This is a genomic window from Mucilaginibacter gossypii, from assembly GCF_017569325.2.
GTDB lineage: Bacteria > Bacteroidota > Bacteroidia > Sphingobacteriales > Sphingobacteriaceae > Mucilaginibacter > Mucilaginibacter gossypii.
On record NZ_CP071878.2, the window covers coordinates 2,188,174 to 2,245,844 of the forward strand.

A 57,671-nucleotide genomic window follows, 5' to 3' on the forward strand; every position below is an offset into this window, starting at 1 on the left:
ATTATCATCTTATACCGAAGCTAACTATGTCCGTAATGGCAAAATTGCAAGCTGGGTAGCCGGTGCGGATGTTTGGACAGATCATTTGCCGCAACGAGACAGAAGTGTAGATCTGAGCTATAGCCACAACACTTACGGAATTTTTGCTCAAAACACCTTCAAGCCCACAAAATGGTTAGCTGTAGAAAGTGGCATTCGGCTTGACGAAAACTCGCCGTCATCTGCAAGCTCAAACGGGTTATTCCTTTTACCACGCGTTAACACGCTGTTCACGCTCGGTAAACATTGGAGTAGCCGTGTCGGCGGCGGTCTGGGCTATAAGATGCCAGATATTTTTAATGACGATGCCGAAGAACAGGGCTACCGGTATTTGCAGCCATTAAATATTGGCGCAACCAAAGCCGAACGTTCGGCCGGTGCTAACGCAGATGTAAATTATAAGGGCGCAGTAGGCGATGCTTTTTTGCAGGTTAATCACCTATTCTTCCTCACCAAAGTGAATGACCCTTTGATATTACAAAACAATGCCTTTATAAACGCTCCGGGTTACCTGATCAGCAAAGGGGCCGAAACCAATGTTAAGCTGTTGATGGATGAGTTAGGGATTTACCTCGGTTATACCTATACAAATGTACAACGCCATTTTAACGGGTTAAGCAGTGCTCAGGCATTAACACCCAAACACCAGTTAAACGCAGACCTGACCTACGAAGTGGAAAACAGTTTCCGGGCAGGCGTTGAGGGATTTTATACAGGTTCACAATTATTGGATGGTGGCACAACAGGGCGTGATTATTGGACTTTCGGACTGCTTGTGCAAAAGATGTGGAAGCATTTTGTAATTTTCATTAATGCCGAGAATCTTACTGATCAACGACAAAATAAATGGGGAACGATTTATGCTGGCTCGATTTCTAATCCCGTGTTCAAAAATATTTATGCGCCGTTGGACGGTAGAGTTATTAATGCCGGAGTTATAATAAAGCTGCTTAACAATAAATAAAAGAAACGCCCCCTCGGTAAGTTGTCAATTTTATTGGCAACTTTTTTATGATTAAACACCACTACCTTACCTGGCTAATAACTTTACAATACCTGTTACGACAGCCCTAATACCATGCATACACCAGCCCTTTGGCAAATAATACTTGAATCCTCACTCTGTACTCAAACTCTTCACCGGTTTACTTATGGCCGCTTTAATCGCCTGAAAACACACGGTAAGCAATGCCACAACAATGATTGCCATGCAACCTATGCCAAAAAACCACCATTCAATAGTTATCCTGTATGCATAGGCCTGCAACCATTTGTTCATTAAGCACCACGTAATTGGAGTTGAAATGAATAAAGCTAATACAACAAGCCTTAAAAAATCTTTTGAAATAAGGCCGATGATAACTGAAACGGATGCCCCCAGCACTTTGCGGATGCCGATCTCTTTGGTGCGATTGGCAACTGCAAGCGCTGAAAGCCCCAGCAGGCCCAGGCATCCCAGGAAGATAGCGATTCCACCAATCCAGCTAATAATATTTCCCAACCTGGTTTCTGCTTTAAAGAACCGGTTTATATCTTCGTCAAGAAAATTATATTCTAAAGGGTAATCGGGTACAATCTTTTTCCAAGCCGATTGTACTGCTGCCAAAGCCTTCGACGGATTACCCGGCTGCAGGCGAACATAAAACAAATTAAGACCTCCAGAGTTTCTGGCGAACTGATGAAACAAGACCGGTGCTACACGATCTGTAAGAGGCTCATAATTAAAATCACGAACCACGCCTATCACCGTAGGGTTTTTAAAGCCAAGCTTCCCATAGCCTTCCAATTGGCGACCAGTACTGTTTTCAGGCTTCCATCCTAATTCCCTCATCATAGATTCATTAATGATCACTGCGTTCACAGTATCCGAAGTAATTGCCGGGTTAAAATTTCTTCCTGCAACCAGTTGCATTCCCAATGTAGGTATGTAGTTGGCGTCGACGTGAAATTGCTTTGTATTAATAGACTTACCCTGGTAACTAAAATCTGTAAAACCGGTCCCCTCATGTTCACCTAGGCCGTTGTCGGCGCTGGCTAAAACCGAAACACCGGGATGGCCGGAAACTTCCTGTTTAAAAAGCTGGAATAGATGTTTAGTATCCGGAACGCCGAATGTTTGCACAACAAGTACATTCTCTTTACTAAAACCAGGATTTCTTGATTCCATGTAGTGTAACTGCTGCATGATGATTATAGCAGAAACAATCAGCACTGCGGAAAGTACAAACTGAAAAGTGACTAATGCTTTTGTGAAAAAATTCGCGCCGCCTAACTTAATTTTAGCCTTCAACGCGTCCACCGTATTAAAGCCTGACAATATTAACGCCGGGTAGCATCCTGAGAGCAGGGGAACAATCAGTATTAAGCCGGCAATAAGGCCGGTCAACTGTGGAAATTGCTTAAAAGAGAAACTCAGCTCCCTGCCTGACAATTGGTTGAAGTATGGCAAAAGCAGGTATACAAGTGCGAGGCCTATCAGCGTCGAAAAGACAGCAAGCAAAAATGATTCTGTTAAAAACTGAACTACTAAAGCCTTTTTGGTGCCGCCAATAACTTTGCGGACGCCTACCTCTTTTGCGCGGTTTGCTGAACGGCCTATGGAAAGCGTTGTAAAATTAATACAGGCGATTAATAATACACCGGCAGCGATACTTAGTAATATCCAAATCGATTTTGGATCGACAGGCGGGACCTTAATACCCATCAACGCCGGGCTTGTATGCACATCCCTGATTGGCACCAGGTTATACCCGCCTGATCCTGCATCTGGAAAATGCCTGTGCCAGAAATTTGCCAGCAACTTGTTGTTATTCGCCAGTTTGCTTCCGGGCTTTAGCTGAACCACGGTGACAAATATATTCATCCACCAGTCATGTGCGCCCATTTTCCCTGATTTTGTGTTACCAAAACAATCAAAGTTGGCAAGCATGCTGTATTGGAAGGAAGAATTAGATGGCGGATTTGCTGCTATAGCCGTAACTGTAAAAGTTTCAAACACATCGCCAATCTTTACCTGGAATGATTGACCAATGGCATTTGTTTTACCAAATAACCTATTAGCGGTTTCTTCGGTTAAAACCATGCTGTGCAAACCACTGATAGCCGATTTGGCATTCCCGTATTTAAATTTAAACGAAAACACATTGAAGAACGAGGAATCGGCATAAGCAATATTCTCCCGTCTCGCGTCATTTTTTATTTTTATAAATGTTTCATAAGGCTGAATATAACGGACATAATTCTCTACTCCCGGCAGTTCCTGTTTCATGGCAGGCCCCAGGGGCATAGGAGTATAAATGACTCCTGCAAGTGCCTTTACGTTTTCTTTCCCATTTTTGTCTAAAACAAGGTAAGTGTTAGCAGCATTTTTGTGAAACCCATCAAAACTAAATTCATTGATAGCATAAAGCATGAATAGGTTGAAACAGGCTATTCCAACAGACAAGCCAAATATGTTAATGAACGATAATGTCTTTTGCTTGGCCAGCGTGCGAAGCGCTATTTTTAAATAGTTTTTAAACATATAATTGCGGTTTAATATTACAGAAGCCCAATTGGGTGGGCTTCCTGAACGCAATATTACCGGCTGTAAGTGTGAGAGAATGGCCAACTTATCATTTGGCAACTCTTTTTTTAGGCTATTTTTATATTCCGCCGGGGTTTTGCCGGTCATCTCTTTGAAAACGCGGTTGAAGGTTCTCTGGGAGTTAAACCCCGACTCGTAGGCTATTCCCAGTAACGTGAGATGGGCGTGTGCGGGGTCCCTCATCTTCCGGGCAGTTTCACGAACCCTGAACTCATTAATAAAGTCGTTGAAGTTCTTGCCCATTCCCACATTAATGATCCGTGATAAATCGTGCGGATGGATATTCAACTTTATGGCCAGGGTGGTTAACGTTAATTCGGCATCCTCGTAAAAACGGTTTGAGGCTACAGCTTCCTTTAGTCTGCGGCTTTTTTCCCTTGCGATATATCTATCGGTTAGCGGCATGGCCATTTCTGTGCCATCATCTAATTTTAGCATCACTTCGGCCGCCACACCAATGAGTACAAAAGCAACGATAAAACTCAAAGCGTCGTTAAACAGCCATAACACGCAAAGCAACCCGAGCAAGTAAATGGTTTTTTCCAATGGGCGGAAGGTAAGCCGCGATCTATCCATTAGTGTTGGCTGCAAGCGTTTATAAAATTGCTGGATCAACCGGTGCGACATGTATAAATAAATAACAACAGATATTAGCACCAGCCATCCCGGTATCCAATATGTAACCAACATGGGGCAAAAATGAAGGAGATCATTTCGGTTAAATTTCAGGTTGGGAGATGTTAGTTGCCGTACATAAAGATACAACAACGGTCCCAGCGCCGGTAAAAAAAACGGCGAAAGCCCGCCAGTCTTCAGTACAATTACAGTTAAAGCGACACTTAAAAACAGATTAGCTCTTTGGCCTTGTCTTTTTGCGAAAGCTAAAAGCAATGCAAGCGTAAAACCCGAAAACAGGGTTGCCATGGCAGCCACATGGGATAAGTTAACATGGAATATATCCGGATTCAAATTATTTGATAAGTGTAAGGAGTGTCCCAAATTTACAATATTGCCCCATACAAATCATGGGATCATAAAAATGTTTTCCTGTAAGATAAACGAAAAAAACAAGTTACTTTTGTGGTAGTAGCGTGATTTTGTTTCGTCGTTTATGGTATTATCACGGATGAATGACCTAATAAAAAAAATCGCCTTACTTTCTAATGCGGCTTTATACCCCGTAATAGGGCTGCCCCCTTTGGTAAGGATACCCTAACAAACTTAACTAACCGCATAAGAATTTACAGTGATAATAGAAATACCTTTGTAGTTTTCCATTAGACGGGCTACCCGTTAAAGTTCGGATATATTCCGGGTAATTAAAACGGCACGTAACCGCAATTGCTTAACCGAAACGATGTGGAATTCAGATCCCCTTCCACTCATAGCTTTTACTTTCCAGCCCTATTAAATCAATAACCCGGTTTACTACTGTCATAGCCAGCTCTTCTATAGTTTGGGGCTTGCTGTAATATGATGGAATCGCCGGACATATGATCCCACCTGCTTCCGTAACAGTTGCCATGTTACGGATATGGATCAGATTGAGCGGCGTGTCACGGGCTACCAATACCAGCTTACGGCGCTCTTTAAGGATCACGTCGGCCGCACGGGTGATCAAATCGTCAGAGATCCCTCCTGCTATCCTTCCAAGCGTCCCCATTGAGCATGGAACAATTATCATGGTATCAAACTTTGCCGAACCCGAAGCAAAGGGTGCCATGAAGTCATTTTTGGCGTAAAATTTAAAAGGGAACCGGCTGTATTCTTCGTTGCCGAGTTCAAACTTCCAAACATCTTTGGCATTATCTGACATAACAACGCCCACTTCGGCAATTTGATCCTGCAATTGAGTTAGTTTTTTTAGCAGCAGACTGGCATATATTGAGCCACTGGCGCCCGTAATAGCAACAACTATCTTTTTCTTCATAATTACTCCTTCAACAACCCAAACACACAAAAAGTTAGGGGCACAAAAAAGGGTCGAATAACTTGTACCCGACCCTACATCTACCTATGAAAAACATGCCCTTGAGAGGGCACTACAAATATAATAACACTTTTTAAATTATTAAACAATTTGTTAAAATAATTTTAACCTGTTTATTGAATATTTTTTTCTATTAAAGTTTGGATAATTCCGTCAACCATACCTACCCTGGGCACATATATGTTTTTAATGTTGGCATTTTTCATTACCGTAAGGTAAATTTCACAGGCAGGAATAATTACATCGGCCCTATCCTGGTTTAGGCCAAGTACGTTGATCCTGTCTTTTAATGAAAAAGAGCTCAGGTAGGTATATAGTGATCTTAGTTTAGCAAAAGTTAGCGGCATATCTTCTTTTTCTTCGGATAGCCTGAACAGTTTATTAATGTTGCCGCCGGTACCTATGCCTGATAATTGCTTAAAGTTACGGGTATTGTCGCGCACAAAATCCTTCATTTCGTTCCAGGTTTCGTCGGTGTCCTGGTTATCAAGAATGCGGATGGTGCCAATATTAAACGAACGCGAAACGATCAGCTCCCCTGCCGAAAACAGCGAAAGCTCTGTACTGCCGCCGCCTACGTCAATATAAAGGTAGTTTTTGCTTTTATCGATGTTTTGCTCGGCATGACTGGCATAAATGATACTGGCTTCTTTAGATCCATGTACAATTTCAATATCGATGTTAGCTTCATCCTTAATCAGCTTTACAACATCTTCTCCGTTTTTGGCTTCGCGCATGGCCGATGTTGCACAGGCTAAATAATCGGTAACCTTATATACATCCATCAGGTTACTAAAAGCAACCATTGATTTTACCAGCTCTGTCGTTTTTTTCTCAGATATATGCTGCTGGATAAAAGCATCGTCTCCCAAACGCAACGGAACACGGATCAAGGTGTTTTTTTTGAACGACACCGATCCGGTGTTTTGAATTATGTCGGCAATTAACAGCCTCACGGCGTTTGAACCTATATCAATAGCGGCGTATCTCAATGTTATTTCGTTTTATTTTTTAAATAATTATATATTTCAATTTGCGCCCGGTGGCTTTCGGGCGAGTTTGTTTTGTGGTATTTGTTGGTGTTCTGGCTGTTGATCTCACGGGCTTTGGTGTTATCCTCAAGCTGAATATCAATAATATCCCTTATCTCCTGCTGCAGCTTTTCGTCATATATCGGGAAGCCAACTTCAACACGGTTGTCAATATTTCGGGTCATGAAATCGGCCGATGTAAGGTAGATGAGCTCCTTGCCGCCATTGCAATAAATATGCACCCGGGCGTGTTCAAGATATTTATCTACAATACTAATCACCTCTATATTTTCGCTATAACCCTTCACACCGGCAATTAAGCAGCACATCCCCCTGATGATCATTTTGATCTTTACGCCTGCATTACTGGCCTGGTATAACTTGCTAATGAGATCTTCATCAGCAAGGCTGTTCATCTTCAGGATCATATATGCCTGTTTACCGGCTTTGGCGTTTTTGATCTCGTTATCTATTAGCCTGTAAATGGCAGGCCGCGAGTCAATTGGCGACACGATGAGGCTTTTGAGCCCCTTAGGCAATAATCCCTTATTAATTGCTTTAAAAACATTTACCAGGTCATCGGTGATTTTTTTATTAGCTGTAAACAAGGTGTGATCGGCATAGATCTGCGCTGTTTTTTCATTAAAATTACCGGTTGAAAGGCAGGCATAATAAGCCAGCTTACCTTTTTCGGTACGGCTAACCAAACATATTTTCGAGTGCACCTTATAACCGGGTACACCGTACAATACTGTTACACCCTCCTCTTCAAGCCTGTTACTCCAGTGAATATTGTTTTGCTCATCAAAGCGGGCCCTTAACTCTACAAGGCAGTTTACCTTTTTGCCGTTTTTAGCGGCATTTATTAAAGCATGGACCACTCTTGAGTTTTCGGCCAAACGATATACTGCAATGCTAATCTCTTTTACCTTAGGGTCTATTGCGGCCTCGCGCAAAAAATGGATCACGTAATCATAAGATTGATAAGGTGTACTTACCAGGTAATCCTTTTTGGCGATGAGCCCTATAAGGCTTTTACCGAATGAAAGGTCGGCCACAGGGAGTGCTATATATTTGCTATACTCAAGCTCCGGCCCACCAACGTTGGGGAACGAAATAAAATTTTTGAAATTATGGTACCTATTACCCGGGATAAGACTTTCGCCATGCAGGCCCATTTTGCCTACCAGGTATTTCAGCATATCCATAGGCATCTCTGAGTCATACAACAAACGCATCGGTTTACCTTTTTTGCGCTTTTGAAGGCTCTTGGCCAGTGAATCTACAAATTTTTCGCTCACCTCTTTATCCAGGTCAAGCTCCGCGTCGCGGGTAAGCTGGATGGAGTAAGCCTCTATGCTATCATGTTCAAAAATGAAAAAGATATCCTCCAAACTGTACCTGATAATATCATCAAGCAAAATAATGAACTTCAGGTTATTGGTATCGGGCAGTTTAACAAAACGCGAAAGGTTATCCGGAAACTCAATAAGGGCAAACCTTGTTTTTTTATTGGTGGTAAGCTTTACAAAAAAGTAAACAGCCCTGTCCCTAAGCTCAGGCAGCGGTAAGGTGTCATTAAGCATAATAGGCACCAATGTAGCCAACAGCTTCTCCCTGAAATAATTTTTAACGAAAGTACCGCGGGTTACGTTAAGCTGTTTATCATTCAGGATGAAGATCTTTTCTTCGGCCAGCTGTTTAACAATGATGTTTTCGTACAGATTGTTGAATTTACGTTCCTGCCTTACTACAATATTCTTGATCTGGTTAAGTATCTTTTTAGGGTTATAACCAAGTATCTCTTTCGATTTTTCATTAAGTGCAGCTAAACGGCTTAGTGTGGCAACCCTCACCCTGTAAAATTCGTCGAGGTTAGATGAAAATATAGCTAAGAACCTAATCCGGTCTATCAGGGGAACGGTCGGGTCGGCCGCTTCCTGCAAAACCCTATCGTTAAAATATAGCCAGCTTATTTCTCTGTTAATTAAGGGAACCTGTTTATCCATAAAAATTTCTCGCTTTACAGCCAGATGTTACAAATCTGCTTATTTATTTGTTAACTTAATATTAACTCATGAGGAATTAACCTGTTTTCATTCATCATTATTTATTGCAGAAATTAAACAATTTGTTGCAATATTGCACTGTATGTTTACAATACATTAGTTTTGCAAAACATTTATAACCAACACACTACTTATGCCTACATTTGATATAGTTAGTAAAATAGACGGGCAAACGCTTGATAACGCGATAAATACCGCCAAAAAAGAGATCCTGAACCGTTACGACTTTAACGATTCAAAAAGCACTATTGACCTTGATAAAAAAACAAACCAGGTTACCATAGTTACTGAAAACGATATGCGCCTTAAAGCCATACAAGACAGCATCATAAGCCGGATGGTTAAACAACATCTTGATCCCAAAGCGCTGGATTTTGGCAAAGAGCAATATGCATCGGGCAACATGATCCGCAAGGAAATCAAGATCAGGGAAGGCATAGATAAGGAAGCTGCTAAAAAAATAGTAAAGAAAATTAAAGATAGCGGCCTTAAAGTACAAGCCTCTATCATGGACGATCAGGTGCGGGTGCAAGGTAAAAAGATTGATGACCTGCAATCCGTTATCAGCCTTTGCCGTGCGGAGGATTTTGGCCAGCCATTGCAATACATTAATATGAGAGACTAATAGAAATCTCTGATAAGAATTTAAGAGATCCTATTAAAACAAAAGGAGCCATGCATTTTGCTACGGCTCCTTTTGTTTTATCTGAAAGCGCTATTAGCCCGCAACTTCAACTTCTTCTTTATTAACTTCATTAGGCCGGCCATTTTTGAAAGCTTTACGCGGCGATAAACCAAGCAATTCAAACATAGCCATATCGGTATCAAATGATGGGTTTGGCGTGGTAAGCAGCTTTTCGCCGGCAAAAATTGAATTAGCTCCTGCCATAAAACAGAAAGCCTGTTCAACCGTACTCATCTCCGTACGACCGGCAGATAAACGCACTACGGTTTTAGGCATAATGATCCTTGTTGTGGCCACCATCCTAACCATATCCCAAACAGAAACACGGGGCTGATCGGCTAACGGAGTTCCTGCTACCGGAACTAAAGCATTAATAGGCACTGATTCGGGGTGTTTGGGCAGGTTCGACAATGTTTTGAGCATGGATACCCTGTCCTCTACCGTTTCACCCAAGCCAATGATGCCGCCGCTGCATACGGTGATCTTCGCTTTGCGCACATGTTCAAGCGTTTTAAGACGCTCATCATAGGTACGGGTGGTGATGATCCGTTTGTAATCTTCTTCGGATGTATCAAGGTTATGATTGTAGGCATATAAACCGGCATCGGCCAAACGTTGCGCCTGGCTTTCGGTAAGCATGCCAAGGGTACAGCACACTTCCATATCAAGGCTGTTCACCGCTTTAACCATATCAATTACCTTATCAAAATCGCGGTTATCACGAACCTCGCGCCAGGCCGCCCCCATACACAAACGTGATGCACCTCCGGCTTTTGCCTTTTCGGCAGCAGCAATTACTTCATCTTTCGGCATTATGGCATGTACATTTACACCCGTATTATAACGGGCAGCCTGCGGGCAGTAAGCACAATCTTCAGAACATCCGCCTGTTTTTATCGAGATCAAAGAACTGATTTGCACTTCTGCATAATCTTTATTCTCGCGGTGGATTGTAGCGGCCTTGTATACAAGATCAAGCAATGGTGTATGGTATATTTCGGCTATTTCTTCTTTAGTCCAGTTATGTCTAACTTCTGTCATCAGTTTCAGATTAAATTCGTCCCAACAATGTTATTAAGTTATTGTAAACACGCAAATATTCAAAGATTATTTATAAATATAACATTTTGACAGCCCTCAAAAAGAAACTGGCTATATAACAAGGTTTTAAATATTTGGCAGCTTAGTGCTTCCGGGGTTCGTGACTACGCTATCTCCTTATGAGTTGCTGTGGGGACAGGCATAACCGGCGGGATATATTACTTCAACAAAAGCTTGGTAGCCAACCAAAGCGGTAATAAAAACCCAATACAATCGGTAAAAGTAGTGATGATGATGGATGATGCTACTGCGGGGTCAATCCCTACCCTTTTCAATATCAACGGGATGGAAGCACCTGTTAAGCCTGCTATGATCAGGTTGCCTGTCATGGCTAAGAACAATACCAGGCCAAGCAGCGGATTGGCATCGTAAAAGAACGCTACTATAAACACGATGAGCCCATTGGCGGCGCCGTTGATCAGGCCTACTAAAAACTCTTTTAATACGGTGTTATAGGCTTGTTTGTCGGAAAGATCGCTTAACGAAATACGCCTTACAGTTACCGCCAATGCCTGTGTGGCGGCATTGCCACCCATACCTGCTATAATGGTCATATAAGCCGAGATAATGGAAAGCTTGGCAACTGTCGAATCAAATGTTCGGATAATGGATGCAGCAAGGAATGCTGTGCCCAGGTTGATCACCAGCCATGGCAAACGGCTTTTTACTGCCTCCAGCCAGTTACCGCTCAATTCTTCATCTTCAGATACACCGGAGATCTTCAGGATGTCCTCGGTGTTTTCCTCTTCCATTACGTCTATAATATCATCCACCGTAACGCGTCCGAGCAGTTTCATGTGATCATCAACAACCGGGATACTGGTAAGGTTATATTGCTTGATGAGGCGGGCTACCTCTTCCTGGTCAAGCTCGGCTTTTACATAAACAAAATCGGTAGTTACCAAATCGCTGATGCGGGCATCGGCGCGGGCCTTGATAACTGTTTTAATGGAGAGAATCCCTTTCAGTATATCGTCATTATCAACTACGCAGATGGTATAAAACTCTTCCATCTCTTCCGATTGTCGGATGATCTCATCAAGCGCATCCTTTTTATCCAAGTTGATGTTTACCTTGATAATCTCGGAGTTCATCAAACCACCGGCAGTATCTTCGGCATAGGTCATCAATGCCCGGATGCTGCTGGCATCTTCATGATCGAGGTCTTCTAAGATCTCTTCCTGGTGTTCTTCATCCAACTGGGAAATGATGTCGGTAGCATCATCATAATCAAGCTCTTCAACTATCTCGGTACGTTTTTCAGGATCGAGGTTTACAAGCAATTCGGCAGGGCCATGCTCTTCGTCCATTTCGGATAAAACTTCCGAAGCGACGTCGGCCGGGAGGATATTGATGATCCTTTCTTTTTCTTCCTGCTGAAGTTTTTCAAATAGTATAGCAATCTCCGAGGCGTGATATTCCTTCAGAACATTCTCTAACTCAGCATCATCGGCTTCGAGCGCTGTTTTAATGCGGAGCAGGTCGGTTTTATCTAATTCAAAAGATTGCATACCCGACTAAATTAAAACAATTAGACCACAATTAAGGAATTAAATGGACACAAAAAGAGTGCCTAAAGTGGCTGTTGTAATGGAATAGTTAGATACTGTAGTTGTATTTAACCTGCGAACCGTTCACCTTGCTTAATTTAAAAAGCGCCTGCTCAACCTGCGTTTTTCGGATAGAAAGCTGGATACTGCAATCATTGTCAAATTGCTGATTAAGTACACCAAGGCCCTCTTCCTTGATGATCCGCATCACATCATTCATTTGCAAATAATCAAATGAGATAGTGTATACGTCATTTACCGTTTTTGAAATGATAACCGAGTGGTTTAATGCATCCTCTGTGGCTGCTTTATAAGCATTAATCAAACCCGGAACCCCTAATAAGGTGCCGCCGAAATATCGGACTACCACAACCAGGAGATTGGTAAGGTCTTTTGACAGCAGTGTATTCAGGATTGGTCGACCCGCAGTTCCTGAAGGCTCACCGTCATCGTTAACCCTGAACACCGAACGGTCGATGGTTAAGCGCATAGCCCAGCAATGGTGATTGGCTTTGGGATGTTCTGATTTTAGTCGGGCAACTATTGCCTTGATATCATTTTCAGAACTGATGGGATAAGCATAGGCCAGGAACTTGCTGCCGCGGTCGCGAAAAACACCTTCGGCAGGGTTTTCTATGGTTTTATAAGTATCGTCAAAAAGCATTCAAAAATATTACAGGTGCAGGAAGCCCAATGTTTGCGGGAAATAAATAATGATAATAGCCAGCACCGCTATAGCTATGCCGATTTTATTAAGCAGGCTCAGCTTCTCTTTAAATACAAAGATGCCAACCAGCGTACCAACCACAATAACGCCAATATTTACCGACGAAAACACTGCCGAAGGGCTGTTCGCCAGCGCCTGGTGCGCCTTTAAGTAAAACAGGATATTGCCAAAGTTGGCTATCCCTAATACCCAGCCTATGAGGATATGCGGCAATGAAAATTTCATTTTTTTTGCGGATACCTGGTAAATCAAACCAGCAAGGGTTAATATAAACGCAATAATAAAGATGACAAAAATGGCTGTGGTAAAAGGCACATTATTTACCTTGGTAAGCTGTTTTAGCAATACATCAATTACGCCAAAACCGAGAAAAACAATTAACAGGTAAATCCATGAACCCTTTTCAACTTTATTACCGGCAGATTTTTGCCAGGGTATAGAGCAAATGATAGCAATAAAGGCCAGTATAATGCCAATTGCTTTAATTGTGCCAGTGGCTTCGCCAAATAAAACAAATGCTGCCAGTATGGGGATAAACAGGGATAAGCGTTGCGCTACGTCTGTACGAACAATACCGGCCTTGCGCACCGACGTTGCCATTATTACAAATATAGCGGGAAACAGGATGCCCAGGGCCACGTAATTATAAACAGGCCCGTTTTGGATAATGCTCAGCTGTGGTTTAAAAAAGAACCAGGTGAGCAAAATAGCCATAGAGTAGTTCCAGGTAATGGCCTGGTAAACGTCCACATGATAGCGTTTTGCCAGTTTCAGCAAAATGGAAACGATAACACTACAGCAAATACTTAAAAAAACGAACAGCATTTATATAACCGGCTTATTGTATAACAATTGGAGGCGATCGGCGCCTACAGGATATTCATCGGCAAGTATACCTGTTATTTGCGGTGCTTTTATGCCTTTGTTCAAAACTTTATCACCGGTAAATATCCGTGCCTCATCCCAAAGGCCAGCCTCAATAAAAGCATCAAGTGTACGCGCGCCGCCTTCAATAATAACCGATTGGATATCCTGCAGGTATAACTGGTATAAAATATATTGAGGCACAAAGCGTTCAAAATCTTCCAGTGCTATATACCTGTTTTTGCCGTCAACATCAAACTTAAGCTCGTTAAATATTAACGTTTCGGCCGACTGATCAAATACATTCAACCCTTTATTTAGTTCCAGCCTTCGATCTATCACCACACGTTTGGGTGATGGGCCATCCCAGTAACGGGTATTTAATTGCGGGTTATCACTTAGTACCGTGTTTTTTCCTACCAGTATAGCATCTTCTTCACTACGCCACTTGTGCACCAGCTTGCGTGATTCGGGGCCGGTGATCCAGAACTGGCTGCCATCAGCCGGAGCAAAAAACCCATCCTGTGTTTGTGCCCATTTTAATATAATATATGGCCTGTGCTTTTGTACCTTGGTAAAAAAGCGACGATTAAGCCATTGACATTCCTGTTCTAATACGCCGGTTACTACTTGAATGCCGGCAGCCTGCAATTTTTCAATACCTTTTCCATCGACCTGAGCAAATGGGTCGCGGCAACCAACAATCACTTCAGGGATTTGATGTTTGATGATCAGATCGGCGCAGGGCGGCGTTTTACCATAATGCGCACAAGGCTCTAATGAAACATATATAATCGAGTTTTTCAGCAGTTGGGCATAGTTATCAAACCTTTGCGTAACCTGTTCAATAGCGTTAACTTCGGCATGGGCCTGGCCGTATTTCTGATGATAGCCCTCTCCTATTATTTTGCCATCGTGAACTACTACCGCGCCAACCATAGGGTTCGGACTAACGTATCCTGCACCCAATTGAGCAAGCTCCAAACAACGGCGCATATATTTTTCATGTTCAAGCATGCTGCAAAAGTAGCTTTTATGTTACTTTGTTGCATGATTACGATTAAGGATGTTTTTGAAGATTACAGGCAACAGATAAATGGCATTTATGATACTAATGAAACCGAAGCTATTACGCTGTTTGTTATTGCCGAAGTTACCGGTTTATCAAGGGCATCTGTTAAGGCATTCCCCGAAAGAACGTTAACTGCTGAACAGTCGGAACAGGCGAAAAACATCCTTGCCGAATTAAAAACAGGCAAACCCATTCAATATATTTTTGGTATCACCGAGTTTTTTGGCTTGCCATTTAAAGTAAACCCATATGTGCTGATCCCGCGCCCGGAAACTGAGGAACTGGTGGAATGGATTTTAGAAGGCGAAAGGTTAAAGGCAAAAGGTGAAAGGTTTTCTGTGCTGGATATCGGTACCGGTAGTGGGTGTATCGCCATCAGCCTGAAAAAGAATTTGGCAAATGCGGATGTTTCTGCGATAGATATATCCGAAGGAGCTTTGGAAACCGCTAAGGAAAATGCTTTATTAAATGAAGTTGAGGTTAATTTTATTCTGGCTGATATTTTGAATATTGAGCATGATAAAGAAGAGGCTCAGTATAATATCATTGTAAGCAACCCTCCTTACGTTACGCTTGATGATAAAAAGCAGATGCATAGTAATGTTACAGATTTTGAGCCACATACTGCTTTGTTTGTACCAGAACATGATCCGCTGATATTTTACCGGGCCATAGCCGATTTTTCACTTAGTAATTTGATTGCCGGCGGCTTGCTTTTCTTCGAGATCAATGAAAATTTAGGCAATGAAACTGTTGAGCTATTAACTGGTAAAAGGTTTAAAAACATTGAGTTAAGAAAAGACATGAGCGGCAGGGACAGGATGGTGAAAGCGCAGCTTTAAAAGGTTACAACTTATCGCTTACCACGCCCTCAAACTTGTAATAATTACTGTAAAACAGCCAGTAAGCAATACCAAAGTTTAAAGGAACCAGCACCCAAAGTAGCTTGAACATAATGATCCAGAACAATACAATAAATAACCCCAGGATCCATTGCAGGTACTTATCCATATTAAGGCCAAACCAGTAAAGCAGGCAATGAAACAGCATCGCGGTGCTTAAGCCAACAAGCAGCAGTTCAATAGCCATTAGCGGGTTAAACCTGCTGAACAGCCAGATACTTTCGGGGATGAGGAGAATGAAATAGACGCCTATAAAATTCAGAAATAGCTGTGTCCTGCTATAAGGCAAATTGCGGGAAAAGCAAAGGCCGTTCTCTTCAAATTTCCTTTCCTCAAATATCAATACAATATGCGCCGTTATAACAGCAAGGATTGCAATACCGGCAACACGGACATCAGTTTTAACATCAGCAAACACGTAAAACACCCCGGTGATGATAAGCCAGGAAAGCGCCTTGGTAATGAGGTATGGAACCTTGCGCTTATCTAACAGGTGGTAAACGTAAAGGCTGAAATAAGGTTTACGCCATTTGCTGCTTAGTTTTAATAATATAGATTGATTATTGCCATCAACAAGTCCGTTAATTTGCTTTGTATAAATAACTGCACTTAAATAAGTTAAGGCGGTTAAATACAGTAAAATGCAAGCCGGAAATAAATAATAATGATTGGAAAAACCCACCCCCACAGCGATAACTGCGTACAATATTACCGGCGATAATATAGCGGCCTGTACCCAAAACCAGCTTATTATTTGTTTCCCTTTGCTTAGGGCATTGCTGCTATAAAATAAAAAATGTTGACTGGGGGCAAAGATTTGCCCGGATACGTAATGCCAGCTTTTAACGGCATAAATAAACCAGCTTATAAACACCAGGATCATTACAACCGAACTGCTGTCCATAGCCAGCATCAGTGCTTTGTGATAGCCTATTAAATATTGGGGAGGCACTACGCCAACCATTGCCAAAAATATAAATAGCAAAATCCCGGCATGCACCCGGAAAAAACCGTTTGCAAAAATCTTTAACAATACATTGGTTAGCGATTTCATCAACTGATAAACTTTAAAGTTTGATCTTCGACGAGAAGTTCACCTGATACGGGTAATGAGCCATTTTCAAGTATCTGGTGCGACGACAGTAAAAAGCCGGTTCCCTCCTGCCCGTACCTTTCCCTTATCCAACTATTTAATGTTGCTAACGAGGCCGTATCAATAGTGATCAAAGGTTCATCGAGCAGGATCAATTTGGGCTTGCCCAAAAAGGCAAGTAGCAGGGAAAGCTTTTTCATCATACCACTGCTGTAAGTGCCAACCGGGCGGTCGACAAAACTTTGTATTCCCATACTTTTAATATACCTATCTTCCTGTCCTGCCGGGGCGTCTTTAGCATCAGCAAACAGCCTGACCATTTCAGTACCTGTTAAAAAATCTGGAAACACCGGCTCGGCTTCAGCAAAATTAACCAGCTTACGGTAAGCCACCGGTTGTTTTTTTATGCTGATATTATCACCAAGCAATATGTCGCCATTAAACGCCAGGACGCCGGCAATGGATTTTAGCAGGGTGCTTTTGCCAGATCCGTTTACTCCTTTTATCCAGTAAATGCCGCCCTCCAATTGCAGGCTCTCAATTTTTAAAGCAGGGTAATTACCGTATGATTTTATAAAGTTTTGAAATTGCAGCATCGTTGCTTTGATAACAAAATGAATCTGTTGTTACACTAAAAGAGACGCATCAAAGGCGTCTCTTAAAATATGAATTCAAAATAAAATCCGAAATCGAAATCCTCAATTCCGAAATTATAACGTGGCTCCCTCAATAAGCGCGCTATAAAATTCGCCTACATCCATACCTGCCGCACGTACCTGTTGCGGAATCAAACTAGCGGCAGACTGGCCTGGTGTGGTGTTGATCTCAATAAAATAAAAATCATTACTGCCTTCAAGCAAAATAAAGTCGATCCTGGCCATGCCGCGGCAGTTGAGGCGGGTATACACCTCGGTAACTATGCCAGCAATTTCTTTAACCTTTTCAGCCGAAAGGTCGGCGGGAGTTATTTCTTGTGTTACACCAGAAGTATATTTCGCCTCGTAATCAAAAAAATCTTTTGAGGTTATAATTTCTGTAGCAGGTAATACCTTTATTTTACCGTGCAGGCGTGCTATACCAATACTGAACTCGCGGCCTTTAATAAATTCTTCTACTAACACCTGAGCATCTTCCTGAAATGCCCTGTTCAATGCTTCTGGCAGGCCGGCTATGTTTTGAACCTTGCTCATACCCACGCTGCTGCCACCATTATTAGGTTTAACAAACAACGGAAATTTCAAATTAGCTGCTATGGTGGCAACGTCATGCACATCGCGCTCAAATAAACGCATGGAATGTGCGGTATGCAAGCCATGGATCCCGTTCACGATAGCTTTGGTATAAGCCTTGTTCATGGTAATGGCCGATGTTGTGGCATCGCAGGTATTATAAGGGATGCCAAGCATATCAAAATAGCCCTGCAGCTTTCCATCCTCGCCGGGGCTGCCATGAATGGTGATGAAGGCAAAGTCGAACTTTATTTTTTCCTGATTAAGGGTTATTGTAAAATCATTCTTGTCAACATCAACTGTTGCATTATCTGCTTCAAAAAACCATCTGTCGCGGGTAATTAATATAGTATAAACCTTATAGTTGCTGTTTGATGCCAGGTTAGCTGCAATATTTTTTGCACTGTTAAGGGATACTTCATATTCGCCGGTAAAGCCTCCGGCCAAAAGGGCAATATTTTTAAGACTCATTTTATTTCGGATTTCGGATGTTCGATTTCGAATTTATTTCCAGGAGCAACGACAGCGACCTGATTTCGAAGTCGAAATTAGAATAAATATCATTGCAAATAATACTAAAGTTTAAATTTTGAGTCTAAAACTCCCGAAATTCTACAATAATTAATTCCGAAATCGAACATCCGAAATCCGACATCCTAACACCCATATCCAAAATAATTCCTATGTTTGATACTTAATTAAAAAGGATACCCTTACATATACTGATGAGCAAATTTGGGGCTTACTTAAAATCAAAATCATTTCGGAATAACTTATTAATGGCTATTGTAACCGTGATAGCCGTTGTTTTAATAGCTTTTTTTAGCCTTGGTTATTATACCCGTCATGGTTCGGGCATACCCGTACCAAAGCTTAAAGGTCTTTCCATTGATAAAGCTATGGATATTTTAAAAGAGCAGGGATTTGGCTATAAAATAGATTCTGTGTATGTACAGGACGTGGCCCCTGGTACTATCGTTGAACAAGACCCGGATCCCGGGACCAACGTTAAAGAAAGCCGGGTAATTTACCTTACCATGGTAACCCTGCAGGCACCAAATGTAGCTTTGCCCGATTTTGAACAAAGCAATTATCGCGAAGCTATAGCTACCATATCAAATTATGGCTTAAAACTGGGCGATACAACGTACCGTTCGGATATTGCCCGCGACCGGATCCTGGAGGTACGTTTTGGCGGACAAGTGATAAAACCAGGTACAAAGATCCCCAAAGGCTCAAGAATAGATTTGGTTTTGGGCGATGGTGAGGGTGCAAGCGAAGTGGAAATACCCGAACTGGTAAATCTTGACCTTGATGCTGCCCGATTTGCTATAAAAGGCGCCGGCTTAACCGTTGGGATCGTTACTTACCAAGGGACTATTACCGATTCGACTAATGTGGTTGTTGTTTCGCAATACCCCATGAAGACCGATTCGTTAAGCAAAACAAGTATTGGCACGCGTATAAATCTTACTGTTTCACAAGGTACCAAAACCGATGCAGCTCCACCGGCAAATTAAAGCTTCCGAACTGCTTGAGCGCTTAAGCAAAGGTGAAAGCCTTAACCTGCTCGACGTGCGCGAGGTTATTGAATTCCATACTTATAATGTAGGTGGTGATAACATACCACTTTCAAATTTGGAGTATACGCTTAACAGTTTACCCTACAACAAAACAGATGAGATAATCGTTATGTGCAAAGTTGGTTTAAGGAGCGAAACTGCACAAAACATATTGGAGCGGCATGGCTATAACAACGTGCGTAATTTAAGCGGCGGATTAGTTGCCATTCAAAAATTAAAATAAATACAACAAACACCATCTATTCAATATCATGACCGCGGAAAAACAAGGATCAGGCATACTGAAAAAATTTATAATAGCGCTGGTAATCATTATCGTTGTGCTTTTAGGCTTTACAGGTTTCAATTATTACCTCAAATACTTTGGCCCCAACGTTACGGATAAACAGGAGTACTTATACATTCACACCGGCGCAACATTTGGCGATGTTTTTAAAACAATACAAGATGAGGGCATTGTGAAGGATACTGCTTCATTTGGCTGGGCTGCCCGTAATATGAATTATGTTACCCGTGTAAAACCGGGTAAATATCGCCTGCATGAAGGCATGGGGAACCGCAAACTCATCAATATGCTGGCATCAGGTACGCAAGAGCCTGTTAAGGTTGAATTTCACGGATTGCGACTTAAAGAGCAGTTTGCAGGCTTCATTTCAAAAAAGATCGAGCCTGATTCAACCGCTATCATAAACCTGCTCGATTCGGCAAGTTTTGTAGGTAAATATGGTTTTACTACTGATAATGTATATACGGTGATCATGCCCGATTCGTACCAGATGTACTGGAATACTACCCCTGAAAAGTTCTTTAAACGAATGTATGAGCACTATCAGGCTTTTTGGACACCTGAACGTAAAAAACTGGCTGCCGCGATAAACTTAACCCCACAGGAAGTATCTGTCCTGGCATCAATAGTTGATGCTGAAGCGCTGCATGACGATGAAATGCCCGCTGTAGCAGGTTTATACCTTAATCGTCTTAAAAAAGGAATGAAACTGGAGGCCGACCCTACCGTGATCTTCGCGCTGAACGATTTTACTATAAAACGTGTGCTTACCCGCTACCTTTCATATAACTCGCCATATAATACTTACCTGCATACAGGTTTACCTCCGGGGCCTATCATGATGCCATCGGTTAATGCGGTGAAAGCAGTGTTAAACTATCAAAAGAGCGACTATATTTATATGTGCGCCAAAGCTGATTTTTCCGGCTACCATGCCTTTGCCACCAACGTGGCGGACCATTTGGTTAATGCGCATAAATTTCAGCAAGCCCTTAATGATCGTAACATCCGAAGGTAATGTTTGAGCACACTACTAAAATACGGGTGCGCTATGGCGAAACCGACCAGATGGGCTATATGTATTACGGTAACTATGCCGAATTTTATGAAGTAGGCCGTGTGGAGATGCTTCGCAGTCTTGGCCTTACTTATAAAGGCATGGAAGAATCGGGCATTATGATGCCTGTGCTCGAGCTTCAATGCAAATACCTAAAGCCTGCTTTATATGACGAGGAGATCAGCATCAGGGTGATCATGGATAAGCTGCCAGGCATCCGCATCCATTTCAGGTACGAACTTACAAACCCAAAAGGCGAACTTATTAATACCGGCGAAACGCTGCTCGTATTCATTAACATGAAAACCAATCGCCCATGCCTGCCACCACAGGATTTTACCGATAGATTAATGCTCTTTTTTAAGTAAATTTGGTGTAAATGAAATGGCTGCACCGCTTTTTAATCCGGTTTACGTTTTACAGGTACATCATCGAGTGGACGAAGTCTGTCATCATTCCGGGTTTCAGGCCGTTGCCACTATACACCGTTATTGATTTTTTTGTAAAGGAAATCACCAATAACTCGCTTATTAACCGGGCCTATGCACTAGCCTATAGCTTTATGCTCGCCGTTTTTCCGGCTACTATTTTTTTGTTCACGCTTATCCCCTACGTGCCCATAAAACATTTTAAAGGCAACCTGATGATGGTGCTGGCCTCTGTAATGCCTACAAATGCCTATATGGCGTTCAGAGAAACCCTTTTTGATATTGTAAGCAATCAAAACGGCAAGCTCCTTTCATTCGGTTTCCTAACAACCTTGTATTTTGCAACTAACGGGGTTATTAATCTTATGAAGGCCTTTAATAAATCCTCATTAATTGAGGATAAGCGGAGCTGGCTCAAAAGGCGCCTGGTAGCAACAGGAATTACCGTAGCTATAAGCTTCGCGTTATTACTAGCCATTTCCATACTCATCCTGGGTCAATCCATTATCCGGTTCATCCAATCGCATGTGGCGTCTGAAAATCACTTCTGGGTTTACCCGGTGATGCTTTTCAGGTGGGTAATTATTGTAGTAATTATTTTTGTGACCATAGGCTGTTTATACCGCTACGCTCCTGCACATAAAAAGAAATGGAATTTTATTAACCCTGGCTCCATACTGGCCACGGCACTGGCAGTTTTAACCTCACTGGGCTTTTCCTATTATATCAACAATTTCTCGTCGTACAATAAAGTTTACGGATCCATTGGCACGCTCATCGTTGTGATGATCTGGATGTATATAAACTCATTAATTTTGATCATCGGGTTCGAATTAAATGCGTCCGTAGAGCTTTCCAAGCGTACAATCCGTATTGTAAAACCCAGATTTAACACTTTTCGGGCAAAAAAAACCGACCAGTCAAAGAATTAACTTATTATTAATCAATAACTTATAAAGATTATTTAATTAAATCAAAAAAAGTGAAATTGAAATTTGGCAATTCGCCCCGGATTTGTACTTTTGTCCCCGGAGAGTTGGCAGAGTGGTCGATTGCGGCAGTCTTGAAAACTGTTGAACTGTGAAAGGTTCCTGGGGTTCGAATCCCTAACTCTCCGCCAAGTATTATTCGATTAAGATAAAAAACGCTGTAAATGAATTATTTACGGCGTTTTCTGTTTTTAGCCCTCATCAAATTAAACCAATCAATCGCTTTGTTCCGGTGCTCCGTAGGTGACCTTTTTAAAGGTAATCCTATAGGTCACCAGAATACTTACAAGTCGCTATTATTGAGAATATTAAGTATTTTATGGTTTTGTCAAACAAAGATATCCTATGCGGACAGAGTAACGGCCTGATGTTGCTTCGTCGGTCGGACGGACGTTTAACCCAATTGGATCGGCTTCATTTATATCACCATATGTTCAATGACCCCAATCGTCGTATCTGGTTATCGAGAGATGACGGTCTTTTTATTTTAGATAGGACAAAAGCCATTTTACCGGCTACTTCTATATATCCGGAATTTAAAAAATATAAAACTTATACGATAAACAGTCATCTGCGGCTGGGCGATTCGCTCGTCGTAATGGGAACCGAAAACGATCAGGGTATTTTGTTATGGTATTATAAGCGCCGGCTGGTAAAAAAAGTAGATATTTCTTCTGTTCCGTCCCTCGCTTCTAATTCAGTAAACAATATATACCTTGACAAACGCGGCAGACTGTGGGTGCTTTCTGATAAAACGATCACTGTTATCAGCAACACGTTCAGTAAATCAAGCTTCCCTGACTTTATATCTGATCAAAAATACACAAAGCTCAGTTTGTTTTTCGACATGTGTGAGGCGATGGGCAGTTACTGGATTGCGTCTTACGGCAATGGCATCATACAGGTTAACAACAAGGGGCAGATTTTGAAGCTTCTCAGCTTGAAGGATGGTTTAAGTAATGATGGGTTATATAATATTTTTAACATTGGCGATTCTTCTCTGGTGATGACAAGTAATAACGGCTTATCCGTTTACCATCTCCGGAACCATAAATTTAAAAATTACTTCAGTGAAAATGGACTGCATTCAAATGGCTTCGAGGAGGTCAGCTCAACAGTCGATCAGGAAAAGATCTACGCGGGAGGAATAAACGGGTTCACAGTGATTGATCCATCGAGATTGACAACCAATAAAAAACCTCCGTTATTTTACTACAAAAACGTAGAAGTCAAATTAAGTAATGGAGAGAATTCGGTTAACACTTGTATTGCGGTTCAAAAAGTAAATATCCATTCAAATTGGTTGCAAACAACGATATCCTTTTCTGGAATAAACTTCGATGACCCCAAGCGTGTTGATTACAGGTACCGGATCAAAGAGATCGATTCAAACTGGATCAATAATGGGCACCGCGACCAGATCAGCCTCATCGGGCTCCGGCCTGAGACTTATACTCTGGAAGTCAAGGCTTCTAATGAGGACGGTTTCTGGAGTCAGCCCAAAAGCCTTACACTGGTGGTCAAACCTAAGTGGTATGAAACTTGGTGGTTTAAAACGGGAATCATGATTACTGTTGTATCAGTATTTGGGCTGGTCTATCGCTACAGGATCAAACAAGTAAAAATTCAACAGCAAATCCGGAGGGAGATTGCCAATGATTTACATGATGACCTGGGAAGTAATCTTAATTCCATCAAAATATTCACGCATCTGGCTTTAGAAGAAAAAGATAAAAACGATTACCTGATGGAGCTTCATGAACTTGTCGGGAGCACTTTAACCGGGCTCAGAGATATGCTTTGGGTACTCGAAGATGATCATGACGATGTGAACGGATTGGTTGCCAGAATTAACAAATTTGCATTGCCAATTGCAGGAGCCCAACAGGTTGATTTCTATTGCTCTACACAAGGATTTGACACTGTTGGACTCACCAAGAAAGAAAAAAGAAACCTTTTTCTGATCATCAAGGAATCCATTAATAATAGCTTCAAGCACGCACAATGCAGCAGACTTACTGTTACTATCGGTGCAAATAAGACCAAAATAACGGTCCGTGTATCAGATAACGGCCAAGGCTTTAGTTATACAGAAAAAGCCGAAAGCTACGGTATCCGAAACATCATATATCGAGCAACTCAAATCGGTTACCAGGCCGGTATTACTTCAGTTACCGGCAAAGGAACTACCATTGTGGTCGAAAAGAAATGACCAGTCCTATCCCTGCCTGATAAATTCAGCATTACAACTTGTTAAGGCAATCTTCCTCCTTTTTTTACTCATTAACAGGTATCAAAGGGCCGCTAAGGTCGGGCAAGCCAACTTTAAAATACCGGAAAATTCCGGTAACAGATACCGGATATCCCCCAGAGTCGTTAACGCGGGTCCTATGTAATTTTGAATATCATCTAAATGCGCACGCTAGGTGATGTTTTAGATTTTGTATCACTTCAATTTTTGCATCATGCCCCCATCAAATTTGCCCCCTCACGATTTTTTAGATTCAATAATTGCGATCAACATCATTTTGTTCATCATTTCTGTTATTGTTGAGAAGATCACTCAACTTATCCGGAAATATGCTCCGTTTATTAAACCATATGGAAGCGGCAGGCGCTTAAAGATCTGGCAAAACATCGGCAAGAAGCAAACCGGCCGGGCCAAGGAATTGGACAAGCTTATAGAGCGTGAAGTTAATTCGCTAAGTTTTATCATCGGACTGGTGATTGCTGCCGCTTTTCGGATAGATTTGTTTAAGATGATTTCCAGCTCTGATCCCCAGGCTGTTCTGATGTGGAAGGACATTCCATATAGTTTGTTGGACAAGATATTATTCTTCTTATCTCTTCCGCTGACGGCATTCTTTTTAACCTTCGGCTCAAAATTCTTCCATGACCTCCTTGACACGCTGTTTCAGGTTAAGAATTTAAAAAGGAAACTCGTCGATCCCAATACTTTTGAGGCGGATAATATTGAAGAGTTTGACGATTTTCTCAAACAAAACTATCACGATATCATAGAGGCCGCGATCAGCCAAAATTCCAACCTATTCAATGTCCCAGGACTACTCTACGCACCGCTTCAGGGAAAAATGATAAAAAACGGCAACCTGATCGATTGTATTGAGGTGCATTTATCTACGGCGGGTCCGGGTTCAATCCCCTCCAATGTAAAAGCCCGGCTTGACACTGGAAGAACCGTGAGCGTGCCAGTAAACGTATTAACTGGTATTTCTGCACCAACTGCACATGGAGGTCAAGGGGGGGGTAGTGGCTGTAGGAGCAACTCCAGGCTTTACAGGATCACTTTGTTGCAAGCTGAATCGCAACGATAATCCGGAATTTATGACCTGCGCGCACATTTATACGGGAGGCCCTTTTGTTCAGCTCAACGGCGAAAACACCCTAAAGCCAGCGCTGACAGATGGCCTGCTGGATGGCAATTTTCATTATAGTTTGTTCGACGATGAGTTCGATCTGGCTTTGTACACACCGGATGACCAAAATCTGAATTATGTGATTCAGCCGAAAACCCCTCGCACAATTAATTCGTCAGATGTGAGGATCACCGAAATAAGGATTGTCTGCGGAGGCGGCAGGATCGCAAGAGGAAAAATCACCAAGGAGCGAGCAAGTAACCCGGTCCCAATAACTTATGGCCGTCTGCCTGCTCATTCGCTCAACGGGCTAATGATGTTGTCCAGTTATACTGATGTTAATGACATCAATACTTACAGCTCGCTTACCAGACAGGGCGACTCGGGTTCTTGCGTGTACGATGACCAGGACAGACCGATAGGGATGGTCGTTGCAGGTAATAACCGGTTCACCTATGCCATCCCTATGAGTACTATTTTAAATAAACTATCAGCAACCATAATTTCTTAATCATGAAGCTCAGATTTTTATTATTAATGCTATTTTCAATAGTAGCATTTGCTTTCCGCTCCCACGCAAAAGATGTTGAGATTAACATGGATTCGCTTCGGCCGACCTATTCGGTCGATTTAAAAAAAGCGTTTAATATCAATTTCTCAAACAGTAAAAAGGATGACAATGTACTTATCCAGATATCAACGGATGACTTCGGAACTCAGGACTTACGAAAAGGAATACCCGATGGTAAATTCAACATTGCTTTCACAATTGCAGGAGGGAAACTGAATGTCCAAAATATAGCCGGAAAAACATTAGCTATAACAGGAAATTTCAGTCTAAAAATAGGCCCTAAAAATATTGATATCGTTCAGGAAGGGGCAGCAGAAGAAGCTCAGGCCGTTGATCAGATTATATTTGTTAAATTAGACAACATAGGAAAGTATTCATCGAATTTCGACCATGACCTGAAAATAGACTTCGATAACAACACCGATCAAAGCGGAAAAACTAATCTGAAAGTTAATTCCGAAGGAAAAGAATACATATTGAAACAGGGGGTGAAAGATAAGCACTTTACGGTTGATTTAAGGTCCAGTAAAAGCAAGTTGACCGTCAAAGATAAGGACAATAAACTTTTAGCTCTTTCCGCCCCTATTAAAATGACTTTTGGTGCGATCAAAATCACTATCGATTCAATCAAAAAGAGCGAGCAGACTCCTACGCCATCAAATGAAGGGCCAGCGGCAATACCCTATTGGGAGTATTTAAAGGACGAAAAATTCAGTTTTTCACTTTCAGAATTCAGAAAGATTGAATCCTGTTCAGAGGAATGTCCATCATGTGATGATGGTGCTTTTAATAATAACAACCAGCTGATCTATGATGCACGTTCGGGCTTAACCTATTTTGTCAAAAGCACAGAGTCTAATGATCTGAAAAGTCCAGTTTCCTCACCAGACAATAACAAATTTGTTGTTTCCAGCAAGAAAAACATCGTTCTTTCCGCGGGAGACCCGCTCGTTTTGGTTGTTAAAAATGTAAATCCCTTACTTTACGACATCACTTTAGCCGATTCATCGATGCTCGTCAATAACAAATCCAACTCTACACTCAACAATCTTATCATCAACAAAAGTGACATGACATTTGCCCAGGGAGCCAATCTGCCGAAGGAGCTTCCTGTTGAGCAAAGAAAAGATTATTACAAAGTAAAAGCAGCTTTATTGGTAATTCAGGCAGAAATGTATCAAACACTGGAGTTTTACAGAAAAAACAATCTTTATTTACATAATTGTGTCGTTCAAAAAAAGAGGGAGGCCCTATCCGTTATCGATGCAGCCCTGAATAGTTTGCTGGGCAAGCGTTACCAGCTTAGTTTATTACAGGCTCTAGATCTGTTCCTGGATCAAACTACAGCAGATTCTACTTTAAATCATCAGATCAAATCCCTGTATGGCGAATTTGTTGCGGCCAATTATACCATTGCCCACCGCCTTGGAAACATGCCGGAGCAAGATATTATGCAATTGCGTCTGGCCATTGTGGCAAAAAAGAATTCTCCTTACCCCAGTTTGATCTCAACCACAAAGCAGCGGCCAACGCAAACGGTTTATATCAAAAATTTCTTTAAGATCGATGTAAGTTCCGGCCTTTATCTTGGATCCGGCAGGGATGAAAACTATGCATTTCGCAGCACGCTTTCGACCTCTGTAAAGACCGTAGCAGGCAAAGATTCTACAGTTAACCAACTTTACAAGGAAAACGATGGTAAAAGAGAATTGGGATTTGCCAGTTTCCTGCATTTCTACCCCAAGTTTGGAACGAGTTTAAATGCAAGTCTTACGTTAGGGGCGGGATTAAGTTTAACCCAAACGGTACGTCCACGCTATTTTACCGGGGCTAGCATCTTATATGGTAGTCACAATCGCTTTTGCGTAAATTTTGGTGCTGTATGGGGGAGTTACCAGCAATTAAGTGATAAATATATCAGGGAAAACAATTCTTTCAAAGACCTCCCCATATCGGAATCAGCAGTTACCTACAAATCTACGTTCAAGGGTTCGTTCTTCGTGTCAATATCCTACAACCTGGCTTTCTTAACGGGAACCAGCGAAGCCAAAACCACTAGCCAGGGCAAGTCTGGTCAGTAATGATTGATGACCCAAAACAAGAAAAATTATTTTTATATAATAAGCCATCCATAAAGCCCTCCATCCGAGGCCCGTTTTATGGATGGTTTCGAATAGGGATAAAATAACTAAAAATAATATTGGTTGTCTGCAACTTTATATACTAACTAAATAAAAAACAGATCAATTATGATGTTTTTCAAGATTAACAACAAGATTAAGGCATATAACTAACCTGTAGTTATGTCTTTGTATTTGGGTCCAGCTTCCTACCATTGCCTTTGTGAAATTTTTACCCAGTTAGGTATTAGCATTTAAAAGAGCACACGAACCAATTTATAGATGACCTAAAACGATTTGCCACTTTATTTGATGATTGAGCCCGTTTTTGTAGGTTGATTATTTACATTTAAGGCAGTAGCTTTATAAGCCTACCCTTTTCCCGCTCTCCTATCTGCTTAAGCGATCTGATTTCGTCTGGTATAAGTTTATAAGAAGTTTCAAACTGTTTTAAATACTTCTCAAAATTCACTGGATGATAACTCAGTAAGCGATTTGTTTCCTCCGCAAAACCAAGATTTTTCGGAATATAAATACCATCATTACCATTATCGCTATTTTTTAATACAGATGTTATCATCGACAAGCGTTTGAACTTCTCTACAAGCCCTGCAGTTGTCAAGGCTCCTGGTGCCTCGTTATAGGTTATGCGTAATTGCCTTGCAACCTTGCAGCTTTGGTCAGGAAGCAAAATATTTAAACATAGATTGTCGCCATCATAATTCCAGCAGCCATCCTGGCTATCAGGATTAAATTGCAGAGGTTTGCCGTTCACCGATACCTTTAACGGCGGCTGGGTACCAAATAGCTTTATTTTAATTTTTTTCCGTTCGGCCATGCCTTGATAATTGCCAACAGTAGGCGCTATATTCACAATCAGCGCTTTGTCGTCGAGCTGTGATGCTATGTTAGTTTTGGCAAATTGGTTTTTATAATTTTTATTGTTTCCGTTATCCTCGTAAACCTGGAAATTACCGCTACCTCCCGGAAATATTCCCAGCGTTAGGTTATCCGGATTTTTGTCCAGATTTTGAATTTGATTATTGTACATGGGTATTACCGAGCCGGCTTTTACATATACCGGGTATTCGTTAATCGAAAATGAACGTTCAAGTATTTGCCCTCCCTTTAGCAAAGTTCCTGTAGACCACTCATACCAATCATTTCCTTTCGGCAACCAAACTTTAACTGTGGCGAAGCCATCATTCGATGGTGTTGTAATCGGCCTGATAAGCATATTATCGCCAAACATGTACTCTTCTTTATAGCTGTAAGCTTCCGGCTGTTTCGCATAATCATAATACATTGGCCGGCAAAGCCCGATGCCGGTTTCAAACGTTTTCCTCGACATTGTATAGATGTAGGGCACGAGCGCGTAACGCAGCCTGACGGCATCATGTTGTGCTGTAGCATACTCCGGAGCAAAATTCCAGATCTCTTTTTTGATGGCTGCGTTTTTAGTAGAGTGTGTGCGCATGATCGGGCTGAAACCACCGTATTGCAGCCAACGTGTATAAAGTTCAGGCTCTACCCCTTTTTCGTTTCCCTTGAGGATGTGCCCGCCAATGTCATGGCTCCAGTAAGAATATAAAACATTTGATGCAGTGCTTGTAAAATAGGGTTCATAAGCCAGTGATTCCCACGACATGAAAGTATCTCCCGAAAATCCAATCTGGTAACGGTGGTTGCCCAATCCTCCCCATCGATGGTATAACAGCGGCCTGTTTTGACTATGCATTGCCTTATCAGTAAAGAATGTATAATTAAGCCACCATGTATTACTTAATTGGGGGAATCTTATTATCGTTTGGCCATTGTTGCCAGTCCAGCCACCAGAAATTAACGCCGGCTTTTTCTATTGGTCTTAATACGATATCAAATAAGCCACGCATAAACACTTTGTTTGATGCTTCAAACGGGATAGCTTTCCTTTGGGAGGAATCGGTCTTTATATAGGCTGCAAAATCATTATAACGTTGTTCTGTTGGTTGGATACCATCTGCCGGATGGAGATTCAATGTGATTTTCAAATGGTTGTCCTTTGCCCATTTCAAAAAGTTGTCTGGATCGGGGAAAAGGTTTTTGTTCCAGGTGTAACCTGTCCAGCCCCTGGTATGCCAATCCATATCTATCACCAAAACATCAGTAGGTACATCAAATCGTTTCAGGTTTTGCACCAGTTCCCGAAGCTCGTTATCCGAGTAACTCCAATACCGCGACCACCAGTAACCAAATACATAGCGTGGTAACATAGGCACGTGACCTGCAACTTTGCTAAAATCCAATAACGCGGATTTATAATCATCACCATAGCCCAGAAAGTACCAATCCAATTTTGGGGCACCAGGAGCGGTTATCCAGGGCCAGTCAGAGTCATCTAATCTTAAGGATTGAGAATCGTCAAGAAAAAACCAGCCATCCCGCGAAAGGATACCATCTTCCAATTGGAGTTTTTGATTACTGTACAGGTTCATTTCACCGTCTTGCCCATCTAAGGTGCGGGAAGTTCCTTTTAAATTGAATTTTTGTTTTTGCCCCGGCTTCCACGATACCGTATCAGCATTCAAAAAACGGATCTTTAGGTTGGTGCTATCAAATACTCCTGAATTGATTTTGTAAGCAAGCTCAATCTTCTTGGTTTTTAGGTAAAACCATTCGTTTTCCGTCCGCGTGCTGAATGCAGGAACAGGCAGTTTACGGTTAACCACAACCAGCGATGCCCTGTTATCATAACTTGCAGGCTGCCCCCACTGTAATCTTATCAGTTGATCTGTAAGAACGGTAAACCGCACGTTCCCGGATTGCACAACAGCTTTTGGGTCGGGCGTTAATTGATTATCATTTTGACCATATGAGTTATTTGCAAAAAAGATTAGGTAGCAGGCTAATAGTTTAAAAAATGTTATTGTTTTATGTTTGAAGGACATGAGCATATAAGTGAACTTTAAAACTGTGATCAGGAATAATCATAAGAGCTGAACGGGGCGTATCCGACCAGATAGTGTATTTATTTAGCTGATGAGCAGTTGTGAACGGGCATACAATAGCTTTCCGGTTTAAAGAATCCGATTTTGTTTGATATTAAAAAAACAAGGGTGACTTAAAATTGATAACAGGTATCCTGCCGTTTACTTTTCGCTTATCAACGGCCAGGATAAAGCGATTGTCTTATTCAAAACAACCGCTTTAGTTGGCCGTCCTGGGTTTATCTTTACACAGCGTTATTTGAAAACCGAAGGTAAGAGCAAGTCAGCCTATATAAGGGTTTAGGTTACCATCCATAATTTTGTACCAGTGCCGGGTCGATATTAATCTCGGTCTGAGGTATTGGCATTAGGTAATGCCTGTCGGCAAAAACACGAGTTTGATCTACCACCGTTTTATAAAACACCGCAACACCTGCAGCTTCACTATTAGGATCTAAGCCGGTAGAGTTCAGCTCGCCAGGTGTAGGTCTCGCGTTCATGCCGTGCATATTTCCATTGTCTACAGTTTTAGCTATCAACCAGCGACGAACATCCCAAAAACGCTGATTTTCAAAGGCAAACTCCACACGTCTTTCATTTTGGATCCTTTTCCGCATACCTTCTTTTGTATTATCAGAAGCGATGATGGGTAAGCCCGGCATAGATACCCGGCTGCGTACGGCGTTTACAGCGTTATATACATCGCTATTTGGCGCACCTAAATATTCATTCATAGCCTCAGCATAAATCAAATATATCTCGGCCAGACGGATAATCGGAAAGTTACGGTTTGCATCGCCGCCACCTTTTAAATTAACATTAGGATCGGCCCATTTACGCCAGTTGTAACCTGTTTCGCAGTTGGTACCAGGTTTAGGCCAGCCGTCGCAACCACCGCCGTTATTGCCAAACCAGGCAAATTTTAAAGGCCTCGCATTGTTGGTGTAGTTCCAAACGTCGTACTGAAAAAATATAGTAGCGTAAAAACGGGGATCCCTGTTTTTATACATATTTGATATATTGGATACAGGCGTATTCCTTACACCGTCCCATAACTGGCCATTCCAAAAGCCCGTAGCTTGATAACCCGATTGAGGGTCTGTTATTGGCCTGCCATTATTCATTTCGTACGAATCAACTAATTCCTGGAATACACTCATTTTTCCGTTTCCGTTAACGGCATTGGCATCGCGGCCGTTAGGTAAATAATTATCTTCGAAATTTCTGTTGTTCCCCATAATATATGGCAATATGATCTCATCATAGTTTCTGGTAAAAAACAACTGCGCATAGTTATCAACAGGGTTTGTTGGGTTGGGATTGGATAGTGAATAAGTATTCAGGTTTAGCACGGCTTTGGCTGCGTTGGCAGCCAGTAGCCATTTATTGTTGTCATAGGCCTGAGGAAATAACTGCGTTCCATCGGCATTTTTAATACCGGCATACATAGTGTTTCCGTTAAATAACGGGCTGGCTGCATACAGTAAAGTACGGGCCTTTAATGCTAACGCGGCGCCCTTGGTTATCCGCCCATAATCTGCTGAGCCACTGGCATAATTTACCGGTAAAATTTCCGCAATGGCGTCACATTCTGAGGTGATAAATTTAACCACATCATCAACGGTGTTCCTTGTTGTGGTGGTGGCCGCCGGATCTGTTGTGGCTAAAACTGTATTGATTAAAGGGACGGCGCCGTATCTTCGGAATAATTCAAAATATTGATTAGCGCGCAGAAACCTCGCTTCCGCCTTGTAAAGCGGAATGCGCGGCGTGTAGTAATCACTCCTCGAAGCAGGAACGGGCGTTTTATCAATATTTGCCAGGAAAATATTTGCAGAACGGATATACTGATAAGCCCTGCCCCAGATATCGAGCGAATTATTGGTAGCGTTCCATGCGCCTGAATTAAACGGCAATTCGGGCACATTTTCCCAATGGTTTTTACATTCATCAGTACAGGCCCCTAAAACTGTTCCCCCTCCGTAAATGAACTGTATATCATTATTGTTTAGCGATGCGTATAAATGGTTCCAGGCACCTTCGGCATTTTGGATATTATTAAAAACAGCATCCTGAGTAACCAGCTCTGTTGGTACGACATTAAGATATTTTTTGCAGGAAACCACAGAAATGCAGGCAATTAAAAACAGGTATATGAGTTTGTTGCTTTTCATGTTTAATATTTTAAAATGTAAATCTTAAACCCGCGTTGATCACTTTTTGCTGCGGATAAGTTCCAGTACCGTTGTTACCAATTTCCGGATCGAAATTGAAATCTTTTAGCTTGCTCCATGTTAACAGGTTAATGCCATTAACAAAAACGCGGGCGTTCTCTATTCCTATCCTTTTCATCCATGTTGTGGGTAAGGTATAGCCCAGTTCAACGGTTTTTAAGCGCAGGTAATTTGATGAATAGATCCAAAAGGTGGAAGCTTGCTGATTGTTCACGTTATCAGCCGATGAAATACGCGGGAACATATAATTGGCATCGGGATTTGAGGCCACCCAGTGGTTATCAACCACCTGTACCAGCGAACTGGCAAAGCGCGAAAAGGCATAAACCCCTGATCCCGACAATAAAGTGGAGCCCCCCAAACCACCCTGAAACAGAACACTTATATCAAAATTGGTATAATGATAGCCCAGCGCGACACCAAACTGCGATTTGGGATTCGCCACTTTTCCGGGAAGAAAACCGGCATCTAAACTGTTGATCACATTGTCGCCATTTAGGTCTTTATACTTAATATCACCCGGTTTGGTAACACCAAGGCTGGCTTGCGAAGGGCTGTTATCAATATCCTGCTGGCTCTTAAACAATCCGAGGGCGGTGTAACCGTAAATTTGGTTGATACTCGTACCTTTTAAAGCCTGCCATTCGCGACCGGGATAATCGGGTTGGGCATAAAACAGGATCTTGTTGGTGGCATAGGCATAATTAACTGTAATACTATATCCCTGTTTTTTGCCAAACTCGTGCCTGTGGCTTAGCGAAATCTCGTACCCCCGGTTATCTGTTATGCCCGCATTAACCGCCGGTATTTGCGGTAAGCCTATAAAAGAGGGGATCAGCTGCGAGGTAGCCAGGATATTATTGCGGCGTTCTTTAAAAACATCCGCCGAAAGTGAGAACATCCCTTTCCATAAACTCAGGTCAAGGCCCAGGTTTATTTTCTTTGACCGTTCCCAGGTTAATAATGTATTGCCCGCCTGGCCTTCCAGGTAACCGGTATAACTGTTCCCGTTGCTATTAAACCCGAACCTGTACGAGTCGCCCGTTACCCACGAACTCAGGTAGAGGAACCTGCTCGAGCCTATCTTATCGTTACCAACAATACCGTATGATCCCCGCAATTTAATTTGATCGATAAAGCTGAGCGAAGGGTTATCTTTAATAAGATGTTCGTTTGATACTATCCAGCCTGCCGAAACAGCCGGGAAGAAACCAAACCGGTGCCCTTCGGCAAAGTTTTCTGAGCCGTTATAGCCAAAATTAAACTCGGCGAGATAACGGTCGTCATAAGCATACGCCGCGCGGCCTAAAACACCCTGGTATTTGTAGGGCAGCCCCGCCCTCGCGTTTCCTACACCACCACCCACAGCATCAAAAAAACTCGACTGGTTGTAAATAGCCATCGCTTTTACCGAATGCTTACCAAAATCACGGTCGTAGTTCATATAAGCCTCCAATACAGTGCGTCGCGATCCGTTGGCGTTCACCTGGTAATCGAGCGTACCGGTACCATTATTTACAATCACATAATGGCCATTGGCTGCCAGGTCGGTCTCCGTATCGGCAACTCCCTGGTTCAATAAATATTGGTAAGTGATGTTGGATAACGGTCTGTTTACATTTCGGAAGTTATCGTTATCAAACGATAACCTTACACGTGTACTCAAACCTTTGGTTAACCAGCCCAGATCCCACTTAAAGCCGGCTGTAGATTGAAGCGCGGTTTCAAAGTTTCGTTGATAACCCGATTGGGTTAAATCGACATAAGGCGACTGATTGGTATTTGGTGCAGCGCCGGGCGATCCATCAGGATTGGTTATGGGGTAATACCAGGCTGGCGTTTGTTTGATATCGTTAAATATTTGCGAGGCATTCGCGCCGGGATAATTCCTGTCGTAAACGATCGCCCCGAGGTTCAACTCCATCGATAGGTTTTTGGTAAGACTCAGGTCGATGTTAGAGCGGAAATTATATTTATGGGTTATAGCCTGAATATCGTACTGGCTTACCGCATCTTCATAATTATAAAGGCCGTTTTGCTGCAGATAGGATAACGAGATAAAATATCTTGTTTTTTCGGTGCCGCCAGTGACGTTCAAATTACCTTGCGACAGGTATGAGAACGGCTTCAGCATCGTTTTGGTCCAGTTCACATTGGGATATAAATATTGATAGGCCGGATAGCTGCGGTCTCGGTATTTATTCAGCAAAACATCGGTATAAGCGCTGGTATCTGCAAAAAGGCCATCATTTATCAAACCTTCTTTATAGAGTTTACGGCCGGTATATGAATCAACATATTGCGGTAAAGAGGTTGGAGACTGCCAGCCATTTTGAGCGGTCGCCGAAATACGGGATGTTCCTATTTTTCCGCGTTTAGTAGTAACGAGCACCACCCCGTTGGCACCTTGTATACCATAAATAGCGGTTGAAGCCGCATCTTTAAGGATGCTTACATTTTCTACTTCATTGGCATCTATGCCACTAAAGTCCCTTTGGATACCATCAACCAAAACCAGTGGAGCCGAATTGTTAGTCGTACCGAAGCCCCTAATGTTCAGAGACGAACCATCGGCACCCGGCTCACCGCTGTTTTGAACGGTTAACAAGCCAGGTAAACGACCGGCAAGCGCGTTGCTTAAATTGGCGACCGGGCTTTGTTGCAACTCCTTAGTACCGACAGATACGATCGAACCGGTAACGCGTTCCTTACGCTGGGTTCCGTAACCTACTACAACAATTTCCTGAAGGCCGGCACCCGGAACAAGGGCGATAATGCCAAGATCCTTCGCGACCTGAACTTCTTTGGTAGTATAGCCTATGAAAGAGATGACGAGAGTACTATTGTCCGGTATATTCTTAAACACAAACTCGCCCTTTTCATTGGTGGTCATCCCCTGCCCTGTTCCTTTAATTTTTACCGAAGCACCGGGTAAGGGCCGGCCGGTCTCATCAACCACAGTTCCTTTAACTTCAATATTTGCTATAGCGGCTTTATTTTTATTGGGATCAGCCTCAACAGGTTCGCCATTACTTTTTATGACGATTGTTTTATCGGCAAAACTGTATGATAGCGCCTGGTCTTTGAGTAAAATATCAAGTACATCCTTAATATCGGCCTCTTTAACGTTGATAGATACCGAGGGAGAGTTTTGCAGCAACTTATTTTTATAAAAGAAAGTAAAGCCGCTTTGCTTATTGATATCCTTTAATACTTTTTCGAGCGGCACCCCGTTTTCGGACAGGGTGATCTTTTGGGCGAACACATCCGCTTTAACCTGTAAAGTGAAAGCGATAGTTAACAAAATAATTAGCTTCATCACTAAAAATGTTCTTCGACTTAAAAACAGAAATTCGCAGTTTTTTGAACTACGTAGATTAATTTTCATAGTTTCGTTAGGTTTTTGGTTTGATTAAAATTGAACTGTTCTGGTTTTCTATTAATCTCCGATCCAGAAACTACCGCGCAAGCGGAACCTGCCGGCAGTGTTGGAAGCACTTCCGGCATTTTTTATGGATGAGAATTTTTAAAAGGAGCTTTTAAGTATCTGTTTTCTTCATCTTAAATTGGGTTTTGAGGTTAATAATTGGTTTTTATAGGATGATGCAGGGGCTATTGAGAAACGATAAGCTTTCGCCCGTTTTGTTTTACATTAATATCATCAAGTTTTAGGATTTTCAGCACCTCAGAAAAAGCCGCGTTGCGGGGGATCTCACCGTTGTAGGTATCATTACCCAACTGGCCCTGATATTCCACCTCAACATTATACCACCTGGAAATTTTGCGCATTACATCATGAATGTCTGCATTTTTAAATAAGATCACACCCTTTCTCCAGGCCACAAACTCTTCTGCATCAACAGTTATTTTTGATAACCGGTCGTTTTTGAAAACAGCTTGTTCATTAGGTTTTATAATGATTTCAGGGACGCCTGGAGTTTGATTTTTTCCATAAACTTTGACGCTCCCCTGCAGCAGGGTGGTTTTAACTGCATTTTCGTCCTGATAAGCGTTGATATTAAAATGAGTACCCAACACCTGTACCACCTGGCCGGCACCGGACACCTTAAATGGCCTGTTTCCATCATGGGCCACCTCAAAATACGCTTCGCCAGACAACTCAACCACTCTTTCCCTGCTCGTGAAATTTATCGGAAACTTAATTGTACTACCGGCATTTAGCCAGACCTTAGTACCATCGGCAAGTGTAAGCTGGTATTTTCCACCGAAGGGCGTTGATAGTATATTGTACGGCTGTGATGAACTGGAGATTCCGGCATTGGTTTTTTGATAGGTCACGCTGCTATCGATATCGTTATTAACGGTAACATCATTAAGTGTTAACAAGTGCCCTTTACCCAAACCATCAAGGATAATTTGCTTTCCGTCCGCAAGCGTTAATAGGGCCTTATTACTGCCCGGTTTGACAATATTTCCGTCGGATGCAATTTCGTGAGGTTTAGTAGTTTTGTCGAAATGCTTATTGACAACAAATAATCCACCAAGAGCAAAAATAACAGCCGCCGCTGCCCACCATCGGATTCTGACAAGAGGTTTTATCTGGTTTTTAGATAGCCTGTTATGGAGATCTGTTTTCAGGCGTTTCTCAATTTCAGCTCTGTCACCAAAATCCGAGATCCAGGGCATATCCGATAAATCGAAGCTATCGCGATATTCTTCAAATAATTTTTGCTCTTCGGGCGTACAGTTACCCGACGTGCAACGCTCGTATAATTCTTTAAATTCCTGGTACAACATGGCTATAACGGTTATTAGTACAGACAACTCCCGCGGCAATAACTCACATACTTTTTTTATTTTTTTTTATTTTTTGCAAACGATTCAAAATCAGACCAGGCTATCCCTCAACAATAAAACTTTGTTATTACCTTGCATAGTTAAAGCTTAGCCCGGATTTTTTTACATGAACCACACTCAACAATCAGATGAAGACATATTTGCCGCGGTGAAACGTAATGATAAAAAGGCGTTTACCCTGCTTTATGATCGTTACTGGGAGTTGGTTTATAAAAAAGCTTTTTCTTATTTGCATGACACCGACACCTGCATGGGCATTGTAAACGACATATTTGTTAATATTTGGGAGAAAAGAGATGCACTCAAAATCATTACATTTAAAAACTACCTAACTTCATCCGCACGATATCGTGTATATAACGCTATAAAAGCAAGTAATACGTCACCGGTAAAATATGTTGCAGATTACGAAAAACTGGATGACTTAAGTGTTGTATACAATCAGGCCGAAACCAGTTTTGAAGTTAACGAACTAAGCACCGACCTAGATAAATTACTCGATAAACTACCTTCGCGATGTAAAGAAATATTCCTTTTAAGCAGGGTAAATCAATTAAGTAACACCGAGATTGCAGAGCGGCTGTCCATTTCAAAAAGGGCTGTTGAAAATCAGATTTCGTTGGCCGTTAAACACCTTAAGCCGGCTTTCAAACACTATCCTGCTGTCATACTTGTTGTAAAACTGATTCTGTTGCAAGCCCAAATGAGGTTATAGGTTAAAACCGCACCTCAAATGGAGGTTGCCCGTTAATTGGGTATGTTACCTCGCCGGCAACTAAGCGCCGTGTGTTTTGGTTGACGCCCTGGTACCTGAATCTGAGTTTACGATGACTTCAAATCACAACCTAGTTTTTCTTCCGGTAAGCTTCCAGTCTGCATTGAGATATCCCCTCAATTTTCAACAGATGACCTTCTCCCTATCACTATGATAAACACCTGGCAGACAGCTATCTGCCGCATAAAATTTTGATTGCCTCACAGTCGTCAACGAAAAAACGAGTTACAAAAAAAGCGTTCCGTCTTACATTCGGAACGCTTTATAAAATGAAATATATTAACTAAATGCTCAATCTCACTTAAGCACTTTTCAAATTACGCAAATTTTTCAGCGGACAACCGATCTCTAAATATCAATTTAAAATCAAAAGGTATCAATTATTCCCAACCCTTGTCAACCGAAAATGATCGATCATTGCCTGGTTAACATTGATGTTCATGTTCTCATTGGCATTTTTAAAACAAAGTGATATAATGTGTTTCCCTTTAGTTAGTTTAACCTTTACCACATTACTGTATCCCCAATTGCTCCATTCGCCTTTGCCCCGCTGCGGCAGTACAATAGTCCCTGCAAAACTATGATCCACAATCAATGTGCGTATGGCACATTTATTTTCGGTATTGATAGGCCCATTGCCATTAACATAACGCAAATCAATAACATACGTGCCTGCCGTAGCTATGTTTATCGGTATATTTAATTGAGTATTAATGGTTGTATTCACCTCAATGAAACCCTTGCCGGTAAAACCCTGATACGGAAGATCTGATTTATCGGCTATAGTTTCCGCTTCAATAATTTGCTTTGCTGATGACGGAACAACAGAAACGGGCTCGCTTGCAAAAGAGGGCACGCCCTTTCTGTCTATGGCAATAACCTGGTACTCGGCATATGCATGATCGTTTATCTTAAAGGTTAATGCCTTAGTTACCGCAACAGGTTTTCCGCCCTTTAATAACCTGTAGCTTACTGCATTTTTTGCCTTTGACCATCTTAGTTCATTTTTTGCATAGGCTATAACAGGAGTTTCAGGCGCTGTATATCCCGGCACCAATTTACTTTTCCCCTGAATTGCATTATTAGCGAGTACAATTTTAATATGATGATTTCCTTTCAAGTCTCCCGGAAACAAAGCCTTGATCATAATTTTTCCATCAAGGCTTATCTTTTTTATTCGGTTACCATAGCCACTCATTTCGATGTCCAGTACGGCATCGCGGTATTTAAAATGATTTAATGAACGCTCGCCTACCAAACCTTTAGTAACAAATGGCTTGAACTCTAAACTATTTTGATTATAGTGGATACCAAAAAGAATCTTATATACCAACGCGATATTTCCCGACAAGCTCCACAGCATGTTACTGCTATTGATCTGTGTACCTGCGAAGTCACCATCGCTGGCAACAAAGTTTTCTTTGTTGGTAAGCCAAAGTGCGGCCGGGCGATAAATAGCGGCAATGGCTCGCGTAAGCGATGTTTCGTTACCTGTTTTTGCAGAGGCCATTGCCCAATAACTTTCAACAAAGGGCCATACAGCGTTATTGTGATATGGTAAAATACTGGGTATTTGCGGGTAAATACATGGGATACCAAAGTCGTTTACCGGAGTGCTGTCGATAACAGATTGTTGTTTACCAGCATCCGCGGCATCAAATAACACAGCCAAAGCTTCGCCCAATGCTTCAGACCGGGGCGATATAATTTTATTGTTTCTGCCATAAAGATATTGACCATAGTAACCTTTACCTGGCAACCATAAACTATTGAGGCCTTTTTTTATTAAATCAGCCTGGTGTTGATAACCCGAAACAGCTTTATGATCTCCCATTAACCCGGCCATGTCTGCCAAAACCTTGTTAACCTGATAATGTACTACGCTGGTGCCTAAACATTCAGACTCATAAATATCGGCCGGTTGCATCCATTTAGGGTAAGTTTCTTCGCGCCAGTCTAAAAACGACGATTCGCCCCTTACAAGACCAGTTTGTCTGTCATACACGTTGAAAGTATCATCGGCCGCTGATTTTTTGATGATCGGGTATATCGTTTCCAGCCATTTCATGTCGCCGGTAACTTTATAAACTTCCCAGGCGGCAACAGCCCAGATCATCCTGTCGGACGATACGGGATAAGCTCCTCCCGTACCGGTATCCTGTATAATACGGCCGTTTTGTACCTTCTTCATCAAGCTATACATCGCTACTTTGGGTTGCAAAACCGCCATTGAAAGAATAATGCTATAGCTGATATCCCGTGTCCATACACCGCTCCACTCCTTACCTGTCCTAAACGTACTATCGGGTTCAACAGCATTTTGCATTTCCTCTAACGCAAGGTTATACAGTGCATCAGACAACATATACGGTGACCGATATTGAGGAAAAGCACTTATATCTTTGCCCAGCTTCCATGCCGAAGCCGTACTGTTAACATCTCCCGGCTTATTTAGTATTAGCGTTGTTTCGTAGATTCCATCACCATCGGGATCCTTCAGTTCCAGTTCGGGGTGATTGATCAAATTGTTAAAATCCCAAATCAGGGGAGCGGTGCTTCCCGCTACAAACAAACCTTTAAAATCGTCTTTATATATCTTATCGCCATTAAAACAGGTATAATAGCCTTTCGTTTTAAAAGCGTCCAATACATCGCGCAGATCCACACGGATCTTAAACCGCGACGATGGTTTGAGGTAGAGCCCGGCCGGCGCAGTTTTTTTTTCAGCATCGGGCTGCCCAAACCTGATAAGCGGGGTTTCATTGTCAGAACCTGAGCAAACAAAATGGTGATCGCTGCCGGAGGGCATTTCATTGTCCTTACCGTTAATGCTAAATTTAAAATCAACCACCGCGCTTTTAAAAAGGTTGGCCGGGCTTTGATAATTGGATTGCAGATCGGTTGGTGATGCCGCTATTGATGTATACTTGCCCTGCACCACCCTATCCGGATAAATGGTATAAGCACCGGAAGTATAAATTGGTTTACTGCTTTGTGCACTCACATAACCTGCGCTAAACAATAAGCTGAGAATTACTGAAACAGAGTTTTTCATTAAAAAATATTTTGATTATACAACAGTATTCCGCCGTGGCAATAAACCATGCCCGGCGGAACAAAAAGAATAAATAGGACTGTCTTATTATTGATATTCAACTACTACCATATCCCAATATTTCAATATTGGCAATGTAAAGGTAACAGCATTACCCGATTGTGTATAAGCAACGTCCTTCGATGCTCCTCCATCCACATCCGGTGATGCTACCCAGATTTTTTTAACGGTTTTGGCAGCTGTAAAATTAAAGCGGCCATTACTAACCGGATGCGGAACAGATTGCGTACCATTACGATCTCGCCAGTCAAAACTTGCGGCATTAGCAAAGTTAATAAGATGAATAACCTGTTTATTACCCAAATCTTTGCCAATTACCGATATTTGGCCCGTTTGCGGCGGAAAGTTATTGAGTTTGGTCTGGCCATCGCCCGGAGTAATGGCAGGGTTGTTGAATGTTCCCCCATCACGAAGCAAATTTTCGTAAGCCGTTAAAAAGTCGTAATAGCTAACCATAGCTATTTTCAGATCATCGCGCATTTGCAGGTTATTATTTGGGAAATACTCTTTGCCCAGCATATGCTCACCTAATTCCAGATGTGAGCCGCCGTGTGCAAAGATCACCGCGTCGGTAAATAAAACACCAGGGGTGCTAAAATAACCAGGACTACCAGCCAGATCGTAATCCATATACGCCGCAAGTACGCTCTTTTTGGTACCAGCGGTGAGGGCATCGTTACTTTTAATAATATCGGCCAGATCTTTATACCCCTCATTCGGTGCCCATACTTCCGAGTACAGGAAATCAACCGGTGCATCGGAGATTTGCGGCTGACCATACTGAGTTACCGCGTTCATTACCAAACTTTTTGTTGGCGATGCCACTTTCATCGCTTTTATAAAGGAATTGAAGGCTGTTGGCAGATCAACCGTTCCACCGCCATAGTTGTACAAAGTTTTATCACGGTTACCCAATTGATCTATCTGGTAACCATCAAAATTAAATACCTTGTACATCTCATTGGTTTTACCCGCAAGATATTGCTGCCAGCCGGTATTTGAGGGATCCATAATATAAAGATCGCTTTTAAAAGGTGGCTGTGGCAGTGAGGCAACCTCTTTTTTAGTATGGGTTGCATCATCAAACAAGTACCATTGCTCGTTTACACCATCGGCAGCGGCATCGTTCAATGATCCATACGCGAGGTTATAATGCAGGGTTTTCATATTGTAACCGTGTGCTGCTGCGATGTAGCCCTGAACAGTTGCGAGGTAATTATCTCGGTTGGCTATATCTTTCCAGCTGGCATCGGGTTTGGCAATAGTCCCGGCCAGTGGCTCATGGTGTTTATACTCCCAATCCTGAAACTGCACATAGTTCATATGGTAACGGTTTAATGAACTCATCACTGTTTTAATATCGCCATCGCTCAGTTTACCATAGGCGGATAAAAATCCATTTCGCGGAAAGCGTGCCGGATCCGACGACACATCCACAGCAATAGTTCCATAGATCTTTTCCTGGCCGTTCACTGTATCAAACAACTCAACCATATAACCGGTAAAATCCGGCGCGGGCGCTGTCCACTTCCATGACGTACCCGTTACCGTTCCGGATTGTATAACACTGCCCGATTGCTTATACCTTACTTTCGCGGTAGCGGGCAAGGCCTTATCAAGTGTAAAAACAACCTCGTCTCCGGGTTTATAAAAAGCTTTATCGGTGCTGATGCCGGAAAGGCTGCTTGTGGCTACTGTTTTTATCAAACCGGCATTATCAACCAGTTTGTCCTTTGTACAGCCGCAGCTAATGGCTGCGAACATCATCATTACACCTACGCTGTATATTTTCATTTCAAATATTTTATTTCCTGTTTTCAATTGATTATTGTTTTACAACAGCCACGCTCAAGTCTTTCATATTGAGTGTTATTTTATAGTTGCCGGCGGCTGAGGCCGTAACTATCCATTTATTATCCGGATCGCCGGCACTTAGCTGAACAGTTGTTGCAGATAGCGCGGGATGATCAGTTACCGGGCGATAAAACTTGGCACCAAAATCCTTAGCTGTAGCTATTTTGAACTCCCCGGCTACCAACGCACCTGTCCAGCTGAATACAAAGGGATCGGTAGCACTTTTTACCATTGGTGTAGCGGCATCCAAACTCCAGCCGCCAGGCGAGGCATCACCGATGATCCATAACGCGGTATAAGGCGGCGTGCTGACAACGGTATTAACGATACTAATGGTGTTGGTATGCAAATTCAGTGTGATTTTATAGGTGCTTGCCGTATTAATATGCCATTTGTTATCCGGATCGCCAGCGTTAAGTTGCACCGCGGTCGCCGACAGATCAGGCGCGTTTGTAGTTGGACGGTAAAACGGCGCGTTAAAATCTTTGGCTGTAGCTATTTTAAAATCGCCAGTAGTAAGCGGCCCGGTCCAGGTAAATATGAATGAATCGTTCGCGTCGACAATTAATGGAGTTACAGCGTCCAGGCTCCAGCCACCTGGCGTAGCATCTCCCAATAACCATAACTGACTAAATGGGGCCTTTGGCGGATCGGTATTGACAATACTGATGCTGTTGGTGTGCATGTTAAGCGTAATTTTATAATTACCGGCTTGTGCGGCACTTATTTGCCATTTGTTATCCGGATCGCCACTGCTTACCTGTACCGCGGTTTCGGTAAGTGCAGGGTGATTGGCCAGCGGACGATAAAACGCACCGCCAAAATCCTTAACGGTAGCAATTTTAAATTCACCGGCAACCAATGCTCCGGTGTAAGTGAACAGATAGGGATCATTACCATGCTGAACCATAGGCGTGGCGTTGCTAATATCCCAGCCTTTGGGTGTTGCGTCGCCTACCATCCATAACTGACTGTAAGGAGGTGGGATCGTTTTGGAATAGGTAGTTACAGTAAGCGCAACAACGTTAGAATTAAACGGTGATACCGAACCATCCGACGTAGCTGTAACCAAACGCATCTCTACCGCAGTAGCCGTAGCCACAGGCAGCGTAATAAACATATCGTTCAGCGCCTCCTGCGTGTAGGCTTTGGTGAGCGTGTCTTTACCTAATTTAATAGTAGCCGCGTTGGCAAAGTTATTTCCTTTTATATCCCACTGCAAAAAGTAAGTTACCGAACCCTGCATACCCTGCACGTTAGCTGCCGACCAGGTTAAAGTGAGGGCTGGTTTTGCGGCATTATCCCGAGTAAGTACTACCGAATTAGATGAAGCCGCCAATACCGGAGTTGACGTTACTTTAGCTGTTATTGTATCCTTTTTACATGAAAAAGTAAAGAGGGACAGGAAAGATAAAACGATTAGCGCCCACCATGTGGATTTTATATATCCTGATGTATAAACACCATTAAAATTTAAAGCTTTCATTTTTGATTAGCTGTGTTGTGATAAATTAATAACCCGGATTTTGTGTAAGATTTGGATTGGCATCCCTTTCTTGCTGCGGTATAGGCAACAGCAGGAACTTAGCCGTGGCGTTCACCTTCCCTATCGAATGCAGAAAATCCAGTCCGTATTGCCCATTGTTAACCCTGATCAGATCAAACCAGCGCTGGCCCTCAAATGCAAGTTCCATGCGGCGCTCATGCAATACTTTGGTACGGAAGGCATCTTTTGATAAACCACTTACGATGCTTGCCAAACCGGCACGGTTACGCACCAGGTTTAAAGGCGCTTCGGCACCAGCCTGACCAAGTTCGTTCATGGCTTCGGCCTGCATCAACAGCACATCGGCATAACGCAAAACCGGGAAATCTGCCGGATTGGTATTATAATCTGGCGAAATTGATTTAGGCACCAGGAACTTGCGAAGGTTAAAGCCCGTTGTGGAGTATGATGCCAAATAGCTTTTGCCATCAAAAGCAGGGCAACCTGGGTATAACACAGTTAAATCCTTGCGCAGATCGCCACTTTCATAATCGTTCACAAACTCCTGCGTAGGCTGGTCCCATCCATAAGCGCCCCCAACAAAATCCGAATTTCGCGGGCCGGTAAATGTGCTGGTCCACGATGCCTGGTTAAAATCATCGAAAAAGCCATAAGTGGTAGCGCCGCTGTATTGAACTTCAAATAATGATTCGCCGGTGTTCTTTTTCGTTGCCGAAAAATTATCAGCATAACTGGCGTTTAGTGAATAGCCCAATGCTGTTACCTGCTTACACAGATCGACAGTTTTTTGGTAATCACCCAAGGTTAAATACACCTTTGCCAGCAAACCTGTGGCCGCTCCTTTTGATGCCCGTCCTATATTGGCCCCGCTATAGCTGCTTGCAGCAGGCAAGGCAGTTATAGCATCGTTAAGGTCCTGGATAATGAGCGCATAAACGTCGGCTTTGGGTGCGCGTTTCACCTTTAAGTCGTCCCCTACCACCTGTGGTTTAGTGATAAGCGGTACATCTCCAAATAAACGCACAAGGTTAAAATAATACAGCGCGCGTAAAAACTTAGCCTCGCCCAGCACACGGTTTTTCAGGGTTTCGTCCATATTAATGGCAGGTACTTTTTGCAAAACAATATTGCATTGCAAAATGCCGGGGGCTGGCCCGCGGTAAACATCAAGTACCCCGGCATTGGCCGATGTGGTTACAAAGTTTTGTTCGTCCTGAGTTTCAATACCGTCTGTACCGCCGCCGGCGCCGGTTACACTATTACCGGCCATGATATCAGTTGTCCAGATCCGGAAGTTATACAATTTAGGGCGTTGCAACGGCTGATAAGCGGCGTTTACCGCATTCACGGCATCCTCGGCGGTTTTATAATAGTTGGCGGTGTTTACCGAATCGAGCGGCGCTTTATCAAGGAAGTCCTTTTTACAACCTACAAAAGCGGTAGTAAGCACTAAAGCGATAATATATTTATTGATTTTCATTACTTAATGCTTTAAATGTTAGAGTGTTAAATTGATACCTAAGCTGATGGTACGGGTAACGGGATACACACTAAAGTCGATACCGTTGCTTCCCACTTCCGGGTCGAAGCCGGTGTATTTGGTAAAAGTGAACAGGTTTTGCCCGGTAACATAAATGTGGGCATTGGTGAAGCCCGCTTTTTTAATGAGCTCCTTCGGCAGTGTATAACCTAATGTGGCCGTTTTTATCCGCAGGTATGAGCCATCCTCCACAAAACGGTCGGAGATGCGGGAGTTTTTATTGGGGTCGTTATAAATAGCCCTTGGCATGGTGTTGCTGGTACCCGGCCCTTCCCATCTGCCTAAAACCCTGATGGTTTGATTTTGCGCAACGGCCATGCTTTCCTGGTACACGTTATTGGCGTTAAATATTTTGTTGCCGTACACACCCTGTAAAAACACGCTCAGGTCAAAGCCCGCATAACTGAAGGTGTTGTTCATGGCATAGATGAATTTAGGGTTCGGGTTACCGATAAAAGTTCTGTCGGCATCGTTGATCACGCCATCGTTATTGAGGTCTTTAAAGCGGATATCGCCCGGCGAGGTACGGTTATATGGATCGGCACCGGTTTGCTGCGATGCATGCGCGTCTACATCAAACTGGGTTTGAAAAATGCCCTGTGTTACAAAACCATAAAAATTATTGATTGGCCTGCCAACGGCATTGATATTGATATTGCCATTAAGGCCAATGTTGCCGCCAAAAATCGACGTATTATCACTCAGCGCGGTTATTTTATTTTGGTTGAAGGAGATATTGGCACTGGTAGTCCAATTGAATTTGCCGGTCATGTTTTTAGATGTCACCGAAAACTCGATACCCTTATTTTCCACGTCACCTGCATTGCTTGGTGGTGCAGCACCCGAATAGCCGGTTGATATAGGCAGGTTAACAGGTACAAGCATTCCGGTAGTCTTCTTGATATAGGCATCAATATTTACCGAGATGCGCTGCTTAAAGAAAGTGGCATCTAAACCGATATTGCTTTGCTTAACCGTTTCCCATCTTAGGTTAGGGTTAGCCGCATTTAAAGCGATCTGTGCCGGCACAACAGTACCATTAAAATTGTAAACAGCCGATGTGAGTACAGAAGCGAAGGAATAATTACCAATATTTTGGTTACCTGTAGTACCGTAACCGGCTCGCAGTTTCAGGTCATCAAAAAAAGTAACTTTTTTAAAGAATGGCTCCTGCGATACACGCCATGCTATTGAGCCTGAAGGGAAAGTGCCATATTTATTGTTATCGCCAAAGCGGGACGAGCCATCGCGCCTGATGGTTGCGGTTAACAAATACCTGTCTTTATAAGCATAATTGGCACGGCCAACATACGATAGTAAGGCCCATTCCGAGCCATCGCCATTTAGCACCGGATTCAATGTTCCGTTATTAAGCTGTTGGGTAACATCGCTTGCAAAACCACTTACGTTGCCCCCTGCAAAATGGTAGCTGTTGGTTTGGGCATCGGTACCGGCTAAAACTGTAAGGTGATGGTCTTCGCCAAAATATTTATCGTAGGTAAGGAAATTGTCCCATGTATAGGTGATGCTTTTATTATATTGCTCGGACAGGTAGGAATTTGGCTGAGGTATCGGCTGGTAATTATATTTTGGCGACCAGGTGCGGCTGTTGAAAAACGAAGCCTGGATGCCAGCCGTACTTTTAAAAGTTAAACCGGGGATAATAGTGGCCTCCCCAAAAACAGAACCTAATACGTTATATCCTTCGGTATTATTTTGAACCAGCTTAGCGGTGGCAATAGGGTTTTTCACATCACCATAAAACTGCGGCTGACCAACCGGACCGGAGTAGCTGCCATCGGCATTGTAAATTGGTTGCGCAGGATTGGCGGCCATGGTAGCGCGGATATCGTAAGAGCCACTTGGTTTTTCATCGTGGTTTAAAGTAAGGTTATGGCCAAACTTCAACCATTTAAGCACCTTATCGTTACCATTGAATTGCAGGGTATACCTGCGGTAAGTGGTACTTGTTACAATTCCTTTTTGATTAAGGATACTACCCGATACATAGTAGTCGGATTTTTCCGTCCCTCCCGAATAGGATAGCGTATAACTTTGTATTGGCGCTTTGGTAAACAAGGCTTTTAACCAATTGGTGCCCGTCCCTAACGAAGCAGGATCGGCATAAGCTGGGTTAGTAGATTGGTTATTGTTGGTAAGCAGTTCATTATTCAGTTGTGCAAACTGGCTTGCATTTAATAGTTTTACCAGGTTAGTTGCCTGCTGTACCCCGGCAAAGGCATTAACATTGAGGTGGCTTGCACTTGCCGAACCTTTTTTTGTGGTGATCAGCACCACGCCATTGGCACCACGTGAGCCATAAATAGCCGAGGCCGAGGCGTCTTTCAACACATCCAGCGATGCTATATCATCGGGGTTAAGGGTATTAAGGGGTACATCGGTAGGTACACCATCAATCACCAGCAATGGATCGCTGTTATTGATGGTACCAACGCCCCGCACCCTCAGCGTAACATTACTGCCCGGCGCCCCGGAAGTTACCGCCTGCACACCTGCCGCACGACCTTCAATGGCCTGGCCAATATCCGGCACCGGCTGACCCGCAATTTCTTTTACATTTACCGAAGTTACAGCACCGGTAACATCTTTCTTTTTCTGGGTGCCATAACCTACCACCACTACCTCATTGAGGGCTTTAACATTTTCGGTCAGTACCACATCAAGTGTCGGCTGACCGTCCAGCACTACCTCACGGGTAACGTACCCAACAAAACTGAATACCAGTACGGCATTGCGGTCTTTAACATTAAGTTTGTAGTTACCCGCAGCATCGGTAAGTGTACCGTTTGACGTACCTTTTTCGGTAACCGCAACACCGGGCATTGGGCCGGCGGCATCGGTAACCTTACCTGCTACCGGTATAGTTTGTGCCGCGTTTATGGCCGTCGGTACTTTATTGGTGGCCGCGTTTGAAAAAGCGGGTAGCAGGCAGGCCGCTATAAGTTGGAAGGCTAAAGCTTTAGGGCACAAGCCAACATGTAAGTTTCGTAAACGAAATTTCATAAATGGTATTTTAGGTTATTTTTAAAGGCATTGGTGGCCTTTTTAATCGGTTGTTAAACTGGCTTATTTAAAGCGTAAAAAAAGTGTGATGTAAAATTCTCTTCATACTAATTGGTTTTGTTTTTTGGTTTATGCTCAGGCTGATACGGGCAGCCTTAAACTGGCACTAAGTAAGTGCTTTGCTACCCATGGCTGCAATCACAGCATTTCAATTTAAATTCAAAATGTATCAAAGTTTAAATCAGGAAATATCAAACAAGCAATGTCGCTATATTTACATGACCAGTTTAACCCTTTATTGATCGTGTAGCCAAAAATGCGGCACCCTTGATAATGACTGAACTATAATTTGATTTTGAAAAAAGCTTTTATCCTCCTGTTTCAGATCCTTTGTTTTACTGTGGCCCGCAGCCAGCAGGCAACGTACTATTTTAAAAATTACCAGGTTCAAAACGGTTTATCCAGCAATACCATTACCTGCATTTTGCAGGATAAGAAAGGCTTTATGTGGTTTGGTAGCCGTAATGGCCTTAACCGATTTGACGGTAATGTGTTCAGGTTGTTTGGCAACAAATTAGGCGACAGCACCAGCATAGGGAGTAACTCTATTTTTAGCTTATATGAAGACAGTAACGAAAAACTTTGGGTAGGTACTTATAAGGGTATCTATATTTTCGATCCGATTACTGAAAAATTCAAGCCGTTTAAACTTATCCCACCCGGCGAGGTAAGATATATTGCAGGTGATAAACAGCATCATATCTGGATCATATCGAACCTTAATCTATACCTGTATGATGAGCACACCAACATATTAACAGCATACCCGCAAAAAAACGATCTCACAGTAACGATGAGCATGGCCAAGGATGGCTCGTTATGGACGGCTACCAATCAGGGGTTTGTTAATCACTTCAATGCTGGAGGCCGCCAATTGGCATCATACGATTTGTCAAGCGCTAACAAAGGGCGCAAATTTTCTACTGTTCAGGAAATTTTCCCTGTTGGTGATACTGCTTTGATCATCGGCACCATGAACCAGGTGGTTTTATTTAATTACCGGAACAACAGTATTGCTAACGCGCTGAATGACCAATATAAATCAGGTGATATCCATGTACATGTTATTTTTCATCAAAATGATGATACCTACTGGTTAGGAACAGAAAACGGGCTTTACATATTTGATAAAAAGAACAACCGGACTACTGTTGTACAAAAACAATACAGCAACCCCTATTCTATCACCGATAATATCATTTCGGCCATTTACAAAGATCGCGAAGGCGGTACCTGGATAGGTACTTATTTTGGCGGGGTAAATTACTACCCCGGTCAGTACAACAATTTTAAAAAGTACTTCCCCGAGCCTGGCGTAAACAGCCTTAGCGGCAATATAGTGCATGAAATAACCAAAGATCAATTTGGCAATTTGTGGATTGGCACTGAAGACGCCGGATTAAATAAAATAGATTTAAAAACCGGTATCGTAAAGCATTTTATGCCCGGCAAATCGCCCGGCAGCATAGCCTATCGCAATATCCACGGCCTGGTGGCCGACGGCGACCGCCTTTGGATAGGCACCTATGAACACGGGCTCGATGTTATGGATCTGCACACTGAGCGGATCATCAAGCATTACAACTCGGCGCAAAACAATAAATCGTTCAGCAGCGGTTTTATAGTCACTCTTTATAAAACCCGTAAGGGAGAGTTGCTTGTTGGTACCTGGAATGGGCTGTTTAGCTATAACCGGCCTGACGATACTTTTAGCGCGATGCCGTTTTTTGCCGATCATATCCAATCCATTCATGAAGAAAACGATGGTACGTTATGGGTAAGTACTTATGGCGGCGGCGTATACTATCTAAATACTGCGAGTGGTAAAAGCGGCCATATCAGTTCGCGGGCAGGCGCGCCTAACACTATTTTAAACGATTATGTGAATGGCCTGTTTATTGATAGCCGCAATAACAAATGGTTTTGTACTGAAGGCGGCTTAAGCAGGTTTGATGCCAAAACAAGCGGGATAAAAAACTACACCACCGAAAACGGTCTGCCGGATAACCAGGTATTCAGGATACAGGAAGATAAAAATGGCAAATTATGGATTTCGACGGCGAAAGGCCTGGCCAGATTTGATCCGGAAAATAACACATTCAGCAATTATCATACGGTTAACGGTTTGCCAACGGAGCAGTTCAATTATAACTCGTCATTCCGTGATGCCGATGGCACCATGTATTTTGGCACGGTTAAGGGGATGGTAAGTTTTGATCCTTCAAAGTTTGTCAGGAACCCCTATGTGCCGCCGGTTTATATTACCGGTTTACAGGTTAATAATGCCGACGTAACTGTTGGCAGTGCTAATTCTGTACTTAACCGATCCATTACTTATACCCCCTCAATTACCTTGCCTTACAACAGCTCAAATATTAGCCTGGATGTTGCTTCTCTTAGCTTTGTGATTCCGGAAATGAACGAGTATTCATACAAAATGGATGGCATTGATAAAACCTGGGTAACGTTTAAAAACAACCGCAAAATATATTACACCAAACTACCCGCTGGTAATTATGTTTTTAACTTAAAAGGCGCCAATAGCGAAGGGGTTTGGAATAACAAGGTTGTGCAGCTATCAATCCATATTATGCCGCCGCTTTGGGCTACCTCCTGGGCTTATACAATTTACCTGTTGGTAATAGCGGGTATTGTAACAACAATTGTGCGCTACTACCATTTGGCCGTGAGCGAAAAAAATAAACGGCGTATCGAAACCATCGAGATCAATACCGAGCGGGAGATCTATAATGCCAAGATTGAGTTTTTCACCAACGTAGCCCATGAGATCCGTACCCCCCTCACCCTGATAAAAATGCCCCTTGATAAACTGATAAGCAGCGAAATTGATCACCCCGAAACGATGGAAAACCTTGCCATGATAAAGAAAAATACCAACAGGTTGATCGGCTTGACCAATCAACTACTCGATTTTCGAAAAGCCGAAGCCAACAAGTTCAGCCTTAATTTTTCTAAAGCTGATATTAACGAGTTGCTTGAAGAGGTATACAACACTTTTAAGCCTGCGGCCGAATTAAAGGAAATAAGTTACAGGCTTGAACTGCCGAGGATAACATTGCACGCTTTTGTTGATCATGAGGCTTTGAAAAAGATACTGGGCAACCTGTTCAATAATGCCATTAAATACGCTTCGGCTACCGTAGCAATCAAGCTTTTGCCCTTTAGCAGTGAAGACGAAATGTTTAGGATTGAAGTTCGCAATGATGGTTTCCTGGTTCCCGAAGAGTTGAAAGAAAAGATATTTGAACCTTTTTATCGTATTAAAGAAACCGAAAAAGAGGCCGGTACCGGAATTGGCCTGCCCCTGGCCCGCTCATTAACTTTGCTGCACCAAGGCACCCTTGAATTAAAGCCCTCGATGAACAGCCAGAATATTTTCCTGCTGTCGCTGCCTATCCACCAGGAAACAGAGATCAACCTTGAAATGGCCGATGAATCGGTTACCTTACCAACCGAAGAGCTTACGGTAAACGATCAGAAAAACGAAAAAGATAAGCCATCTGTTTTGCTGGTTGAGGATAACAAGGAGATCATCAATTACATACAACGTGAGCTGGCAACTACCTACCGTATATTCAAAGCCTATAACGGGACCGAAGCCATTGAAATACTAAAAAAGGAGAATATCCACCTGGTGATCAGTGATATCATGATGCCGGTGATGGATGGTATAGAGTTGTGCCGGAAGCTTAAAACCGACGTTGAATACAGTCATATCCCAATCATTCTGCTTACGGCAAAAAACTCCCTTAACTCAAAAATCGAAGGTCTGGAAGTTGGCGCAGACGCCTACATCGAAAAGCCTTTTGCATTTGAGCACCTTCAGGCGCAAATGAGCAATCTGCTGATGAACCGCAACATGATGAAGCAATATTTCGCGCGGTCGCCACTTACGCATATCAAAGGCATAGCGGTTTCAAAGGCCGATAAAGATTTCCTGGACCGGTTAAATAAGGTGATTTATGATAACATTACCGATATGGACCTTGACGTAGACCAGCTATCAAACATGATGAACATGAGCAGGCCGACGCTTTACCGCAAGATCAAAGGGATATCGGATATGACGCCAAATGAGCTTATCAACCTTTCGCGTTTAAAAAAAGGTGCGGAACTGCTTGCCGAAGGTGACCTTAAAATAAATGAGGTAGCCAATATGATCGGTTATAGCTTACCTACCAATTTTTCACGTGATTTTCAGCGGCAATTTGGTGTCAGTCCTTCTGTATATGTTAACAAATTAAAATGCGATCAATAAAGATAAAAAAGGATACCACCGGAAAAAATCCGGCGGTATCTGCAAAAAGGTCGTCTATTGTAACCTCGTAACAACCCATTGCTGGTTATTACCACCGGTATAGGTAAACTGCTTAACCAGGCCTCCGTTATCAGTTGAAGCGCCATATACGTCAAGAGCCTTTCCGCTGTTGAGGTTCACTATTTTATAATATCCCGATTCAACACTTACAAGCGTCCATATTAAAATGTGTAGGCTAAACCATTATCCGTCTCCACGCTGCGAGGGGATATTGGACCATCTTTGTAATATGAGAAAGTTTATTATTATCATTTTCTGCAACTCCATATACTATTATCATAGCTTGAGGCTGCGGTTAGTCTGCCATGATCTGGATCTTGAAAAGTCAGTTTACAAATCGCTTCCTCACAATTGAAGCTTTTTGTTTGGGGTTTATCACGATCTTCAAAAAACGGGCCGATATCAGCTGATATTGGCCCGTTTGATGCTTTTCTTATCAAAGAGCGTGAACGTCATAATTTTTATAGCTGTATTATATATTTACTGTTCCGCATTGTTGTCCAAATGTGGCGGAATCAATTTATACATTACAGGGGTTACTATACGCGACAGTATGGTCGAGCTAATCAGCCCGCCGATCAGTACAATCGCTAACGGTGCGATCAAAGGATTGGGGTTCAAGGCAATTGGAAGCAAACCGCAGATTGCCGTAATGGAAGTAAGCACAACGGGGAGAAAGCGGGTTTCGCCTGCCATCGCTATTGCTTCATCGATACTATGACCTTCCTCACGCAGGTGGTTGGTAAAATCAACCAGCAGCAGCGAGTTTTTAACCTGTATCCCGGACAAACCTATAAAACCGATGATAGAAACCAGTGACATCGGGTTACCCGTGAAAAGCAGGAATACCACACCGCCCAATATACCCAGGGGAATGATCGACAGCACGATAATGATCCCCTTAAACGTTTTGAATTGTAACAATAGCACGCCGATGAAAAGAAAGGTGCTTAGTATGATCACAGACAGAAAGTTGCCGCCTAATGCATCGCCTTCAGATTCCGCTTCACCAGATAATTTATAATAATAGCCCGGCGGCATTTTTAATTTATTCAATTCAGGAACAACCTCTTTTAGGATATCATTGGCCAAGACATGCTCTTTGGTTAAGGAAGTAACTTTTACAAAGCGCGATTTATTGAAATGGTTGATCGCCGTAGGCGATGTTTCAAACGAGATAGTAGCAATCTGGTTAACCAGTACCGGCGTGCCCTGGATATTATTTACGTACAGGTTTTTCAGGGCATCCAGGTTCGAGAACTTATTCCTGGGCAGGGTGATCACCACATTCCGCGAATCGCCCCTGTCGTCGATATAGTCACCGACGTTTAGTCCCGCCACGGCCATCCTTACCACTTTATCCACGTCGCTGGTGAGTACACCCATGGTTCTGGCTTTCTCTTTGTCAATTTTTATTTTAACGTCTGACTTATAGGTATTCAATTCGTTGTTGATATAAAAAGTGCCCGGATTTTTTTTCAGGATATCCTCCACTTTAAAGGAAAGCTTCCGTAAGGTGTCCTGATCCTCGCCAAATACCCTAACCACGATATTGGCTTCTATAGGTGTACCCTGTTCAAAGTCTTTTACCTCGATCCTTGCATAGGGAAAATCGTTAAACTTTTTCCTCAGTCGTTTGATCAGGTCGGTCTTTTCACCCGGGCTTGCCTCTTCGTCCAGTTGAACGAATACCTGGGCGAAGTCAGGCTTTACATCCTGCTGGTGTACGTTGTAATAGATCTGTGGATTGCCTTTGCCCACATTAGATGTATAATAAACGATCTCTTTGTGTTTCTTCAGTTCACTTTCTACCAGCCTGGTCACGCGGTCACTTTCGGGAATATCGGCTTGCAGGGGTGGTTTGATATTGATTAAAAACATCGGCTTTTCAGAGGTCGGGAAAAGCTTAAACCCGGTTTGTGTGAAAAGGAAAAAGGCAAGTCCGCTTAAAGCTAAGGAGATGCCGATGGTGGTCTTTGGCCACTTTAAGGCAAGCGGCATCACCCGGGCATAAGACCTGGTGAGGAAACGTTGCAGGTGCTTTAAAAAGAAGTTGCCCTCGCCATGTGTATGAGTTTTGAGCATTCTGCTGCCCAGGAAGGGAACAAGCGTTAAGGCCACGATCATAGAAGCCAGTACACTGGTCATCACGGCCATCGGCAGGCTGCGGATAAACTCACCCGCCATATCGGGCAAAAAGGCAAGTGGCAGAAAGGCGATAACCAGTGTAGCCGTACAGCCTATAACCGCTATCCCGATCTGTTGCGTACCTTTCAGGATAGCATCCTTTCGCGAATGCCCCTCGCGGAGCCAGCGCTCGATGTTCTCAACCACCACGATACTATCGTCTACCAGCAACCCCAATGCCACCACAAGCCCTACGATACTAAGCTGATTTAAGGAATATCCCAATAAATTCATGGCAATGAGCCCCAGGGCCAAAGAAAGCGGGATAGAGATCATCACGATAAGCGATGCCCTGAATCCTAAAGGCAGCAAGGTAATGATCACTAAAACGATGGCTAATCCAAAATCAAAACCCAGGTGGCCCAAGCGCTCGGAAACCATGTTAGCCTGGTCAAAGTTTTTAACAAGCCGAACATTCTCGGGCAGGCTTTTGCCGAATTCATCCAGTACCGGTAAAAACTCCTGCTGTACGCTGGCGATATTCACATTGTCTTTCATCCCCGCTGTAACCAGCACACAACGATGCCCGTTCAGCCGGGTGATATGATCGGCAATGCCGTCTTTGTAACTCACATCGGCTACATCCTTTAGGTAAATGATCTTGCCATTGGCATTAAAAATAACGGTATTGGCGACATCATCGACGGTTTTGAACTTGCCGCTGGTTTTCACATTGAAGATCTTGCTGTCCAGGTTAATGCTGCCGCCAGGGATATCTGCTGCCTCGCTTTGCAAGCTGCCTATCACCACATTAAGGGGTATTTTTAACTGGGCCAGTTTATCCAGCTGCATGTCGATACGAATCTCCTGCTCTGGCATTCCAAAATACTTAACATCCTTCAGGTTGGTGATCTTCTCCAGGCGCGTTTTCAGAATATCCGCTTCATCCCTTAATAACTTACC

38 protein-coding genes and 1 tRNA gene (2 of these 39 only partly in view) are annotated in these 57,671 nt (G+C 42.7%); 15 read left to right on the forward strand and 24 right to left on the reverse strand.

Annotated features, from left to right (window positions below):
• Window positions 1-1,003 carry the 3' end of a TonB-dependent receptor gene (locus tag J3L18_RS09210; protein WP_129570259.1) on the forward strand. 1,169 nt of this gene lie to the left of the window's left edge, so the window shows 1,003 of its 2,172 coding nt (coding positions 1,170-2,172); the start codon falls outside the window, past its left edge; its stop codon occupies window positions 1,001-1,003.
• Between the two features lie 153 nt (window positions 1,004-1,156).
• On the opposite strand, the gene J3L18_RS09215 is transcribed toward J3L18_RS09210, so the two are convergent.
• The 4 genes from J3L18_RS09215 to ppk1 all read right to left on the reverse strand — a co-directional run bounded on the left by J3L18_RS09215 (window position 1,157) and on the right by ppk1 (window position 8,655).
• Window positions 1,157-4,594, reverse strand: a complete 3,438-nt coding sequence (locus J3L18_RS09215; RefSeq protein WP_129570260.1) for an ABC transporter permease — start codon at window positions 4,592-4,594, stop codon at window positions 1,157-1,159.
• Window positions 4,595-4,991: 397 nt separating this feature from the next.
• Window positions 4,992-5,555, reverse strand: a complete 564-nt coding sequence (locus J3L18_RS09220; RefSeq protein ID WP_176844406.1) for a UbiX family flavin prenyltransferase — start codon at window positions 5,553-5,555, stop codon at window positions 4,992-4,994.
• Window positions 5,556-5,728: 173 nt separating this feature from the next.
• Window positions 5,729-6,607, reverse strand: a complete 879-nt coding sequence (locus J3L18_RS09225) for a Ppx/GppA phosphatase family protein (protein WP_129570261.1) — start codon at window positions 6,605-6,607, stop codon at window positions 5,729-5,731.
• A 2-nt stretch (window positions 6,608-6,609) separates the two neighbouring features.
• Window positions 6,610-8,655: a polyphosphate kinase 1 gene (gene ppk1, locus J3L18_RS09230; RefSeq protein WP_091164470.1), complete on the reverse strand. Its 2,046-nt coding sequence runs from the start codon at window positions 8,653-8,655 to the stop codon at window positions 6,610-6,612.
• A gap of 193 nt (window positions 8,656-8,848) precedes the next feature.
• Between ppk1 and J3L18_RS09235 the strand changes: the two genes are divergently transcribed.
• A complete protein-coding gene (locus tag J3L18_RS09235; RefSeq protein WP_090525909.1) occupies window positions 8,849-9,340 on the forward strand; it encodes a YajQ family cyclic di-GMP-binding protein in 492 nt (163 codons plus the stop codon).
• A 93-nt stretch (window positions 9,341-9,433) separates the two neighbouring features.
• Here the strand turns inward: J3L18_RS09235 and bioB are convergent, their stop codons facing one another.
• From bioB to ribD, 5 genes are all read right to left on the reverse strand, one after another.
• Complete coding sequence (gene bioB, locus J3L18_RS09240) at window positions 9,434-10,441, reverse strand: biotin synthase BioB (protein WP_090525910.1); 1,008 nt, start codon at window positions 10,439-10,441, stop codon at window positions 9,434-9,436.
• A gap of 218 nt (window positions 10,442-10,659) precedes the next feature.
• Window positions 10,660-12,012: a magnesium transporter gene (mgtE, locus tag J3L18_RS09245; protein ID WP_090525911.1), complete on the reverse strand. Its 1,353-nt coding sequence runs from the start codon at window positions 12,010-12,012 to the stop codon at window positions 10,660-10,662.
• Window positions 12,013-12,100: 88 nt separating this feature from the next.
• Entirely contained in the window at window positions 12,101-12,715 is a 615-nt protein-coding gene (locus J3L18_RS09250) for an IMPACT family protein (protein WP_129570262.1), read from the reverse strand.
• 9 nt (window positions 12,716-12,724) lie between these two features.
• A complete protein-coding gene (locus J3L18_RS09255) occupies window positions 12,725-13,603 on the reverse strand; it encodes an EamA family transporter (protein WP_129570263.1) in 879 nt (292 codons plus the stop codon).
• A complete protein-coding gene (ribD, locus tag J3L18_RS09260) occupies window positions 13,604-14,659 on the reverse strand; it encodes a bifunctional diaminohydroxyphosphoribosylaminopyrimidine deaminase/5-amino-6-(5-phosphoribosylamino)uracil reductase RibD (RefSeq protein WP_129570264.1) in 1,056 nt (351 codons plus the stop codon). It lies immediately after the preceding gene.
• Window positions 14,660-14,692: 33 nt separating this feature from the next.
• Here ribD and prmC point away from each other — a divergent pair, with 33 nt between their 5' ends.
• Complete coding sequence (prmC, locus tag J3L18_RS09265) at window positions 14,693-15,556, forward strand: peptide chain release factor N(5)-glutamine methyltransferase (RefSeq protein WP_189549300.1); 864 nt, start codon at window positions 14,693-14,695, stop codon at window positions 15,554-15,556.
• A gap of 4 nt (window positions 15,557-15,560) precedes the next feature.
• On the opposite strand, the gene J3L18_RS09270 is transcribed toward prmC, so the two are convergent.
• From J3L18_RS09270 to J3L18_RS09280, 3 genes are all read right to left on the reverse strand, one after another.
• Window positions 15,561-16,670, reverse strand: coding sequence for a hypothetical protein (locus tag J3L18_RS09270; RefSeq protein ID WP_129570266.1), 1,110 nt, complete (start codon window positions 16,668-16,670; stop codon window positions 15,561-15,563).
• Complete coding sequence (locus J3L18_RS09275) at window positions 16,670-17,305, reverse strand: ABC transporter ATP-binding protein (protein WP_129570267.1); 636 nt, start codon at window positions 17,303-17,305, stop codon at window positions 16,670-16,672. The genes J3L18_RS09270 and J3L18_RS09275 overlap by 1 nt, the downstream gene beginning before the upstream one ends.
• Before the next feature lie 114 nt (window positions 17,306-17,419).
• On the reverse strand, window positions 17,420-18,409 hold the full coding sequence (locus tag J3L18_RS09280) for a D-alanine--D-alanine ligase (RefSeq protein WP_129570268.1): 990 nt from the start codon (window positions 18,407-18,409) through the stop codon (window positions 17,420-17,422).
• A gap of 254 nt (window positions 18,410-18,663) precedes the next feature.
• Between J3L18_RS09280 and J3L18_RS09285 the strand changes: the two genes are divergently transcribed.
• The 10 genes from J3L18_RS09285 to J3L18_RS09330 all read left to right on the forward strand — a co-directional run bounded on the left by J3L18_RS09285 (window position 18,664) and on the right by J3L18_RS09330 (window position 28,310).
• Window positions 18,664-19,458: a PASTA domain-containing protein gene (locus J3L18_RS09285; RefSeq protein WP_129570269.1), complete on the forward strand. Its 795-nt coding sequence runs from the start codon at window positions 18,664-18,666 to the stop codon at window positions 19,456-19,458.
• A complete protein-coding gene (locus tag J3L18_RS09290; RefSeq protein ID WP_129570270.1) occupies window positions 19,436-19,744 on the forward strand; it encodes a rhodanese-like domain-containing protein in 309 nt (102 codons plus the stop codon). The genes J3L18_RS09285 and J3L18_RS09290 overlap by 23 nt, the downstream gene beginning before the upstream one ends.
• A gap of 28 nt (window positions 19,745-19,772) precedes the next feature.
• The gene (gene mltG / locus J3L18_RS09295; protein WP_129570271.1) at window positions 19,773-20,825 is read left to right on the forward strand and encodes an endolytic transglycosylase MltG; all 1,053 of its coding nucleotides are present in this window, start codon (window positions 19,773-19,775) and stop codon (window positions 20,823-20,825) included.
• The gene (locus tag J3L18_RS09300) at window positions 20,825-21,232 is read left to right on the forward strand and encodes an acyl-CoA thioesterase (RefSeq protein ID WP_129570272.1); all 408 of its coding nucleotides are present in this window, start codon (window positions 20,825-20,827) and stop codon (window positions 21,230-21,232) included. Before mltG ends, J3L18_RS09300 begins: the two co-directional genes overlap by 1 nt.
• 11 nt (window positions 21,233-21,243) lie before the next feature.
• Window positions 21,244-22,224, forward strand: a complete 981-nt coding sequence (locus J3L18_RS09305; protein WP_090525923.1) for a YihY/virulence factor BrkB family protein — start codon at window positions 21,244-21,246, stop codon at window positions 22,222-22,224.
• Window positions 22,225-22,322: 98 nt separating this feature from the next.
• Window positions 22,323-22,412: transfer RNA gene (locus J3L18_RS09310), tRNA-Ser, on the forward strand.
• Between the two features lie 194 nt (window positions 22,413-22,606).
• Window positions 22,607-24,493 carry a sensor histidine kinase gene (locus tag J3L18_RS09315; protein WP_189549302.1) on the forward strand — a complete coding sequence of 629 codons (1,887 nt, stop codon included), beginning with the start codon at window positions 22,607-22,609 and terminating at the stop codon, window positions 24,491-24,493.
• A gap of 253 nt (window positions 24,494-24,746) precedes the next feature.
• Window positions 24,747-25,616 carry a hypothetical protein gene (locus J3L18_RS09320; protein ID WP_129570274.1) on the forward strand — a complete coding sequence of 290 codons (870 nt, stop codon included), beginning with the start codon at window positions 24,747-24,749 and terminating at the stop codon, window positions 25,614-25,616.
• A 10-nt stretch (window positions 25,617-25,626) separates the two neighbouring features.
• Complete coding sequence (locus J3L18_RS09325; protein ID WP_129570275.1) at window positions 25,627-26,169, forward strand: hypothetical protein; 543 nt, start codon at window positions 25,627-25,629, stop codon at window positions 26,167-26,169.
• A 2-nt stretch (window positions 26,170-26,171) separates the two neighbouring features.
• The gene (locus J3L18_RS09330) at window positions 26,172-28,310 is read left to right on the forward strand and encodes a hypothetical protein (protein WP_129570276.1); all 2,139 of its coding nucleotides are present in this window, start codon (window positions 26,172-26,174) and stop codon (window positions 28,308-28,310) included.
• A gap of 388 nt (window positions 28,311-28,698) precedes the next feature.
• Here the strand turns inward: J3L18_RS09330 and J3L18_RS09335 are convergent, their stop codons facing one another.
• From J3L18_RS09335 to J3L18_RS09355, 5 genes are all read right to left on the reverse strand, one after another.
• A complete protein-coding gene (locus tag J3L18_RS09335; protein WP_129570277.1) occupies window positions 28,699-30,087 on the reverse strand; it encodes a glycoside hydrolase family 31 protein in 1,389 nt (462 codons plus the stop codon).
• A gap of 40 nt (window positions 30,088-30,127) precedes the next feature.
• On the reverse strand, window positions 30,128-31,276 hold the full coding sequence (locus J3L18_RS09340) for a TIM-barrel domain-containing protein (protein WP_189549304.1): 1,149 nt from the start codon (window positions 31,274-31,276) through the stop codon (window positions 30,128-30,130).
• A 344-nt stretch (window positions 31,277-31,620) separates the two neighbouring features.
• On the reverse strand, window positions 31,621-33,489 hold the full coding sequence (locus J3L18_RS09345) for a RagB/SusD family nutrient uptake outer membrane protein (RefSeq protein WP_208102471.1): 1,869 nt from the start codon (window positions 33,487-33,489) through the stop codon (window positions 31,621-31,623).
• 10 nt (window positions 33,490-33,499) lie between these two features.
• On the reverse strand, window positions 33,500-36,937 hold the full coding sequence (locus J3L18_RS09350; RefSeq protein ID WP_129571039.1) for a TonB-dependent receptor: 3,438 nt from the start codon (window positions 36,935-36,937) through the stop codon (window positions 33,500-33,502).
• A 224-nt stretch (window positions 36,938-37,161) separates the two neighbouring features.
• Window positions 37,162-38,307: a FecR family protein gene (locus tag J3L18_RS09355; protein ID WP_129571038.1), complete on the reverse strand. Its 1,146-nt coding sequence runs from the start codon at window positions 38,305-38,307 to the stop codon at window positions 37,162-37,164.
• A 166-nt stretch (window positions 38,308-38,473) separates the two neighbouring features.
• Here J3L18_RS09355 and J3L18_RS09360 point away from each other — a divergent pair, with 166 nt between their 5' ends.
• Window positions 38,474-39,082: an RNA polymerase sigma factor gene (locus J3L18_RS09360; protein WP_129571037.1), complete on the forward strand. Its 609-nt coding sequence runs from the start codon at window positions 38,474-38,476 to the stop codon at window positions 39,080-39,082.
• A gap of 436 nt (window positions 39,083-39,518) precedes the next feature.
• Here the strand turns inward: J3L18_RS09360 and J3L18_RS09365 are convergent, their stop codons facing one another.
• The 5 genes from J3L18_RS09365 to J3L18_RS09385 all read right to left on the reverse strand — a co-directional run bounded on the left by J3L18_RS09365 (window position 39,519) and on the right by J3L18_RS09385 (window position 50,182).
• Window positions 39,519-42,197 (reverse strand): alpha-L-rhamnosidase-related protein, encoded by a 2,679-nt coding sequence (locus J3L18_RS09365; protein ID WP_129571036.1) that lies wholly within the window; start codon window positions 42,195-42,197, stop codon window positions 39,519-39,521.
• 87 nt (window positions 42,198-42,284) lie between these two features.
• Window positions 42,285-44,051, reverse strand: coding sequence for an endo-dextranase (locus J3L18_RS09370; protein WP_223266262.1), 1,767 nt, complete (start codon window positions 44,049-44,051; stop codon window positions 42,285-42,287).
• Window positions 44,052-44,082: 31 nt separating this feature from the next.
• Window positions 44,083-45,597: a SusE domain-containing protein gene (locus tag J3L18_RS09375; protein ID WP_129571035.1), complete on the reverse strand. Its 1,515-nt coding sequence runs from the start codon at window positions 45,595-45,597 to the stop codon at window positions 44,083-44,085.
• Between the two features lie 25 nt (window positions 45,598-45,622).
• Window positions 45,623-47,098, reverse strand: a complete 1,476-nt coding sequence (locus J3L18_RS09380; RefSeq protein ID WP_129571034.1) for a RagB/SusD family nutrient uptake outer membrane protein — start codon at window positions 47,096-47,098, stop codon at window positions 45,623-45,625.
• A gap of 18 nt (window positions 47,099-47,116) precedes the next feature.
• Window positions 47,117-50,182 carry a SusC/RagA family TonB-linked outer membrane protein gene (locus J3L18_RS09385; RefSeq protein WP_129571033.1) on the reverse strand — a complete coding sequence of 1,022 codons (3,066 nt, stop codon included), beginning with the start codon at window positions 50,180-50,182 and terminating at the stop codon, window positions 47,117-47,119.
• Between the two features lie 355 nt (window positions 50,183-50,537).
• Here J3L18_RS09385 and J3L18_RS09390 point away from each other — a divergent pair, with 355 nt between their 5' ends.
• A complete protein-coding gene (locus J3L18_RS09390; protein WP_223266261.1) occupies window positions 50,538-54,521 on the forward strand; it encodes a hybrid sensor histidine kinase/response regulator transcription factor in 3,984 nt (1,327 codons plus the stop codon).
• A 54-nt stretch (window positions 54,522-54,575) separates the two neighbouring features.
• Here J3L18_RS09390 and J3L18_RS09395 read toward each other — a convergent pair whose 3' ends face one another.
• Both J3L18_RS09395 and J3L18_RS09400 read right to left on the reverse strand, forming a co-directional pair.
• Window positions 54,576-54,749, reverse strand: coding sequence for an RICIN domain-containing protein (locus J3L18_RS09395; protein ID WP_129571031.1), 174 nt, complete (start codon window positions 54,747-54,749; stop codon window positions 54,576-54,578).
• 312 nt (window positions 54,750-55,061) lie between these two features.
• A protein-coding gene (locus tag J3L18_RS09400; RefSeq protein WP_129571030.1) for an efflux RND transporter permease subunit crosses the window boundary here: on the reverse strand, window positions 55,062-57,671 show its 3' portion. It continues 450 nt past the right edge of the window; only the last 2,610 of its 3,060 coding nucleotides appear in the window; its start codon lies off the right edge, out of view — the gene reads right to left on this strand; its stop codon occupies window positions 55,062-55,064.

Bases quoted from the DNA above. Each gene is read 5' to 3' on its own strand.
- J3L18_RS09220 (WP_176844406.1), bottom strand. From the start codon at position 5,555: ATGAAGAAAAAGATAGTTGTTGCTATTACGGGCGCCAGTGGCTCAATA.
- ppk1 (WP_091164470.1), bottom strand. From the start codon at position 8,655: ATGGATAAACAGGTTCCCTTAATTAACAGAGAAATAAGCTGGCTATAT.
- J3L18_RS09235 (WP_090525909.1), top strand. From the start codon at position 8,849: ATGCCTACATTTGATATAGTTAGTAAAATAGACGGGCAAACGCTTGAT.
- bioB (WP_090525910.1), bottom strand. From the start codon at position 10,441: ATGACAGAAGTTAGACATAACTGGACTAAAGAAGAAATAGCCGAAATA.
- mgtE (WP_090525911.1), bottom strand. From the start codon at position 12,012: ATGCAATCTTTTGAATTAGATAAAACCGACCTGCTCCGCATTAAAACA.
- J3L18_RS09250 (WP_129570262.1), bottom strand. From the start codon at position 12,715: ATGCTTTTTGACGATACTTATAAAACCATAGAAAACCCTGCCGAAGGT.
- J3L18_RS09255 (WP_129570263.1), bottom strand. From the start codon at position 13,603: ATGCTGTTCGTTTTTTTAAGTATTTGCTGTAGTGTTATCGTTTCCATT.
- ribD (WP_129570264.1), bottom strand. From the start codon at position 14,659: ATGCTTGAACATGAAAAATATATGCGCCGTTGTTTGGAGCTTGCTCAA.
- prmC (WP_189549300.1), top strand. From the start codon at position 14,693: ATGATTACGATTAAGGATGTTTTTGAAGATTACAGGCAACAGATAAAT.
- J3L18_RS09270 (WP_129570266.1), bottom strand. From the start codon at position 16,670: ATGAAATCGCTAACCAATGTATTGTTAAAGATTTTTGCAAACGGTTTT.
- J3L18_RS09275 (WP_129570267.1), bottom strand. From the start codon at position 17,305: ATGCTGCAATTTCAAAACTTTATAAAATCATACGGTAATTACCCTGCT.
- J3L18_RS09280 (WP_129570268.1), bottom strand. From the start codon at position 18,409: ATGAGTCTTAAAAATATTGCCCTTTTGGCCGGAGGCTTTACCGGCGAA.
- J3L18_RS09285 (WP_129570269.1), top strand. From the start codon at position 18,664: ATGAGCAAATTTGGGGCTTACTTAAAATCAAAATCATTTCGGAATAAC.
- J3L18_RS09290 (WP_129570270.1), top strand. From the start codon at position 19,436: ATGCAGCTCCACCGGCAAATTAAAGCTTCCGAACTGCTTGAGCGCTTA.
- mltG (WP_129570271.1), top strand. From the start codon at position 19,773: ATGACCGCGGAAAAACAAGGATCAGGCATACTGAAAAAATTTATAATA.
- J3L18_RS09300 (WP_129570272.1), top strand. From the start codon at position 20,825: ATGTTTGAGCACACTACTAAAATACGGGTGCGCTATGGCGAAACCGAC.
- J3L18_RS09305 (WP_090525923.1), top strand. From the start codon at position 21,244: ATGAAATGGCTGCACCGCTTTTTAATCCGGTTTACGTTTTACAGGTAC.
- J3L18_RS09320 (WP_129570274.1), top strand. From the start codon at position 24,747: ATGCCCCCATCAAATTTGCCCCCTCACGATTTTTTAGATTCAATAATT.
- J3L18_RS09325 (WP_129570275.1), top strand. From the start codon at position 25,627: ATGACCTGCGCGCACATTTATACGGGAGGCCCTTTTGTTCAGCTCAAC.
- J3L18_RS09330 (WP_129570276.1), top strand. From the start codon at position 26,172: ATGAAGCTCAGATTTTTATTATTAATGCTATTTTCAATAGTAGCATTT.
- J3L18_RS09335 (WP_129570277.1), bottom strand. From the start codon at position 30,087: ATGCATAGTCAAAACAGGCCGCTGTTATACCATCGATGGGGAGGATTG.
- J3L18_RS09340 (WP_189549304.1), bottom strand. From the start codon at position 31,276: ATGTCCTTCAAACATAAAACAATAACATTTTTTAAACTATTAGCCTGC.
- J3L18_RS09345 (WP_208102471.1), bottom strand. From the start codon at position 33,489: ATGAAAAGCAACAAACTCATATACCTGTTTTTAATTGCCTGCATTTCT.
- J3L18_RS09350 (WP_129571039.1), bottom strand. From the start codon at position 36,937: ATGAAAATTAATCTACGTAGTTCAAAAAACTGCGAATTTCTGTTTTTA.
- J3L18_RS09355 (WP_129571038.1), bottom strand. From the start codon at position 38,307: ATGTTGTACCAGGAATTTAAAGAATTATACGAGCGTTGCACGTCGGGT.
- J3L18_RS09360 (WP_129571037.1), top strand. From the start codon at position 38,474: ATGAACCACACTCAACAATCAGATGAAGACATATTTGCCGCGGTGAAA.
- J3L18_RS09365 (WP_129571036.1), bottom strand. From the start codon at position 42,197: ATGAAAAACTCTGTTTCAGTAATTCTCAGCTTATTGTTTAGCGCAGGT.
- J3L18_RS09370 (WP_223266262.1), bottom strand. From the start codon at position 44,051: ATGAAAATATACAGCGTAGGTGTAATGATGATGTTCGCAGCCATTAGC.
- J3L18_RS09375 (WP_129571035.1), bottom strand. From the start codon at position 45,597: ATGAAAGCTTTAAATTTTAATGGTGTTTATACATCAGGATATATAAAA.
- J3L18_RS09380 (WP_129571034.1), bottom strand. From the start codon at position 47,098: ATGAAAATCAATAAATATATTATCGCTTTAGTGCTTACTACCGCTTTT.
- J3L18_RS09385 (WP_129571033.1), bottom strand. From the start codon at position 50,182: ATGAAATTTCGTTTACGAAACTTACATGTTGGCTTGTGCCCTAAAGCT.